The following is a 55,454-nucleotide window of genomic DNA, read 5'->3' as shown; positions in this document are numbered from 1 at the left end:
CAGCCTGGAATTTCACAGCCCGGCGATCCGCCTGCGCTACGAAGCGCTCGGCCGTCCAGCACAGATTCGCCAGCTTGAGCTGGCCACGGGCACGCAACAGGTGCTCAAGCAGACTCCGGTGGAAGGCCCGTTCGATGCCGAGGCCTACGAAAGCCGCCGCCTGTGGGCCACCGCAGCCGACGGCACGCAGGTGCCCATCAGCCTGGTGGCGCGCCGCGACGTGTTCGCCGCCGGCCAACCGGCCCCACTCTACCTCTACGGCTACGGCGCCTATGGCGAAAGCCTCGACCCCTGGTTCTCCCACGCGCGCCTGAGTCTGCTGGAGCGCGGTTTCATCTTCGCCATTGCCCACGTCCGCGGCGGCGGCGAAATGGGCGAGGCCTGGTATCGCAACGGCAAGCTGGAGCACAAGCAGAACAGCTTCGACGACTTCATCGCCTGCGCCGAATGCCTGATCGCAGAAGGCCTGAGCACTTCCGGTCAACTGGCGATCAGCGGCGGCAGCGCCGGCGGTCTGCTGATCGGTGCCGTGCTCAACCAGCGTCCAGAACTGTTCGCTGCCGCCATCGCCGAGGTGCCCTTCGTCGACGTACTCAACACCATGCTCAACCCGGATCTGCCGCTGACGGTGACCGAATACGACGAATGGGGCGACCCGAACCAACCCGAGGTTTATGCACGCATCAAGACCTACGCCCCTTACGAGAACGTACGTGCCCAGGCCTACCCGGCCATCCTCGCCGTGGCCGGCTATAACGACAGCCGCGTGCAGTACTGGGAGGCTGCCAAATGGGTGGCCAAGCTGCGCGTGAACAAGACCGACGCCAACCTGCTACTGCTCAAGACCGACCTCGGCGCCGGCCACGGCGGCATGAGCGGGCGTTACCAGGGGATCAAGGATGTGGCGTTGGAATATGCATTCATCCTAAAAGTGCTGCACTGATTCAACTTGGCATGGCATGTACCCGCATTTATGGTGCGGACTACACCTAGTGCATCCAGATTGAAGAAACTTCAGGAGTCCCGAACTACCGCTTTTTCCCGTACAACAGCCATGCACGATGATCGATAGCCGCTCACTGCCTATCAAAAGTGAGAGTCGCGGATGCTGCAAATACCCATCACATGCTGCGGCTTCCATTGCCCCCGGAGGGCGATGGAAGCCGCCCTCAAGGAGCTGTCCCTCGATGCAGACGCTGCTCTATCGTTGGTTACTGCTGGTTGGCTTCGGCCATATTGCGCTAGGTGTCGTGTTTGCGTTCTCAGCCTATCTGCCTTTGACCCAGGGTTACCTCGACTATCTCTTTGCCAGCATCTCCAATAGTCCACCTGCTGCGGAGTTCGAGGGCTTGCTACGCACCCAGGTCGCCCTTTTCGGCCCAACGGTAGCGAGCTGGGGCATTCTGTTCTGCACGTTAGTAATACTGTATCGCCACTCTCAGCTGCGCCTGATCAAGCCAGCGCTGTACGCGGCACTGATAGTCTGGAGCGTGCTGGACAGTGCCATATCCCTGTCTTTCGACCTGAACCTGCACGCCTACCTAAACAGCGCAGTGGCGCTTTCCCTCGCCTTACCTCTGTACTGGCTCAAGCCTCACCGCCTAGTCGCGCAACCTCCGATGTCCCTAAGCCACCCTCCTGCAGCTCGTTTGCGTGTATTGATCACTGGCGGCAGCGGTTTCATTGGCAGCCCACTGGCTAGCGCGCTCAGCGCAGCAGGCCACGACGTACAGGTGCTGACCCGTGATCCAGCCAATTTGCGGAACATCCGCGCCCGCGTCACCTGCCTCACCCACCTCGACCAGATTGCTGACAACGAGCGAATCGACGTCATCATCAATCTTGCAGGAGAGCCCCTGGCCGGCGGACGCTGGTCGCAGCACAACAAACGCCGCTTTCTGGACAGCCGCCTGCAAACCACCAACGACCTGCTTCTGTTGGTGCAACGCCTACAACACAAATCGGAGGTGCTGCTCAGCGGCTCCGCTGTCGGCTACTACGGCCATTGGCAAGCGCAAACGCTGGACGAAGATAGCCAGCCGCGCGACTGCTACTCCCATCAGCTATGTGCCCAGTGGGAAAACCGTGCTCAAGAGATGAGGACTCAGGGTGTACGCGTCTGTCTGCTGCGTATCGGTGTCGTGCTAGGCCCTCAGGGCGGCCCCTTGCAGGAGTTGCGTCGACCCTTCGAACTAGGCGTGGCGACCCAGCTCGGCGATGGCAAGCAATGGCTACCCTGGATCCATCTGCACGATGTGCTCGACGCCTGCGCCTTTCTCATCACCACGAAAACCATACATGGTGCCGTGAACCTCACCGCCCCCGTCCCAGTGACTCAGAGTGAATTCTGCCAGCAGATGCGCGGACACGTTCGCCAGGCACTGCTCACCATCAAGGTGCCAGCCTGGCTAGTGCGGCTACTGGTCGGCGAGATGGCGGACGAAGTGCTGCTCAGCGGCCAGCGTGTGCTGCCGCAGAAACTACTCGCCCACGGCTATCGTTTCCGCTTTGCCGAGCTGGAGCCCGCACTACGCGACCTGCTCAAGAACTAAGGCCTGACGATGAATTAGGTGGGGGCTCTGCCTAAAAGCCCGCTGTGTATCTAGGAACAGCAGCCCCTTGGACATTAAACGAGCCCAGCTCAAGATCGATCTGCACCACCAAGAGGAAGAAGCAGCCAGCGCCCCGGTTCCGGCCGCGACATCACGTACAAATGGCTACCGGGCCAGCGGGGTCAGACAAAAACAAACCGACGGACCAATGCTATCGACAGCACCACCATTCAGGCGCAGCCGGCATCACCATACGCATAGCTCACTCCTGTTTACGCTGCCCTTCCAGCCCTTGGCTGTTTCGGCGCAGTTGCTGATCGAGCTGCGGAATCGGCTGATCACCCCCGGACTTCGGCGCGCTGCCGGGGAGGGTTTGCCCCTGGGGCGGCGGCAGAAGAGGTGCCGAGCCCTGGCGCTTGCTCGGCATCGGTGTCGACGGCTGGCCATAGGGCTGTGGCGTTGCCGTACCCGGCGCACCGGGCTGTGCTGAGGAAGGCATGCGCATGGGTTGCTGCGCCCAGGTCAGCGAAGCGAAACTGGACGCCAGGATCATCGCGACGAGAATGGACATACGCATGATGGCTCTCCTGCTCGACTGGCTTTCGTTCTATTCTGGCAACATCTGCAGTCAAGCGTTCACCACCTTCCGATCACAGGTTCTGCCATGAGCACCAGCAACAACCGCTACTACCTGTCCGCCCAGGCCGAAGAAGGCTACCGGCAGAAAGCGTTGAAAATGTATCCCCACGTCTGTGGTCGCTGCGCCCGCGAGTTTTCTGGCAAGCGCCTGAGCGAACTGACCGTGCATCACCGCGATCACAACCACCACAACAACCCGGCCGACGGTTCCAACTGGGAGCTGCTGTGCCTGTTCTGTCATGACAACGAACACTCGCGCTACACCGACCAGCAGTATTTCGCCGAAGGCTCCACTGCCAGCCCGCAGGCCGCCAAATCGACCTACAAGGCTTTTGGCGATCTGGCCAGCCTGCTGAAAAAGGACTAGGGCGTGGCGCTCGGCGCCGTATAATCGGCGCTTTTGCGAGTGCCACCGTGGCCAACAAGAGATACGCCTGCATCGGCCTGTTCAATCCGAAATCGCCGGAAAACGTCGGCTCCATCATGCGTGCGGCTGGCTGCTATGGCGTCAGCTCGGTGTTCTACACCGGCACCCGTTACGACCGCGCCAAGGATTTCATCACCGACACCAAGAAGGTTCACCAGGACATCCCGCTGATCAACATCGACGATCTGCGCAAGATCCTGCCGCTGGGCTGCACACCGGTAGCGGTGGAACTGGTCGATGACGCTCGCGCCCTGCCCTCCTACACCCATCCGGACAGAGCGCTGTATATCTTCGGCCCGGAAGACGGTTCACTGCAGCAGGAAATTCTCGACTGGTGTGGCGGTGAAGTGGTGTACATCCCGACCCAGGGCTGCATGAACCTCGCAGCCACGGTCAATGTGGTGCTCTACGACCGCATGGCCAAAGGTAACAACACCCGCTCCGGCCCCTTGTTCTGACTCGAGACCGGAGCGCTGACACTCAGCGCAGCAAACGCGTGTCCAGGGTCTTCGAGGGGCCACCGATGACGTTCTCGGTGATGTCGATGAAGTCCTTGGTGGTCACCTTGTCCAGGCGCATCAGGCCACGTGTCACGTCATCCAGGGACAGGTTGCCCTTGTCCTTGGTCTTCTGACGGATTTCCCGATCCAGCTCCTGCAACAGCAACACGGCACGTGCGGTGACCGCACCATTGGCGTTGTCGGTGCGCAGGCTGGTGACAGGCTTGCTCCAGCGAATCAGTTGCTCGCGAATCTTCTGGTAGCGCTCCTCACTCACACCGCCGGCACGACGCATCAGCTCGATGGAGTAGTACTCGGCCAGCCCCTCGGCGATCCAGTCACTGCGATCACGCGCATAGATGCGCCCGAATACATGCACCAACTCGTGCACCAGCGAACTGGTGCCATTCTCGCTGACCAACGGACGATCCGCGTGCATGTAGTAGGAGTTGGAAGCCGACAGGCCACCGCGCCACATCGGGTCACCAGCGCCGACGATCAGCAGTTTGGCGGGGTCGCGCGGGAACACCTGCTGGATCTGCGGCCAGACGAAGGTGAGGAAGGTCATGATGTCCATGCGGCGCATGCCCTCGCCCACCGGCGCGGAAATCGCCACCTCGGTGTCACCCAGTTGGGTGCGCCGCGTGCCCAGTTTGCCGGCCAGCATCCAGCCGGTCGGGCGGTCGAACTTGCGCTGCGGGTTGTCGATACGGAAACGGTTCTTGCCGATGCGTGGCCAGCCGGTCTCGACGCTTTTCCAGTCCTTGGGCAGGTCGAACTGCAGGCGTGCAACCAGGTTGGTCTTGTCCACCAGATCGAGCGCCGCCGGCGGTACCAGATCATCCCCGCGCAGCAAGGCCCAGTCCTTGGTCATGCGCGCATCGTAACGGCCCTGCTTGCGCTCGTGATCGATCAGCACGCGGTAACTCAGAGTGCTCTTGCCCTTGCCCGGCTGCCATTTGCCGCGCCCAGCGTCTTCGGCCCATTGACCGTCAGCCTTGAAGTCGCTGTAGCGCCCCTGCTTGCCCAGGTTGAAATCCAGGCTGCGCACATGCTCGCCCTTCTCCAGGGTGATACTGACCTCGGCTTGATCGCTATCCGGCAGGAAGCGCACCCGATAATCCAGATCGACTTTCTGTGTCGCGGCCCAGGTCGGCAGGCTGAGACTCAACAACAGCAGGGACGAATACAGCGGCAAACGAGACGAAGACAGCATGCAGGACTCCTGATGCACGAAGGGCAGTTGGCCTTGAGACAGCCGCGCCACGCGCCAATTCCGTGGGGCGGCGGACAGATTTGCCACGAGGGCTGGGAACAACAAGCAGTTGAAAAACGTAGACGAGGCAACCAGTGCAAGGCAAATACAGGCGAAAAAGCGCAGTTTACGTGTTGTAAATGAGCATTTTGATCGGACTCGCGCACGAGCCTGTATTTAACGCAGCAATGGTAACGCAGGTAGTTTTTCAACAGCTTGTTAATCAACCGGCGCGAAAAATAAGATGTTCTTCCCAATCATCCTCGGCCACCTCGTTCTCGCTGAGCATGCGACCGGCCTGGGAGATACGCTCGGCATGCACCGCCTCGGGGTCGCCGCAGACCAAGTGATGCCAAGGCGGCAGATCCTTGCCTTCGCTGACCAGGCGATAACCACAGGTCGGCGGCAGCCACTTGAACTGGTCGGCTTGCGTCGGGGTGAGCTGGATGCAGTCCGGCACATGCTTGACACGATTGGGGTAATCGCTGCAGCGGCAACTTTGCAGATCCAGCAGTTTGCAGGCGATGCGCGTGTAATAGACGGCGCCGTCGTCCTCATCCTCGAGCTTCTGCAGGCAACACAGGCCACAGCCATCGCACAGCGACTCCCACTCGCCTGCGTCGAGCTGGGCGAGGGGCTTGCGTTTCCAGAAGGGTTCGGTGGAAGTGGACATGACCAATGTACGGATTCGGGCGGAAAAGCGCGGCAGTCTAGCCCCTGGCCCGCAACAGGCCAAGGGCTCTGCGCTCAGTAACCACGGGCGAAATCCACTTCGCCTCGCAATGGATCACCGGCCTGCCAGCATGCCAGGTTGTCGAGAAACAGCCCGCTCATCAGGCTCGGGTCGGTCGGTGCAGCGCTATGGCCGGTCAATAGCAGGTTTGGCGCCGTCCAGAACGGATGTCCCTGTGGTAGGGGCTCCTCACGGCAAACGTCGATAACCGCCCCCGCCAGGGCTCCCTGCTGCAGGGCCGCGAGCAGATCCGCCTCGACCAGCGAGCTGCCACGCCCAGCATTGATCAGCAGCGCCTCGGGACGAAAGCCCGCCAGCAGCCGGGCGTCGTAGAGATCACGGGTCGTCGGCGTATCGGGCAGCAGATTGATGACGAAATCGGCCCAGCCCACCAGCCGTGGTAACCCCGACATGGCTGCCACCTCGGCGAATGGCGCCTGCTCACGCGCCTGGCTGGCCACGCCACGCAACTCGACGCCAAAGGGGGCGAGAAAGCCGGCCACGGCCTGGCCGATATCACCACAGCCGACGATCAGCACCCGCCGGCCGGCCAGGCTGCGCGGCAGCATTGGCGCCCAGCGCTGCTCGCGTTGTGCCTGCTGGCGCTCGAACAGGCGTCGCTCGTGAGCCAACAGGTGGCCCAGCACGTACTCGGCCATCACCTGGCCAAAGATGCCCACCGCCCGGCTCAAGCGATAATCGCGTGGCAAGTCGCTGGCCAACAGCGGCGTGATGCCAGCCCAGGTCGACTGCAGCCACTGCGGGCGCAGGCCCTGACGCAACAGCGGCGCCAACAGCGAGGGCTCGCCCAGCCACAGCGAGCGATCGACAGCAGCAGCCGCCAGCGCCTTGGGATCGTCGCTGGCGAATAGATCGAGTTCGGGGCGCGCGGCACGAATACGCTCTGCGTAATAGGCATGATCCGCTTCGGCAATCAGCAGGCGCATGGTTCAGACCGGGTCGTTGCGACGCAGTAGCTCGTCCGGCAGATGCTCGATGTAATCCTCTTCGGGCGGCGGCATCTGCAGGTGATAGCCCTGCTTATCGAGATTCTCCAGCACCTGGGCGATGTCCTCACGGGCCAGTTGGCGCTCCGGACTGAGCACCAGGTCGAAGGCGTGCGCAGGCGGGCCGAATACCGTCAACAGCCCTTCGGGCACGCGGGTCAGGGCCTCGGCCTTGAGCACGTAGAGGTACATCTCGTTCTTGCGCGGACTCTTGTAGATGGAACAGATGCGTTTCACGCGGATTCTCCTTCAGCGGCCAGGCAGTCGAGCAGCGCCTGGCCCATCAACTCCCGGCGCCAGCCGCGCAGGGAATCGGGCAATTGGTAGGGGCCGTTGGGATAGCCGCTCTTGAGCAGGGCTTCCAGGGTTTTCTTGCGCAGCATCAGCTCGGGGACGATATCCAGGCGCTCGCCCTCTTGCTGACCGACGGCGCGTAGTTTCTTCAACAGGGCCGTGGCTTCCACCGGCAGCGGCTCGGGCAGTGCCTCGGGCCATTGTTCGGGCGGCAGCGCGGCCGCTTCGCGGATCAGCGCCAGCAGCGTCTCGCCATCCTGGCGCACGGTCTTCGGGTGCATGTCCTCGATGCGCGCCAGCGCCACCAGGTTATCCGGCTGGGTGCGCGCCAGCGGCCATAGCGAATGCTCGCGCAGCACGCGGTTGCGCGGCTGGTTGCGCGCCCGCGCCTGGCGCTCGCGCCAGGCACACAGGGCGCGCAGCACGGCTTGTTGCTGGCGCGACAATTTCCAGGCCAGCTTGGCCTCGCGCCAGGCATCCTCGGGTTCAATTTCGCGACCCAGATTGGCCACCAACTCGGCACCATCGTCGAGAATCCATTCGACCTTCTGCGGTGCCAGGCGGGCCTTCAACGCACGGTAGACCTCGACCAGGTGCGACACGTCTTCAGCTGCATAGCGCACCTGCAGCTCGGACAGCGGACGTTGCAGCCAGTCGGAGCGGGTCTCGCCCTTGGGCAGCTCGATGTCGAGCAACGCCAGCACCAGGCGCGAATAGCCCATGGAGAAGCCGAGGTTGAGGTAGCCGGCGGCGATCTGCGTGTCGAACAGTGGCGCAGGCAGGCTGCCGGTCAGGCGCAGGAAGACTTCCAGATCCTCGCTGCAGGAGTGCAGCACCTTGACCACGTCCGGCGCGCGCAACAGCGCGGCGAAGGGGCTCCAGTCGTCGATGCACAGCGGATCGATCAACCAGGCGCCATCACCACCACTGACCTGCAGCAGGCCGGCAATCGGGTAGAAGGTATCGACGCGCATGAACTCGGTGTCCAGCGCGACGAAGGGCAAGGTCTGCCAGACGGCACAATGCTCGGCCAGGCTGGCGTTGTCGCGGATCCAGTGAATGTCGTTAGCCACGCGGCGCTCCCATAAACAATGGCGCGCAGTATATATGCCTGCGCGCATCGACGGGCAGCCAGCTGCCGCCACGCCCGGGAACTGTGTAATCTGTGCCGCGCATCGCCTCCCGACACGGAAGAACAACAATGCTGAAGAAACTGCTTGCCCTGCTGGTGGTACTGCTGGCGGCTGCCGCTGGTTACCTGGCCCTCACGCCCAGCCCGATCGACCCACTGCCATGGGATGCCGCGCCCGCGCCGGCGATGACCGGCGTCATGGAACCCAACGACACCCTGATGAAAGCCGAACTGCTGGCGCAAGGCCTGATCCACGGCCCGGAAGACAACGCAGTCGACGCCGAGGGCCGCGTATACGCCGGCCTGCATGACGGCCGCATCGTGCGCGTTCTCCAGGATCACAGCGTGGAAACCTTCGCCGAGACCGGCGGCCGCCCGCTGGGCATGGATTTCGATGCCAGCGGCAACCTGATCGTCGCCGACGCCTACAAGGGCCTGCTGAGCGTGGACAAGGCCGGCAAGATCAAAGTATTGAGCACCGAGGCGGATGGCGTGCCCTTCGCCTTCACCGATGATCTGGACATCGCCAGCGACGGCACCATCTATTTCAGCGACGCCTCCTCGCGCTTCCATCAGCCCGACTACCTGCTCGACCTGCTCGAAGCACGCCCCCATGGCCGCCTGCTGGCCTTCGACCCAACCACTGGGCAGACCCGCGTGCTGCTCAAGGATCTGTACTTCGCCAACGGTGTGGCGCTGTCGGCAGCCGAAGACTTCGTGCTGGTCAACGAAACCTACCGCTACCGCATCACCCGTTACTGGCTCAAGGGCGACAAGGCCGGCCAGTACGACGTGTTCATCGACAACCTGCCGGGCCTGCCGGATAACCTGCAGGGCGACCGCCAGGGCACCTTCTGGGTCGCCCTGCCCTCGCCGCGCAAGGCCGATGCCGACTTCCTGCATCGCCACCCCTGGCTCAAGGCGCAGATCGCCAAACTGCCACGGGCGCTGTGGCCCAAGCCGATCGCCTATGGCCTGGTCATCGCCGTCAACGAACAGGGCGAGATCGTGCGCAGCCTGCATGACACCAGCGGCACCCACCTGCGCATGATCACCTCGGTCAAGCCGGTGGGCGACAGCCTGTATTTCGGCAGCCTGGACAACGACCGCATCGGCAAGCTGCAGATTCACTAAGACGAGATTCCACCCGCGAATGACAGCGAAAAGACGGAGCGGTCATTCGTGGTGGTGCGCCAAGCTGGTGGGCTGAAGCGGATCACCGCCCGGCCCACCCTACTGTAGGGTGGGCTTCAGCCCACCAAATCGGAAGGCTGCAGACTCAGACCTTCTGGGCAATCCAGATGGTATGCCGCGTGCCTCTATTGCCATGGGCATACACCTGCACCGCCTCGCCCTTGAAGCCCGCCTTGCGCACCTTCTCCGAGAATGCCCGGTCGGCGCTGGACGACCACACCGCCAGCATGCCCTTGGGCCTCAGCGCCCTGGCGCACTGACGCAGGCCGTCCATGCTGTACAGCCAATCGTTGCCCTTCTGGGTCAGCCCCTCAGGGCCGTTATCGACGTCCAGCATGATCGCGTCATAGCGCTGCTCGGCAGCCTGCAGCACCTTGGCGACGTCCTCCTGAATGATCACTGCACGCGGATCGTTCAACGGATAACCGGACTTCGCCCCGAGCGGGCCACGGTTCCACTCGACCACCCCAGGCACCAGTTCGGCCACCGCCACCTCGGCATCCGCGCCCAGATGCTGCAACGCCGAGGCCAGGGTAAAACCCATGCCCAGGCCACCAATCAATACCCGCACCTGTGGGCGACTGGCGATCTGCTTGCAGGGAATCGCGGCCAAGGCATCTTCCGAGCCGTGCATACGGGTATTCATCAACTGCCCACCATCGCCGCCAGCGATCTTGATGACGAAGTCTTCGCCGTATTCGAACAGGTTCAGCGCGCCATTGGTGCCTGGGATTGGAGCGGTGTCGAGCAAGACAAAACGTTTCATGCAGAACGCAGACCTGTGTAGCGAGCATGGGGGCAGGCAGCATGCCTGAATCGGCGGAGCAGCACAGCCCCGCCAGAAACGACAAGGCCCCGCGTTGACACGCGAGGCCTCGTGGCTAAAAACGGGATCGATCAGACCACGCCTTGCGCCAGCATGGCATCGGCGACCTTGACGAAGCCGGCGATGTTGGCGCCCTTGACATAGTTGATACGGCCGTTTTCTTCACCATGGTGCACGCAGGCGTGATGGATATTCTGCATGATGCCGTGCAGACGCTCGTCCACCTCCCCGGCACTCCAGTGCAGGCGCATGGCGTTCTGGCTCATTTCCAGACCGCTGGTGGCCACGCCACCGGCATTGGAGGCCTTGCCCGGCGCGTAGCAGATGCCGGCCTCGACGAACAGATCCACCGCTTCCAGGGTCGAGGGCATGTTGGCGCCCTCGGCCACGCAGATGCAGCCGTTCTTCAACAGCATGCGGGCGTCGTCGCCATTCAGTTCGTTCTGCGTCGCACAGGGTAAGGCGATATCGCAGGCCAACCCCCAGGGGCGCTGTCCGGCGAGGAACTGCAGACCGTAGTGCTCGGCCATCTCGCGTAGACGGCCACGACGCACGTTCTTCAGCTCCATCAGGTACTGCCACTGCTCGTCGCTGAGGCCGCCTTCGGCATGCAGCGTGCCTTCGGAATCGGACAGCGAGACCACCTGCCCGCCCAGCTCCATGACCTTCTGCGCCGCATACTGGGCGACGTTGCCAGAACCGGAAATGGCCACACGCTTGCCCTCGAAGCCCTGACCGATGCGCTTGAGCATTTCCTGAGCGAAGTACACGCAGCCATAACCCGTGGCCTCCGGGCGAATCAGGCTGCCGCCATAGCTCAGGCCCTTGCCAGTCAGCACCGAAGTGAATTGGTTGGACAGGCGCTTGTACTGGCCGAACAGGTAGCCGATCTCACGGCCGCCGACGCCGATGTCACCGGCCGGCACGTCCAGATCGGCGCCGATATGGCGATACAACTCGGTCATGAACGACTGACAGAAGCGCATCACCTCGCCTTCGCTCTTGCCTTTGGGGTCGAAGTCCGCGCCACCCTTGCCGCCGCCCATGGGCAGCGAGGTCAGGGAGTTCTTGAACACCTGCTCGAAGGCCAGGAACTTGAGCACCCCGAGGTTCACCGAGGGGTGGAAACGCAGGCCGCCCTTGTACGGGCCGATGGCGCTACTCATCTGAATGCGATAGCCGCGATTGACCTGCACCTGACCACGGTCATCGACCCAAGGCACACGGAACAGGATGGCGCGCTCTGGCTCGACCATGCGTTCGAGGACGCCGGCCTCACGGTAGCGAGGATTGGCTTCGAGGAAAGGCCACAGGCTGCGCACCACCTCTTCCACCGCCTGGTGGAATTCCGGCTGGTCAGGATCGCGCTGCTTGAGGCGCGACAGGAAAGCATCAACGGACAACGACATGCAGCACCTCGACACCATAGAACAAAATAGTGGCCGGCACTCTATCAGGCAGCAATGCACCAAAACAGATCAAAATGTCGCCTTTATGAAACTTTTTAGTGCACAAGCCTGGCTGACCCTGATTTCCATGACTCCGGTCCTGTATCTCGAAAATCCGCACGCACCAGAATAAAACCTCATTGCGCACGCTTTTAGAGCACCACATCAGCAATGCACCCTGCGCTGGCTCTTACTGGCAGCGACTCCCGCATATGAGCGGTAACCCCGGTTCATGCTGCGCGTGAGCGGCGGCCAGCCGCATTGGTACCCTGGATGCGGCGACGGCGCACGTGCACGTGCACGTCGCCAGCTTGACGGTATGATGCCGAGAACCCTCTCACGACACAGGCCACACTCATGTCTCTCGCTCAATTGATCAGCCCGCAAGCGCTGGCATCGCGCCTGCAAAGCCCCGACCTGGTAGTGCTGGATTGCCGCTTCGCCCTCGACGATCCGACCTATGGCCGGCGCAGCTACCTGGACGGACATATCGCCGGCGCGCATTTTCTCGACCTGGAACAGGATCTCTCCGCCCCCGTGATCAAGGGCGTGACCGGCCGTCACCCGCTGCCTGATCCCTGCACGCTGGTGGAACGGCTGCGCCTGTGTGGCGTGAGCGAGGACAGCCAGGTCGTGCTCTATGACGACGGCCCTGGCGCCTTCGCAGCCCGTGCCTGGTGGCTACTGATCTGGCTGGGCAAGCGCGACGGGCTGTACCTGCTCGATGGCGGCCTCAAGGCCTGGCGCGACGCCGGTCTGGAGCTGACCACGCAGCAGCCGGAAAACGTCGCTGGCAGCCTGGCCGCAACCCCCGACCAGAGCCTGCTGCTGAGCGCCGAACAACTGGCGCAGCGCCTGGGCAACCCCGAGCTGACCCTCCTCGATGCCCGCGCGCAGCCACGCTTTCGCGGTGAAGTCGAACAGCTGGATCCAGTCGCAGGCCATATCCCGGGCGCCCAGTGCGCGGTCTTCACCGACAACCTGGGCGCCGATGGCCGCTTTCTGTCAGCGGAGCAGTTGCGCGCACGCTTCGATGCCCTGCGCGGTACACGCCCGGCGGAAAGCCTGGTGGCCTACTGCGGTTCCGGGGTCACGGCCTGTCACAACCTGTTCGCCATGAACCTCGCCGGCTACCCACTGGCGCCGCTCTACGCCGGCTCCTGGAGCGAGTGGATCACCGATCCGTCGCGGCCGGTAGCAACAGGCGATTGACCGGCGCTTTTAAGCACCGAAGGAAATATGCCCAATAACTCAAATCCGAAATCAATTTAAAAACAGCTCTTTACAGGATAAAGGTCGCACTAGACTTGAAATTGAGCGGCTAACCCCGCTCCCGGTGGGGCCTTTATCGAATAGCTAGACAAACCCGCTGCCAGGCGCCCGGCCCCACCGGTATCTTGTTCGAGAGGATGCCATGGGAATAGCCGCCTGCGAGCTCAGCCAGCACGTCATCCACCCTACCCTGCTCTACCTGCAACGCCAGTCACCCGCAGCCGAGGCGCTTCTGCTTGGGGCGGCCGCCTGTCAATCAGCGCTGGGCAGTGCTCTGGACAATCAGCGCGGCCATGGCCTGTATGGCATCAGCGCCCAGCGCCACCTGGCCCTGTGGGATCGCCATCTGGCGCGCTTCCCCGATCTGGCCAGCCGAGTGCGCGGCCTGGCCAGCCAGCATGCCTTTCTCGAAGCCCCACACCTGGAACTGACCGTGAACCTGCGCTACGCCACGGCCATCGCCTGGCTGCTGGTGGAGCAGCAGGCCATAACCCTGCCAGCCGCCGATGACCTCGATGCGCTTGGGCGAATCTGGTGCAAGGTGTTTCACCCACGCGGGCGCCCGCATGATTTCGTCGCCACCTGGCAGCGTTACGTGGAGCCTGCCAGCCAAGTGGCTTGAGACATCCGCCAACAGCCCCCTACCCGCAAGAAGCCAACCGGTTAAGCGAAATTGTCCGACAATCCATAATTTTTCTTGAACTTCAGCGGGTTGGCAGGTGTCAGCAAACGAGGTAGTTTGCGCCCCCGCCTCACCACAGGAGTTCCCCCGTGAGCAGACGTTTTCTCAAGACCGGTCTGGCCATCACCCTGGCCGCCACCTCCAGCCATGGTTTCGCCAGCGGCTTCGCCCTCAACGAACAGAGCATCAGTGCCATGGGCACGTCCTTCGCCGGGCGCTCATCGGCAGCCGACGATGCCAGCACGGTATTCGGCAACCCCGCCGGCATGGCCCGCCTGAAACGTGATGAAGTCAGCGTCGGCGCAGCCGTGATCCACGCCAAGAGCGACATCCGTCATGCCAGCGGCAGCTCGCCAGCTGGCGCCCTGGCTGGCAGCAATGACGGCGACATGGTGCCGGACACCGGCGTACCCATGGGCTATTACGTCAAGCCGCTGGATGAAAAGGTCGCATTCGGTATCGGTGTCTACGCCCCCTTCGGTCTGATGACCGATTACGAGCGCAGCTTCCAGGGCCGCTATCAGGCGGACAAGAGCTATGTACGTGTCATCACTATCCAGCCCACGCTCAGCTACCGCTTCAACGACCAGCTGTCGGTCGGCTTCGGCCCCACCTTCAACCACATCGAGGGCGAACTGACCTCGTCGTTGTTCACCCCGTTGGGTGACGGCAAGGTGAAGGTCGAGGGCGACGACACCGCAGTCGGTTTCAATGCCGGCGTGCTCTACGAATTCAGCCCACGCACGCGCGTCGGCGTGACCTACCACTCTCGGGTGAAATACAAGCTCGAAGGCAATACCAAAGTCGATGCCCCCGCCTTGACCGGCATCGCTGGCAAGTACGACGCCCAACTCGACCTGACGACTCCCGAGTCGGTGGACATGTCGATCACCCATGAGCTGAACGACGCCTGGACGCTGTATGCCGGCAGCACCTGGACGCGCTGGAGCCGCTTCAAAGAAATCCGCGTGGAGAACGACGCCAGCACCCTGCCGGCCAGCCTCAATACCATCGTCGAAGAGCAAAACTGGCACGACACCTGGGCCCACGCCATCGGTCTGGCCTACAAGGTCAACAAGCAGTGGACGCTGCGTACCGGTATTGCCGTGGATCAGTCGCCGACCAACAACACCGACCGCTCGCCGCGCATCCCTTCCGGCGATCGCACCATCTTCAGCCTGGGGGCTGGCTGGAGCCCGAACGAGGACATGACCATCGACGTGGCTTATTCCTATCTGCAGGAAGAGTCGGTGGACGTGAACCGCAGCAGTGCCAGCCGGGGTAGCTACGATGCCAGCTACAAGAACAGCGCCCACGGTTTGGGGGCGTCGCTGACCTACAGGTTCTGATCCTGCGCAAGAAGGCCCGCGAAATACGGGTCTTCTTTTTGGGTGCTTGAGGGACGTTGGGACTGATACAGGACTGGCATTATTGTGCTAGGTAGTGTTTGGTTTTGGTGATCTAGCTGTTTATCGGCGTTCTGTTGATAGCTCCTGTTTCGCCTCCCGGCGACCTTCTTTTGTCAAACGCCACAAAAGAAGGCAAAAGGGCTTGGCCCTGACATCCGGCCCCGGCTTCGCCGGGGTTCGTTCGCTCCATCGTCGCTCCGAGGGTCGGCTTACAAGGGCCGTCCCTGGCCCTTTAAGCCTCTCGCGGCATCCATGCCGCTCGCCCCTCTGCGCAACGATTCCACTCACCCTCCTGAAGGGGCCATTCGCGCGCCTGAAACTGTAGCGCCGCACGTTATTTGACGTACTTTTGCGGGAATCCTGTCGTGTGCTGATGACGAAGTATCCGACAAAATTCCCACAAAACAGCCTGCGGGCTGATGCACCCGCCAGCCTTGATCGTTGAATTAGATTAGCAGTAGCGCCCAAGGCTAACCACGTATGCGCCAAAGGGTGCAAGGGTGACGGCAAAGTGCGACCATTGCGCACCTCAACAATGGGCAGAGGATGCTCACAGTGGTACGTATCACACGAGACCAATCCCGTCAGCTTGACTCCATCCGGGCTCTCTCTGCCCTGATCGTGCTGTTCGGTCATACAAACCAGACGTTACTGCTGCCTACACTCCAGAAGGGCGCGACGGTCGTTGGTTACTTCACTCAGCTTTCGGTCATGGTCTTCTTTGTTCTGAGCGGCTTCCTCATTGGGAAATCGGTCTACAACAACTCAGCCAAGAACGGCGCTTTTGATATCGTGCAGTATGGTCGAGATCGAGCTCTTAGACTGTACCCTCCGCTTATCGCGGCGCTGGTACTGATGGTTCTGATCGCAGCCGTTGCTCCACTGTTTTTCCCATCGGGAACCCATTCTCTGCTGTCTATCCCAGGCGTCACGTTCGTGCGTTCCGAGTACACGGTAGTCGCCAAAGAACTGTTTGGTGCCCTGACATTTCTTAACGGCTTCAAAACCAATACGCCCAATGTCAACGGCCCGCTTTGGAGCTTGTCTTACGAAGCCTGGTACTACGTTTTGGCTGGGGCGCTGGCGATATGGCCCACTCGTAAATGGCTTGCGGTCGCTCTGCTGGTGCTTACCTTATTCATCACTCGAAAAGCCTCACTGTTCTACATCCTCGCGCCTGTGTGGTTTTCAGGCTTTGCGCTTGCCTTCATCCATCAAAGCAAGCCAGCGATGAACAACCGTTTGTTCAGCCGACTATTCATCCTCATGACAGGACTCATGGCGGTGACTGTCGTTTGGGTGTGGCTACCGGGCTCACCTCCAAAGCACGTATGGAGTGATCCGCTTAACTATTTCCGCCTATCTTCTGGTCTATGGTTCGCGTGCTATCTAGCCATGATCATGGGCGGGGCGACCAGATTTCCCACATGGTTCCATGGCCAGGCAAGCTATTCGTACACGCTGTACGTAATACATTTCCCAATCATGCTGTTCATTCTTGGGGTATCACAGCTATATATCTATGGGTCACTACCAAGATCGCTGGCTATCTCTGCCATAACCATCGCCCTCTCAATTGCGGCAGCAAAACTGATCGCGCGCTTTGCAGAGGACAAGAGCGCCCTCAGAGGCGTTACCGCAAGTCTAAATAGAATGTTCGTCAGAAAATGAAAAAGCCAAGCACGGCGATTGCACTCCTCTCCTGCAGTCGCCGCCCAATGGCAATTAAGTTTCAGTCACTCGCAGGAATCCTGCAATTAAACTCGTGACCACCACTTGTCATCGGTGTAGTCGGCCGGAATTTCGGCCATGTCCTTGAGCTGACGCGCAGCAAAGATCAATTCTTGCTTGCGCTCGGCCGCTGCCTTTCCGAAGGCAACCACGGTTTGAGCGTCCATTGGCACAAGGGTGTTGTCGCTAGCGATCCAGGTGAAGTCGGCATCAGTGCTCGACCAGCGAAGGTCGCCCGCTTGCGCCCCGGCCACCACTGCCATAAAGGCCAATTGGGCTGCACCGGCAATGTTCTCGCGGTCGGTGGCGCGTGACTGGAACGTCACGCCCTGGAACTCAATACCGGCATCGATTCGGCGGTCGCGCTCTGCATCGACATCAGCAATCCCAGCAACAAATGGAGGAGGAACGAACTCTATGGGATTGCCATTCTCGTCCACATCAAGCTGCCGTCCTGCAAGCTCGATGTAACGTTCTTTGGTGATTTTGACGACGGGCTGCCCAACGGCATCGCCTGTCACCTTGCCGGGGTATAAGCCCTTGGTCGCGGGGCAGAAGAAGTATTCCATGTCATTTACCCAGTGAGATGTAGAAAGCCTGTTGCGCGCCCGTTGGCGTGCCGCTGCCCGACGCCGCGTCGAGCGAGACGGTCAAAGTACTGAGGCTGGTGGGGAAGGTATTTACCGGGAGTGCGTCATTGACTATTGCATTGCGTTTGTAATTGCCTACCGCGCCCCAGTGCTCCGTTGGGTAGGCGTGTGCCAGCGTGACGGTAGCTGTTCCGCCCGTTGAGTTGGTTGCGCGTTGACGGTGATTCGATGCTGGGTCTGCTCGATGACGGCGACACGGTCATGATTGACCTGAGTCGCAGCGCGCTTGAAGGGGAAGGCGTCTATGTGGTCATGCTCGATGACCACCTCTACGCCAAGCGACTCCAGCGGCAGTTCGATGGCTCGGTACGCATCATCAGCCACAACAAGGAGTACGAGCCCATGACCGTACCCAAGGATCGGCTCGCTGAGCTGCAAATTATCGGGCGCGTCGTCTGGGCTGGCGGCTGGATGATCTAAGGGCGGGAATCATGGACTGTTCAATCCCAGAACAGTCCATGACAAAAAACACCCAAACCGTTCCATTCTTTGATCATTCCCGCGCGGTTTTACGCATCGACTGTCAAACCCGCTGACACTGCCCAACCCCGCGCCGCATCTGGCTTCCGGCCTCCCGCCAGCCTCTCTCCCCCTGTGACAAAAGAGATACCCCCCCTCAGAAACTATCGGTTTAACTCGACGGGTCTGTCATTCGCCGCTGCTCTTACTAGAGCACTCCGAGCTACACCTGAGTTACCCCAAGTTCAGGCGCGTGCAGAGCCCGCCCAGGAGGGAGAACGGAATCGTCGTGGAAGAGGTTGAGCGACATGGATGTCGCGAGAGCCGCGATGGGCCAGGGATGGCCCACCGCGGCGGGCCTCTGGAACGACGATGGAGTGAGCGAACCCTGGCGAAGCCAGGGCCGGATGAACGGGCGGAGGGTTTTGGTTACTTTTGCCCGCAAAAGTTACTCGCCCGGGAGGGCGAAACCAAAAACATCAGCCAAAACGCGGCAGTCCGGAACAGAAACCCGATAGATCAACACAATATTGCCAGTCCGGTATCACGCTCCTCCAACCCCTTGAAAGAACTCAAGGCTGACTAGCAATCGCCTGCTCCACTGCCTTGATCAACTCAGGATCATCCGGCTTGGTCAGACTGGAAAAACTCCCCACCACCTTGCCCTGACGATCGACCACATATTTGAAGAAATTCCAGCGCGGCGCCTTGCTCTGCTCGGCCAGGCCCTTGAACAGCGGAATCGCATCGTCACCACTGACCGGCTGCGGCTCGGTCATGGTGAAGGTCACACCGTAATTGACGTAGCAGACGGTCGCCGTCTCCTTGCTGTCGGCCGATTCCTGGCGGAAATCGTCAGACGGCACGCCCAGCACCTCAAGCCCCTGATCCTTGTAGCGCTGGTACAGCGCTTCAAGCCCTTTGAACTGCGGCGTGAATCCGCAGAAGCTGGCTGTATTGACCACCACCAGCGGTTTGCCAGCGAACTGACAGAGTTCGACGTTCTCGCCCTTGGCGCGCAACTTGGGCAATTCACCTTGCAGCAACGCCGGACACTCCGCTGCCAACACAGGCAGGGTCAGGCAGGAAAGCAGCATGGAACAGGCAAGACGATGAAAGGGCATAACGATGACCTCGAACGGTGGCAGCATTTCGCCACGCTACTCGCAGGCCGCACCGCAGGCAACTAGCAGATACCGACACCCAGTTGCAGCAGTGCCAGCCCACCCTGGCGCCAGCCCCACCAGGCCAACGCCAGCAACAAGCCGAAGCCCAGTGCAAGCGCGACGCCGGTGATCCATCCGCGACTCATGCCGGCGCGCCCTGCAGGCGCGCCACCGGCACCTCACGCACCGGCCAGTTGAGCGCGGCGGCCATCAGACTGAGGCCAATGGAGATTTGCCAGACCAGGTCGTAGCTACCGGTATGGTCATAGAGGTAACCACCCAGCCAACCACCGAGGAAGGAGCCGATCTGGTGGAACAGGAAGACGATCCCGCCAAGCATCGACAGGTTACGTACGCCGAACAGCGTGGCCACAGTGCCGTTGGTCAGCGGTACCGTCGACAGCCACAGCAGGCCCATGGCGATGCCGAACAGGTAGGCGCTCCACTGCGTCAGTGGTGCGACCAGGAACAGCGTGATGACCACACCACGCAGCAGGTACAGGGCACTGAGCAGGCGCGGCTTGGCCATGCGCCCACCCAGCCAACCGGCGATATAGGTGCCGAAAACATTGAACAACCCAACCAGCGCCAGCACCGTGGTACCGGTGATCGCCGGCAAATGATGATCGACCAGATAGGCCGGCAGATGCACCGCAACGAACACCACCTGAAAACCGCAGACGAAGAAGCCAAGCGCCAGCAACCAGAAACCGGAATGCCCGGCGGCCTCGCGCAACGCTTCGAGCAGGGTCTGCTCCGGGCCGTTGCTGACGGGTGCAGGCGCCTCGTTGATCATCGCGGCCAACGGCACGATCAGCGCCACCAGCAACCCCAGCGCCAGCAGCGCCGACGACCAGCCCAGCCAGCCGATCAGCCCGAGCGAACCCGGCAGCATGGCGAACTGGCCGAACGAGCCGGCAGCGGCAGCGATGCCCATGGCCATGCTGCGCTTCTCCACCGGTACGGCCCGACCAACCACGCCGAGAATCACCGAGAACGAAGTGCCGGAGAGGCCAATGCCGATCAGCAAACCGGCGCTCAGCGACAGCGACAGCGGCGAGTCGGCCATGCCCATGCACACCAGCCCCAGCACATAGAGCACGCCACCGATGATGATGGCCTTGCGTGCGCCGAAACGATCGGCCAGCGCGCCGGTGATCGGCTGCGCCAAGCCCCAGATCAGGTTCTGCAGAGCGATGGCGAAAGCGAACACCTCACGGCCCCAGCCGAATTCCGCGCTCATCGGCGGCAGAAACAGGCCGAAGCCGTGGCGGGTGCCGAGCGACAGCGCCAGGATCAGCGAGGCGCCGAGCAGCAGCCAGGTGGTTGAACGCCATGCAGTCGTCATTGTTATCTCCAGCGCACGGCCGCCTGCGGCGGCAAAGGCAGTTGTGCGGCCATCAGGCCAGTTGGTCGAGCAGTTCCATCAGTTCGGCACGGCGATCCGTGCCGAGCCGAGCATTGAGCTCGCGCTGCACCTGTTCCCACAGCGGCAGAGCCTGTTCGATACGTTGCAGGCCGGCTTCTGTGAGCCGTACCTCGCGAGCACGCAAATCGCGCCCTTCGCCCAGTTGCAGCAACCCCAGTTCCTCCAGCACCCGCAGGTTGCGCCCCAGGGTGCTGCGATCCAGCCCCATGGCCTCGGCCAACACGGAAATGCTCGGCTGACCGAGCCGCTGAACATGACGCAACAGGGAAAACTGCGCGGCACCGAGTCCGACGGACGCGAGAGCATCATCGTAACGACGGGTCACGCCACGGCTAGCGCGGCGCAGTTGGGTACAGAGACAGGAGGTCGGCAACATGAATACAGGTATATACCCGCATCAACGATTGGCACTCATACAGTTACGCAGTACGTCGCCATAACAGTTGCGTCAGAGGCTCAATGCCAGAGCCAGCAGTGCAGCGCATTCGCCCAGTTCGACCAGGGCACCTGCGGTATCCCCGGTGGTGCCGCCCAGGCGCTGCAGCAGCCCACGGCGCAGCCAGACGAACAGCAGCGCGCTCACCACCAGAGCCAGCAACCCCTGCCAGCCGAACAGCAGCATGCCCAGCAGATGCGCGCCCAGCACCCAGGGCAGTTGCTGGCGCGGCAGATGATCGACCAGCGCCTGGCCCAGGCCACCCGTGCGGACGTAGGGCGTGGTCGCCAGCAACACAGGCAGCAGGCTGCGACCCAACCAGGGCAGCAGCAGCAGATAGACACCCTGCCCGGCCTGCAACAGGGTCAGCAGCGCAGCGAACTTGAGCAATAGCACCACCACCAGCACCACTACCGCGATGGGGCCACTACGCGGATCCTTCATGATCGTCAGGGTGCGCTCGCGATCACCGAAGCCCCCCACCCAGGCGTCGGCCGTATCGGCCAGACCATCCAGGTGCAGGCCGCCGCTCAAGCCGACCCACAAGGCGAGCAGGATCGCCGCCTGCAACGGCGCCGCCGCCTGCACCAGCAGCAGGTGAGCGCCCCATAACAGCAACCCGAGTAGCAACCCCACGAACGGGTACCAGAGCAACGAACGGCCAATCTGTTCCGGCGTCGGCATGCCCGGCAGGCTGACCGGCAGGCGCGTGAGGAACTGCAAGGCGATCAGCAATGGGATCATGGCAGCTCCGTCAGTTGCCCGTCGGCATCCAGGCGCAAGCGAAAGCGCTGGGCGTAACCGACGTTGACCTGCAACAGCTCCTGCCGTGGCAAGCCGCGTGCGCGCGCCAGCAGCAGACGCATCACCCCGCCATGAGTGACCAGCAACAGGCGCTGGCCGGCATGGGCCTGGTACAGCCTGCGCAAGGCATCGAGCACCCGCGCCTCGAAGGCCGGCAATGGCTCGCCGTTGGGCGGCGTAAAGGCATAGGGGTCGGCCCAGAAACGCCCCAGTGCCTCGGCATCGGTTTCCATCAACTGCGCGGCGCTACGCCCTTCCCAATCACCGAAATGCAGTTCCTGCAGATTGGCCTCGTAGTGCAACGGCAGTCCTCTGGCTGCTGCGACCTCCTCGGCGAAACGCGCGCAACGTTGCAGCGGCGAGCTGATCAGTCGATCCCAGGGGCCGGCATCCAGCAGCGCAGAGCGCAACTGCGCCCAGCCGTGCTCGGTCAGCGCATCGTCCAGGCTGCCACGCAGCCCGCCACCCTGCTCGGTTTCGCCATGGCGCAGCAGTTCCAGTTCGAGCATCAGGCTGGTCGCTCCGCCACCGCCGCCTCGGCGAACGTGGCCATCTGCCCGTGCAGCGCGCAGGCCAGCCGTAACAGCGGCACCGCCAGCGCCGCACCACTGCCCTCGCCCAGGCGCAGGCCCAGCTCCAGCAATGGTTCGGCCTTGAGCGCCTGCAGCACCAGCACGTGGCCCGGCTCAGCACCGTGGTGGGCGAACAGCAGCCAGTCGCGGCAGCCCGGGTTAAGGCGCACCGCCAGCAAGGCGGCAACGCTGCAGATAAAGCCGTCGACCAACACCACCACGCCCTGCTGCGCGGCCGCCAGGTAAGCACCGACCAGCGCGGCGATCTCGAAGCCGCCGAGATGCACCAGCGCCTGCAGCGGCCCGTCGATCTGCGCCTGGTGCAGCTCCAGCGCGGCGTCGATGACGCGCGCCTTATGCGCCACGCCCGCACGATCCAGGCCAGTGCCTGGCCCAGCAAGCTCAGCGGCAGGGCAATCCAGCAACCAGCAGGCCAGCGCAGCGGCCGCCGTGGTATTGCCGATGCCCATCTCGCCACCGACGAACAGGTCGCAACCCACGGAGCGCGCCCGCTGGATACTGTCCCGCCCGACTTCCAGGCAGATCATCAGTTGCGCCATCGTCATGGCCGGATCACGCGCGAAGTTCTGCGTACCGGCGCCCACTTGCAGATGACGCACGCCCGGTAGCGGCGGCAAGGGCTCGGCGGTGCCCAGGTCGATCACTTCCAAAGCAGCATCGAGCTGGCGTGCGAGCACGCTGATCGCCGCGCCACCGCTGACGAAATTGGCCAGCATCTGCCCGGTGACAGCCTGCGGGTAAGCCGAAATGCCTTCGGCCACCACGCCATGATCGCCCGCGAAAATGGTGATCCACAGGCTGTCCAGGCTCGGTTTCTCACGCCCTTGCAGGGCCGCGAGATGAATAGCCAACGTTTCCAGACGCCCCAGCGCACCAGCAGGCTTGGTCAACTGGCGCTGACGGGCCTCGGCCTTGAACCGCGCGACGTGATCGAGCGGCTGGCAGGGCCCCTGCCACCATTGCAATGTCATAACGCGTCTCCCTTGAGCAGCATGGGCAGGCCAGCGACGGTGAATACCACCCGCTGGCTTTTCTCGGCCAGGGCCTGGTGCAGCCAGCCAGCCTCATCGACATAACGGCGAGTCAGTTCCCCGAGCGGCACCACGCCCAGGCCGGTTTCGTTGCTGACCAGCAGGATGCGCCCGGGCAACTGCGCTACACAGGCCAACAGCGCGTCGCGCTCTTCCTGCAAGCGCGCGGAGTCATCCTGCATCAACAGATTGGTCAACCACAGCGTCAGGCAATCCACCAACAAGCAGCGCCCCGGCCCGGCCTGCTCGCGCAGTACCCGGGCCAATGCCAGCGGTTCCTCGACCAATGCCCAGTGCGCGGGGCGCCGCGCCCGATGCTGGGCGACGCGCGCGCTCATTTCACCATCGAGCGGCTGGCTGGTAGCGATATAGACCACGTCCAGCCCGGATTCACTGGCAAGTTTCTCGGCCAGCCGGCTCTTGCCGGAGCGGGCACCACCGAGGATCAGTTCAAGCATTTTCACTCCACAGGCGCGTGTCGCGCACCATTCGATGCGCTCAGGCCAGGCCGCACAGTTTCTTGAGTTTGACGGTATCCAGGTGCTGCTCGACCTGATCGGCCAGGCGCTCGATATCACGCTCACGCAGGGCGTGGTAATCCACCGCCTGCACCTCACGCAGTCCAGCCCAGCGCAGCAGCGCGGCAAATGCCGGGGGCTGTTCGAACAGGCCATGCAAATAGGTGCCGAGCACCTGGCCATCGGCGCTGAGGCCGCCATCATGGCGACCGTCGTCGAGCTGCACGGCACCGTTGAGCCCAGGCCCCTGGCTGACGCCGGCATGGATCTCGTAGCCGCTGACCGCTGCCTGTTCCAGGCACAGCCGACCGCGCACGTTGCGCAGTTGCTTTTCTGGCTCCAGCAGCGTTTCGAAATCGAGCAGACCGAGGCCCTCGCTGCTGCCGGCAGCCCCCTCCAGCGCATGCGGATCGTGAATCTGCCGGCCCAGCATCTGCAGACCGCCGCAAATACCCAGGAGCTTGCCGCCATAGCGCAGGTGGCGGGTGATCGCCGTATCCCAGCCCTGCTCGCGCAGGCGCGCCAGATCGGCGCGCACGCTCTTGGAGCCGGGCAGGATGATCAGATCGGCAGGCGGAATCGCCTCGCCAGCCTTGACGAAGGTCAGTTGGACCTGGGGATGCAGACGCAACGGGTCGAAATCGGTGTGGTTGCTGATGCGCGGCAGCACCGGCACCACCACACGCAACGCCTGCTCGGCCTTGGCCTGCTGGCGGGTGTCGACGGCGTCCTCGGCTTCCAGGTGAAAGTCCATCAGATAGGGCAAGACGCCGAGCACCGGCTTACCGGTGCGCTGCTCGAGCCAGTCGAGCCCCGGCTTGAGCAAGCCGATATCGCCACGAAAGCGATTGATCACGAAGCCTCGGATGCGCGCCTGCTCGCTCAGGCTGAGCAGCTCAAGCGTGCCGACCAGATGGGCGAATACACCGCCCTTGTCGATATCGGCGATCAGGATCACCGGGCAGTCCACCGCCTCGGCGAAGCCCATGTTGGCGATGTCACCGGCACGCAGGTTGATCTCGGCCGGCGAACCGGCGCCTTCGACCAGTACCAGTTCGTACTCTTCGACCAGCCGCGCGTGGGACTCCAGCACCGCCGCCATGGCGACCGGTTTGTAGCCGTGATAGGTCAGCGCCTGCATGTTGCCGATGGCGCGGCCGTGAATGATGACCTGGGCACCCATGTCACTGTTGGGCTTGAGCAGCACCGGGTTCATATCGGTATGCGGCTCCAGGCCGGCGGCCTGCGCCTGCACGGCCTGCGCCCGGCCGATTTCGCCACCGTCGACGGTCACCGCCGAGTTGAGCGCCATGTTCTGTGGCTTGAACGGTGCCACGTGCACGCCCTGGCGTCGTGCCCAGCGGCACAGCGCCGTGACCAGCGTGCTCTTTCCGGCATCGGAGGTGGTGCCCTGCACCATCAGGGTGGGCATCAGTTCGATTCCTCGAGACTGCTGAGGATCGGCGCACAGTCCAGCAGGCCCTGCTCCAGACGATGCCAGCCCACCTCATCGGCCGGCAGGCCGAAGCGCAGGCTGTCCAGTTCGGCGAACAGCCGTACCAGGATGCCACGCCGCGCCAGCAGCTCCATGCAGGGCACCGCACGCCGCGTGCAGCAGAACTGGAACAGCGCCGAGCCGCCCGTCGGCGGTAAGCCGCAATCGCGCAATAGCGCCGCCAGTCGCGCACCGTCGGCCAGTAGGCGCTCGCGCTGCAGGCACTGACCGGCCTCGTCACGCAGCAGGCTGAGCGCCACGCTGCGCGCCGGACCGCTGACCGCCCAGGGGCCAAGCCAATCATCCAGCTCATCGAGCAGGGCCTGCGCCGCGAGGACGAAGCCCAGGCGCATGCCGGCCAGGCCGAAGAACTTGCCGAATGAACGCAGCACGATCAGGCCAGGCAGGTCGCTGAATGGCGCCAGGCTGTGCTGCGGCGTGCAATCCATGAAGGCTTCGTCGACCACCAGCCAGCCGCCACGCTCAGCCAACTCATGGTGCCAATCGAGCAAGCGTATCGGCTCGATCAGGCGTCCGGTGGGGTTGTTCGGGTTGACCACCAACAGCACGTCGAGCTGCGGCAAGGCGCGATGCGTAGAACCTTCGCTGAGCGTGATGACGCGGTGGCCCTCACGCCGCCAGGCTGCACCATGCTCGGCATAGGTGGGGGCGAGAATGCCGACGCTGCAGGGTTTGCGCAGGCGCGGCAGCATCTGGATCGCGGCCTGCGAGCCGGCCACGGGGAGCAGGCTGGAGGCGCCGTAGTAATCGCGGGCGGCGGCATCCAGGCCGTCATTCACTTCGGGCAGACGCATCCAGGCTTCGGCCGGCACCGAGGGTAGCGCCCAGCCATAGGGAGCGACGCCCGTGGACAGATCCAGCCAGTCCTCCAGCGCGATGCCATAACGCTGCGCGGCTGCGCGCAGACGACCGCCATGTTCAAGCACCCAATACCTCCCAAACCAGCAGGCATACCAGCCACAACACCACGCCGCCGATCACCCGGTTCATGGCGCGCTCGATATCCCGCGCATGCGGCGCCGGGCCTTCGCCCAGTTGCGGGCGTTCATGGCGCTCACCATGGTACTCCGCCGCCCCGCCCAGGCTCACGCCCAGGCTGCCCGCTCCCGCGGCCATCACCGGGCCAGCGTTGGGACTGTCCCACAGCGGCGCCTGCCTGCGCCAGCACTTGAGCGCCAGGGCGGTGCGCCCCAGCACTGCGTAGGTCAACGCCACCAGGCGCGCCGGAATGTAGTTGAGCACATCATCGATCTTCGCCGCCGCCCAGCCGAAGCGCTCGAAACGTTCGTTGCGGTAGCCCCACATGGCATCGAGGGTGTTGCTCAGGCGATAAAGCACGACGCCGGGCGCACCGGCGACGATGAACCAGAACAAGGCGGCGAACACCGCATCGGAGCCATTCTCCAGCACCGACTCGGTACCGGCGCGGGCCACCCCGGTGGCGTCCAACGCTGCCGTATTGCGGCTGACCATCCAGCCGACGCGCTCGCGCGCCAGTTGCAGATCGCCCAGGCGCAACGCCTGCGCCACCGGTTGCGCGTGCTCGTAGAGGCTGCGCAGGCCAAGGGCGAAGTACAGGGCAAAGATTTCCACCGCCCAGCTCAGCCCGCTGATATGCGCCAGCAGCCAGGTCAGCAGGGTCAGCGGCAACACCGCCAGGCACCAGGCAGTCACGCCATGGCTGCGCCAGCCGCCACCGGACGGGTTGAAACGTTGCTCCAGACGCTCGGCCAGACGCCCGAAGGCCACTAGCGGATGCGCACGGCGCGGCTCGCCCAACACGGCATCCAGTGCCACGCCGGCACAGGTGATCAGCGCCAGGCTCATCGTTCAGTCACCCTGCTCTCCCCATCGATTCTCGAACAGCAACTCGCTCAGTGGGCGCGGCGTGGCCCAGCCCTCTTCCACCAGCATGGGCTTCTCATAGAAGGCCTGCACCGGCCCCAGGCACAGCAGCGCCACCGGTTTGCTGCCTGCCGGCATGCCCAGCAACTCGGCCAGCGCCTCTGGGTCGAACAACGACACCCAGCCCAGCCCCAGCCCTTCGGCACGCGCGGCCAGCCACAGATTCTGAATGGCGCAGGCGACCGAGGCCATATCCATTTCCGGCAGCGTGCGTCGGCCGAAGATATGCGCTTCGCGCCCGTCCATCAGCGCCACGGCCAGCAGCTCGGCGCAGTCACGAATACCCTCGACCTTCAGGCGCATGAACGCGTCGCTGCGCTCGCCCAGGGCTTCGGCGGTACGCACCCGCTCGGCCTCCACCAACGCATGAGCCGCCTCACGCAGTTGCGGATCGCTGATACGCAAAAAGCGCCAGGGCTGCATCAACCCAACGCTGGGCGCGTGGTGCGCCGCTTCGAGCAGACGCGCCAGAACCTCGGGCGGCACCTCGCCACCGGCGAAATGACGCATATCGCGACGCTCGGCGATGGCGCGGTACACCGCCGCGCGCTCCTCGGGGCTGAACGCGTGCTCGCTCATGGGCGCAGCAGCGCGGCGGCCGCCTCCGGGTTGGACGGTAAATAGAAGTGGATGTAGCTGGCGGTCAGCCGGCCGAGACGATAGACCGCTTCGGCCACCGGCTTGCCGTTCGGGCAGCGACCGAGCGCCAGCGGTTCGAGCGGGCTGTCCAGGCGCGAATGATGGTAGCTATGCCCGCGCAGCTCGCCTTCCGGCAGCGTCACCGCCTGCAGAGCCAGCGCGGTCAGGCGCGGTTGCAAGGCGGCGCTGCCGACCAGCAGACCGAGCATGCGCCCGCTGGCTCCTTGTTTGTCCCGTAACTCGTCCAGCAGATAGAGCATGCCGCCACATTCGGCGAGCAACGGCTTGCCGGCCTGATGATGGGCATGGATCGCCGCCGCCATGGCCTGATTGGCTTCCAGCTCGGCCAGGTACAGCTCGGGATAGCCGCCGGGCAGGTAAAGGCTGTCCACCTCGGGCAGCTCGCTATCGGCCAGCGGCGAGAAGTAGCACAGCTCGGCGCCGAGCGCCTGCAGCAGGTCGAGGTTGGCCTGATACAGGAAGGCGAACGCGGCATCGCGCGCCACGCCGATGCGCACACCGTTCAACAGGGGCGCAGGCTCGTCGATCTGCGGCGCGGCAAAACTTACCGCCGGCGGCAGATCGACATCAGCACTGGCAGCCAGTGCATCGGCAGCAGCGTCCAGGCGCGCATCCAGATCCGTCAACTCGCCCGCCTGCACCAGGCCCAGATGGCGGCTGGGCAACTCCACTGCGGCGCTGCGCGGCAAGGCGCCGAACCAGCGAATGCTAGGCGGCAGGGCATCCCGCAGGATATCGCCATGGCGGCTACTAGCAACGCGGTTGCCGAGCACCCCGGCAAAGGGCAGATCCGGCTGGAAGGTGGCCAGGCCATGGGCCAGCGCACCGAAGGTCTGCGCCATCGCCGCACCATCGATAACCCCCAGCACCGGCACACCGAAGTGGCGCGCCAAGTCGGCGGCCGAGGGTTTGCCGTCGAACAGGCCCATCACCCCTTCGATCAGAATCAGATCGGCCTCGCCAGCGGCCTGCCACAGCAGACGACGGCTCTCCGCCTCGCCGACCATGGCCAGGTCGAGCTGATACACCGGCGCGCCGCTGGCACGGGCGTGGATCATCGGGTCGAGAAAGTCCGGGCCGCATTTGAACACCCGCACCTTGCGCCCCTGCCGGGTGTGCAGGCGCGCCAGCGCTGCGGTAACGGTGGTCTTGCCCTGGCCGGACGCCGGCGCGGCGATCAGCAGCGCCGGGCAGTGACGTGTCGTCATCAGAATTCGATGCCCTTTTGCGCCTTCACCCCGGATTTGAAGGCATGCTTGACCAGGCTCATCTCGGTAACCGTATCGGCCGCCTCGATCATCCCCGGCAAGGCGCCCCGGCCGGTCACCACCACGTGCTGCAGCAGTGGCCGAGCCTCGATATCGGCCAGCACCGCGTCCAGTTCGAGATAGCCGTGCTTGAGGGCGATGTTCAGCTCATCCAGCACCACCAGGCCAACGGATTCATCGCTGAGCAGGCGCCGGGCCACGGCCCAGGCCTCCTGCGCCTTGGCGATGTCGCGCTGGCGATCCTGGGTTTCCCAGGTGAAGCCCTCGCCCATCACGTGATAGCTGACTTCCTCGGGGAAGCGGCGAAAGAAGGTTTCTTCGCCGGTGCTGGCCGCGCCCTTGATGAACTGCACCACACCAACCTTGATGCCGTGACCGAGGGCGCGCGCGACCATACCGAAGGCGCTGCTGCTCTTGCCCTTGCCATTGCCGCTATGCACCAGCAACAGGCCATATTCATCCTGGGCCTGGGCAATCTTCTCGTCGATCAGGGCTTTCTTGCGCTGCATGCGCGCCTTGTGGCGGGCATCGCGTTCGGCGGATTCGCTCATGCTGTGTTCCCGTACATCAGGCGCCGGCACCGTCATTCGAAGGTGCGACGATGGTGAGGAAGCATGCGAGTGCACGCGACGTCTCCAGGCGCTGGTGGCTGGTCAGGCAGGCGGAAGACGCAAACACGAACGCCCCGGTTGAACCGGGGCGTAAGCCGGACAGCGCCCTCCGCGATGCCATGAAACTGCGACAGGCCGGTCTCCGGGCTCGTGAGCGACGCCAATGGCGCCCCGCCGCGCCTTCCCGTGCCTTGCACAGTGGCCTGAAGCGGCGTTTGACTCACCTACCGTTGCGGGGGCAGCGCCGGCATGCGCACCGGCTTCCCTGTTTCACCCCTCGGTCGCCGGTTACAGCGACGCGGGGCACCTGAAGCAAGGCGCGCAGGGTAGAGGCTGGCAGGGCTGCGCGTCAATCTTCGGCGCTGCGCCGTCTCCGCCCATGCACCCGGATTAATGGCACAATGCGCCCTCGCGCCTAAACTAATGCCCATAACCGAACTCAAAGCCTGCGCGCGACGGCAGATTCCGCTCGCACCAAATCCTGAACCCCTATTCGCGCCACCCATTTTCACGAACGTGGAGTCCCAATGCTGTTCACGTTTGCCTTCAACGGGTCGCATTCACCTCTTGCGCAAGCCTGCTTGCCACTGCTGCGGCTCGCCTGTACGCACACGCATGCCTCCACGGCGCTCGTGCTGGAGAAAGCTCCGCATCAGGCTCACGTCGTCGCGTTCAGCGGACAGCCACTTGCCGATACGCCCGCCCAGCACCCAGGGCAGTGGCCCGAAACCGCACGACATCTCGTAGATCGGCAAGCGATCGCCCGTCAGCTCGGGATGGATCCGCCAGATTCCGTGCAGGCCCTGAGCCTGCTCCCGCTGGCGGCCGGCAAGGCTTTGCTGTGCCTTTTCCACGAGCGCGCGCAAACGCCCGATGGCAGCGAGGCACTGAGCGATATCGTCAGCAGCCTCGACACGCTGCTGACAATCACCTGGGAACAGCAAGCCCTGATGCGCCGGGAACAACGCATGGCGCTCGCCATCGACGGCAGTAACACCGGCATCTGGGATCGCGACCTGAACAAGGATCGCATTCACTACTCGCCACGCTGGAAGGCGTTGATCGGCTATGCCGAGCATGAAATCGGCGACGACATTCACGACAGCTACAAACGCATCCATCCGGACGATCTCGCCCGCGTTCAGGCCACCATAATCGACCACCTGGAACAACGTACCGAAGCCTACGAGGTCGAGCACCGCATCCGTCACCGCGACGGTCATTACCTCTGGGTGCGCAGCCGTGGCAAGGTGGTGGAACGCGACCGCAGCGGCAAGGCACTGCGCATGGTCGGCACCACGACCGACATCAGCGCGCTGCGCAACATGGCCGAGCAGCTCGAGCAGACGGCCGAACTGATGAGCGCACTGAGCAATGAAATCCCCGGCATGGTCTTCCAGTTCCATGCCCAGGCAGATGGCAGCGGCCAGTTCACCTACATCAGCGCCGGTTCACAGGAGATTTACGGTGTCTCCCCGGCCGAGTTGCAGGCCAACCCGCAGCGCCTGCGGCAATTGCTGCACCCGGATGATCTTGGGCTTTACATGGGATCGCTGGAAAGCGCGACCCGCAACCTCACGCCCTGGCGCCTGGAATATCGGGTCTGCCGCAGCGATGGCAGCCATACCTGGTGCCAAGGCGCGGCCAGACCGACTCCCCAGGACGACGGCAGCGTGCTCTGGCATGGCTTCATCACCGACATCACCGAACGCAAGAACTTCGAGGTCGAGCTCAATGTTCTGGCAACGACGGACTCGCTGACCCAACTCTCCAACCGCCGCCATTTCATCCGTCAGCTCGACGCGGAACTGGCGCGACTAAGACGCTCGATCATCCGCAATGCCACGCTGCTGATGTTCGATCTGGATCACTTCAAGGTAATCAACGACAGCTGGGGCCATTCGGTGGGCGACCAGGCGCTACGCCATTTCGCCGACGTGATCCGTGCCCACCTGCGCAAGACCGACGCCGCGGGCCGTATCGGCGGAGAAGAGTTCGCGGTCGTGCTGTGCGATGCGGATCTCGATGCCGCCCTGCGCTTCGCCGAACGCATCCAGCAGGAGCTGGCACGCACGCCGTTGCAGCATGGCGACCAGCAGACTCACCTGGCGACCAGCGTGGGTGTAGCGACCCTCAGCAATGACGATCAGGCTGCGGAGGCGGCCTTGTCACGCAGTGACATGGCGCTGTATCGCGCCAAGCGCGCCGGACGCAACCGCATCGAACATCAGTGAATGACGCTTCAGGGGTTGTGCGCCAGCTCGGGCGTCAGCACGCGCTTGGCACTGAGGTAGGTGCTGCGCCAGTAGCGATTGTCCAGGCTGTCCAGACGTACCGTGCCGCCAGTGGAGGGCGCGTGCACGAAGCGCCCCTCCCCCACGTAAATGCCGGCATGACTCACCGCACCGCCACCATTGGTGGCGAAGAACACCAGATCACCACTGCGCAACGCATCGCGCGCAACGCCCGGGCGACGCATGGCACTGAGCTCACGAGTCGAGCGCGGCAGGCTGATACCTGCCGCATCACGGTACACATAGCCAATCAGGCCGCTGCAATCGAAACCACCATCCGGTGTGTTGCCACCATAGCGATACGGCGTTCCCACCAGGCCCAGAGCGCGGAACAACACATCCTCGGCAGCGCCGGGCGCGTCGAGCGATATGGGTGGCGGGTTGTAAGTGGGTTGGGGCGCGGGAGGAGAACTGCTGCAGGCACTCAGCAGAGCGATGGATGCGATGAAGGCAAGACGGAGCGTGAAAGGCATTGGCGGGACGATCCTGAGCCTGAGTGCGCCCTACTCTGCCGATAAGCGACGAACGGCGCAAGCCTGTCAGGCTGCGCCGTATCGATCAGGGGTGCTGGGCGTGGAGTTCTTCCTGAGGGGCCAGTGCGAGAACGCGCTTGGCTTCCAGGTAACTGCGATTCCAGTAGCTGTCATCGAGACTGTCGATGCGCACGCCGCCACTGCGACGACTGCTGGAATGGATGAACTGATCGTCACCGATGTAGATACCGGCATGACTGACCCGACCACGACCACGATCATTGAACAGGATCAGATCACCCGGCTCGAGGTCGGCACGCGCCACCTTGGGAGCATCGAGCTTGATCAGATCACGCGTGGAGCGCGGCAGTTGCAGCCCCAGCTCTTCCCGGAACAGATAACCAACGAAGCCACTGCAATCGAAGCCGGACTGTACCGAGGTACCGCCATAACGGTAACGGGTACCGATCAGCGAGCGACCAAGATCCAGCAGGCTGTCAGCCAGCTGAGGCATTTCGTAAGGTTTGCCGTTGAGCGCGGCGGCAGCGGCTTCGTCGCTGTCGACGCCGTCCAGTTGAGAAACAGGACGCGATGGGAAGTCCGGTTGCACTGCGACGGGTTTGTCATTCTGCGGCTGCGACTGCGGCGAGTGACCTGCGCAGGCAGCGAGAAACACCGTGAGTGCGAGGGGCACGAGGGGTGCGAAGCGTTTTAGCATGGGCACGACCGTGTCGATGAAAGTTCGTAAGTGCGCGACTATGCCCTCTATAAACGCTATTTGCAAATTCTATCGTTAGAAATGTGACTCAGTAGTTTTGGCAACACATCTAAGGCCGTCCCCACCAAGCGGATATCCACCTCGGCACTCAAGGGTGTCAGGCCCGGATTGATCTCCACCGCCAGCCCTCCACGCTCACGCGTACGCAGCACCGGCTCGACGATATAAGGAAAGGTCGAGCTGGTTCCCACGCTGAGGGCCACATCGAAGCCCTTGCGCAGCTCGGCATACAGCGTCGCGATGGCCGCCTCGGGCAGCATTTCCTCGAACAGCACCACCGGCGGACGCAGAATGCCACCGCATAGGCGGCAGCGCGGCGGCAACGGTCGTTGCAAATGCGCAGCCAGCTCGTCGTCCTGCGCCGCGCAGGACTGGCAGTACAAAGGCGTCAGCTCGCCATGAATCTCGATCAGGCGCTCCACCGGACTGCCGGCAGCACGATGGTAGCCATCGATGTTCTGGGTCAGCACCCAGCAACCCGGAATCAGCCGCTGCAACTCGGCGATGGCCAGATGCCCGGCATTGGGCGCAGCCTTCAGGCAGGCCCCGCCGAGTTCAGCGAGGTACTTCCAGCACAGGGCTGGATCACGCTGCAGCATCGACCCGGACAGCACCGCCTCGATGGGCAGGCCATCTGCGGTGCGTCCGTTGTAGAGGCCGCCAATCCCGCGATAGGTCGGCAGCCCGGAGTCGGCGGAAAGCCCCGCTCCGGTAATGATCAACACCCGCTCGGCCCGAGCAAGAGCTGTAGCAACCTCGCGCAGCGCGGCGTCCATGCGCTCAGCCCAACAGTTCGCTGAGCGGAATGAAGCGCAGACGATCACCTTCAGCCAGGGTTCGCCCTTCCAGCACCTCGGCCAACCCCTCGGCCCAGGCGGCGCTGCGCAACACACCGGAGCTCTGATTGGCATAGGGCACCACACGCCCCTGTTCGATGCGCGCGCGCAGGTATTCGCGACGCTGCCCGGCCTTGCTCCAGATGAAACCGGCTGGCATCTCGAAGGCCAACGGCTCGACCCGCTGCACACCCATGCGCCGCAGCAGATAAGGCCGCGCCAGCAGCCCGAAGGTCACCAGGGTCGAGGCCGGATTGCCAGGCAGACCGATCACCGGCACACCTTGGTAATGCCCAAAGGTGAGCGGCTTGCCCGGCTTGATCGCCAGCTTCCACAGGGTCAGCTCGCCGGCCTCGCGCAGGGCAATACCGAGAAAGTCCGCCTCGCCTACCGATACCCCGCCAGTGGAGAGAATCAGATCGACACCCTTGAGCGCCGCCAGCGCCTCGCGGGTTCGCGGCAAGTCGTCCGGTAGGATGCCGCCGTCGACCACCTCGCATCCGAGCCGCTGCAGCCAGCTAATCAGCAGACGGCGATTGCTGTTGTAGATCTGCCCGGCCTCCAGCGGCTGACCGGGCTCGACCAGCTCATCCCCCGTCGACAGCACCGCCACCCGCACGGCGCGCCGAACCTCGACAGTCGCAACACCCAGCGACGCGGCCAAACCCAGCTCGATGGGGCCAAGGCGCGTGCCTGCAGGCAGCACGCACTCGCCCACCTGGGTTTCCTGCCCCCGGGCACGAACGTTCTGCCTAGGGCGCAACGCCTGGCGAAAGAGCACACGCCCTTCTGCATCCAGCTCGACGTTTTCCTGCATTTCCACCGTATCGGCGCCTGCAGGCATCGGAGCCCCGGTAAAGATTCGCGCACAGCTGCCCGGCTCCAGCGGCTGCGGCGCGGAACCGGCGAGAATGCGCTGACTGACGGGCAAGGCAACGCCCTGCCAATCGGCCAAGCGCAGCGCGTAACCGTCCATTGCGCTGTTGTCCCAGGGCGGCAGGTCGAGCGTGGCGACCAGAGGCGCGGCCAGCACACGTCCGTCAGCCTCGGCCAGCGCAACGCATTCGGTTTCCGTGATCAGGGAAGATTCGGCCAGTGACAACAGGCGCTGCTGCGCATGCTCCAACGGCATCAATCCAGGCTGCGCGCCACCGCTCATCCGCGGCTCTCGCAGGGTGCGGCCTTCTTCAGGTGCGGCACGAAATTGCAGGGGCGATGACGGGCGTCGAGCTGCTCGCCAAGAATACCGTCCCAGGCGGTACGACAGGCATTGGTCGAACCTGGCAGGCAGCAAACCAAGGTGCCATTGGCCAGTCCGGCCAGCGCACGCGACTGCACGGTGGAGGTGCCGATATCGGCGACGGAAATCTGCCGGAACAGCTCGCCAAAACCATCGACCTGCTTGTCCAGCAGGCAGGCGACCGCCTCCGGGGTGCTGTCCCGACCGGTGAAGCCGGTGCCACCGGTGATCACCACCACCTGCACTTCATCCTCGGCGATCCAGGTCGCGACCTGGGCGCGAATGCGGTACAGGTCGTCCTTGAGCAGCACGCGCGCGGCAAGGTGATGCCCCGCCTCGCTCAGTCGATCCACCAGCAACTGGCCGGAGGTATCGGTTTCCAGGGTACGGGTATCGCTAACGGTCAGAACCGCGATGTTCAGGGGCACGAACAGCGCATCCGCTTTGTGGTTCATGGCAGGCTTCCAATTGGGAGACAATGCGCGAAGTTATATCACAGGCCGCCCCCGGAGACTGAGCCATGCCCCTGCCGTCCTCACCTGTTATCCCCTGCTCGGTTCTGCTGCTCGCGGGTGGCCGCGGGCAGCGCATGGGCGGGCGCGACAAGGGTCTGCTCGACTGGCAGGGGCGCCCGTTGATCGCCTGGCTTCACGAGCAGGTGCGCCCCTTGAGCGACGACCTGATCATCTCCTGCAACCGCAACCATGAACGCTACGCAGCGTATGCCGACCACCTGGTATCGGACGACGACCAGGCCTTTCAGGGCCCCATGGCCGGCATTCGCGCAGGCATGGCCATCGCCAGGCACCCCCAACTGCTGGTGTTGCCATGCGATGCACCACGGATAGATCGACAACTGCTCGACGCCCTGCTGGCCAGGGCTGGCGATAATCCTGTCGTGGTACGCCAGGGGCCATACTGGGAACCGCTGTTCTGCCTGCTGCCGACGCGACTGAAAGATGATCTGGAGCAGGCCTGGGCGCGCGGGGAGCGCAGCCCTCAGCGCTGGTTCATCCAGCATCACCCCATCGCCCTGGAATGCTCACCCGATGATCCGCGACTGGCCAATATCAATACGCCACAAGCGCTGGAAAACCTTTGATTTCACGAGGGATAGCGGGGAACTCCGCTTACTTTGCGGCGTCAGAGCCAGGGTATAACCACTGCATCACCCAAGGAGACAAACCATGACTCAACGGATCGTTCCTGCCCTGTTCCTCGCGCTCGGTCTCGCCACCCTCGCCGGCTGCGCTTCGCCCTCGGTCATCACCCTGACCGATGGCCGCGAGATCCAGACCGTGGACAAACCGACCTATGACGAGGATTCCGGCTTCTACGAGTTCGAGCAGCTCGATGGCAAGCGCGCCACGATCAACAAGGATCAGGTGCAAACCGTCAAGGAACTCTGAGTACGGAGATCGGGCCTGCCAAGCAGGCCCGAGAGACGATCCGCCGCCATAGCGCTAAAAAATTTTTAGGCTAACCCCTTGTGCGGTAAAAGTTTTTCAGTAGAATACGCACCACATTCGGAGTGTAGCGCAGCTTGGTAGCGCGTCTCGTTCGGGACGAGAAGGTCGCAGGTTCGAATCCTGTCTCTCCGACCAAATCAGAAAACCCGCCTTAACCGGCGGGTTTTTTATTGCCCGGATTTTCTCAACGCAGAAAATCGGCCACCTGCGTACCGTCGAAGGGCCAGTCCAGCTCCGCACCAGTGTCGCAGCGACGCAACACGGGAATGCGCAGGCCATAGCGTTCGACCATCGCCTCCTGCTCGGCAATATCGATCAGCTCGACCAGCAGACCATTTTCCACGAACGACATGAGAACGGCTTCAGCCACCTCGCAGAGGTGGCAACCTGGTGTACCTAGCAGTTGGCATTCCGGCGTCATGAGCGCAGCTCCGCATTGACTGGGCGCGCAGTCTAACATCGGTCAGATCAGCGCTCGTCAGGCTGTACCGGCAACAGCGACGAGAGGCCATCGAGCAGGCTGTTGTTGAGCGCGTCCGCCTTTTCCAGGCGCGGCAGATCGAAACGATCGTCGAGGGCGAAGCCTCCCTTGAGCAACTCCTTCAGCATGCTGCCGGCGTTGCCGGTCAGATCACTGGCACTGCGCAGCGCGTCGAGCAGGCTCTGTGCATAGGACTGCAGATCGCCATTGACGGCACTGCTGCCCTGCCCCGCCACTGCGCCATAGGCATCGGTTGCCTGACGCACACTGGTCTGGGTCAGACGCAGCGACATGGATGCCAGTTGCTCACCATCCATGTTGAGCGACATGGCGCGGTCGAAGGCTCCGGAAAGGTCACCGGCATAGAACTTGTCCGAAAGCTCCTGCACCTGGCCGAAGAGTTTCTCCAGCGCCTTGACCTCGTCGTCGTCGAGTTCTCCCTCGACATCCACCTGCCAACCGCCGATGCGCAAGCTGCCGGACTGGCTGCTGGCCGACACCACACTGCTACGGCCATCACTGGCGGCCGACACGCTGCTCTGCGACCAACTCGCCGAAGCCTGCGCCACGGAGATGCGCAGCTTGTCACCGTCGCGCGTGGTCACCTGCATGTCGAAGGTTTCTGCCAGGGCACTGAAACGCTCGCTGTACGCCGCCGCAACCAGCGACCCGGAGGTAGCCGGCGCAGCCTCCTGACCGAAGCGCTTGCCGAGATCATCGAGCCCGTTCTGAATCTTGCCGTAGGTGGCGTCGACATCGCTGGCGACCTGACCTTTCAGCACGCCCATGCCATCAAGAATCTTGCGCGCATCGGCAAAGCCCTTCTCCACGCCCTCGCGCGCTTGACTCAAGAGCTTGCCCAGCTTGTCCGGATCGGCTCCAGCGGCAGCCTCGCTCTGCAGACGCTGCTCGACGAAGCCGAGAACCCGCTCGGCCACCTTCTCGGGGCTGTAATCCGCCTGCTTGCCGCTCAGCGCGCCCGGTTGCAAGCCCAGTTTGTCCGCCAGGCGGTTGGCCAGCGTCGCCTGTGCATCGGCACTGGCCGTGCGCGCAGCCTGAGCTTGGCCGAGCTGAGCAAAGCGCGAGGCGGAAGGATTGAGTGAGCCCAGAGTGTTCATGGCGGCAGTCCTAAGAGAAGGTCTGCCGGGGTTAACGGCAGCCAGGAGGCAGACTTTAGTCGAGGCTGACCAACGGTCGCGAAGCCGATAGTGCCGCCTAGACCGCTCGGCATGGTTGAAGGAAAAGCGGCACGACTAAAGTCTTACAGTCGCCTCGTCATGCAGGTGCTTTATTTCATGCGCCGTAACCGAATGGTCACAAAAAGACCAATGACAATAATAATGAGGAGACACCCACACCATGAGCAAGACGCCCCTCGCCCGCGCCGTGGCCTTCGCCACATTGGGCGCCAGCTTTGCCATGCCCGGCATGGCTCACGCCGACTTCATCGGGGACAGCAAGGCCTCTCTGGAACTGCGCAATTTCTACATGAACCGGGACTTCCGTCAGGATCTAGGCCAACCCAACCCGCCCGCAGTGACCGGCAAGAGCCCCACCGAGTACCGCAGCAAATCCGAAGAGTGGGCACAGGGCTTCCTGCTGCGCTATGAGTCCGGCTACACCGAAGGCACCGTTGGCTTCGGCGTCGATGCCATCGGCACGCTGGGCCTGCGCCTCGACTCCGGGCGAGGCACCAGCGGCACCGGCCTGCTGCAACTCGACCGGGAAACCGGCCGAGCCCAGGACAGCTATGGCGATTTCGGCGTGACCGCCAAGGCCAAGGTATCCAACAGCACGCTCAAGCTCGGCACACTGATGCCCAAGCTGCCGGTAGTCATGTCCAACGACTCACGCCTGCTGCCACAGAGTTTCCAGGGCGGCTGGCTGAATTCGGCGGAACTCAGCGGGCTGAACGTCGATCTGGGTCGGCTCAACCGGGTCAACCAACGCGACTCGTCCGATCACGAGGTCATGCTCGTCACCAACAGCCGTAACGCCAGCACCGGCGCAGGCGGTGCACGCAACATCACCTATCGCGGCGGCACCACCAGCGACGAATTCAACTTCGGCGGCCTCAGCTACAAGTGGAACGACAGCCTCACCACCAGCTACCACTACGGCGCGCTGGACAACTTCTACAAGCAGCACTACCTGAGCGCGGTGCACGTATTGCCGCTGGGTGACAAGCAATCGCTGAAGAGCGACCTGCGTTTCGCCCGCTCGACCGATGATGGCTCCAGCAACGTCGACAACAAGGCCCTTGGCGCCATGTTCACCTACAGCCTGGGCTACCACAGCTTCGGCCTGGGTTATCAGAAGATGAGCGGCGACACCGGGTTCGCCTACATCAACGGTACCGACGCCTTCCTGGTGAACTTCGTGCAGATCAGTGACTTCGCCTTCAAGGACGAACGCTCCTGGCAGGCGCGCTATGACTACAACTTCGCCGGTCTCGGCATCCCCGGCCTGAGCCTGATGACCCGCTATATCAGCGGTGACAACGTCGACCTGGGCGCCAATCGCGACGAAGGCAAGGAATGGGAGCGCAACACCGACATCACCTACGTGATCCAGGAAGGCCCACTGAAGAACCTGGGCATCAAATGGCGTAACGCCACGGTACGCTCCAGCTTCGGCAACGACCTGGACGAAAATCGCCTGATCGTCAGCTACACCCTGCCACTGATGTAAGCGCCGCACTCGCACAAAGGCCCGCTCGGCGCAGCGGGCCTTTTTCATGGCAGTGGACTAAGCTCGGGAAACCCCGGAGGCGCCGCAATGGAACACAACTATCAACCGCTGGCCTGCGATCTCTACGACCATCTGGAGATCGCCTGCATGCACCGCTATCGGCTGCTGATCGAACTGGTCGACGGCAACAGCCTGCTGGGCCAGGCCCTGACCACCGAAACCACGGCGAGCAAGGAAGAGTACCTGCACGTGCTGACCAGCAGCGGCGAGCAGCGCTTGCGCCTGGATCGACTGCTGGCCATCACCCCGCAGGATGCCGGCGCCCGCTTTGGCCGCGTGTTACTGAACCGCCTCGACTGCTAAAGCGCACTCACCACATCAGATCATCGGGAATCTGGTACGCGGCGTAGGGATCGTCGGCATCCGGCGTCTCGACATGGGTGTTGAGCAGGACGATGCGCGACGGGTCGCGCTCCTGGATCTTCACTGCCGCCTCACGCGGAATCACCTCGTAGCCACCGCCATGGCGGACGATGGCCAACCAGCCATTGGACAGCTTGTTGCGCATCAGCGCATTGACCGCCAGGCGCTTGACCTTCTTGTCGTCGACGAAATTGTAGTAGTCCTCGCCTTGCAGCTTGGGCAGGCGGGAGCGCTCGATCAGTTGCTTGACCTGTGCGGCGCGCGCCTTCTGCTCGGCTTTTTCCTGCTGCTGGCGGTTCAGCTCCTGATCGCGCGCAGCCTTCTCGGCCTGCGCCTGCAGAGCAGCCTGGCGGGTGGAGTCGTCCAGCTCGGCCTGGCCCTTCTTGGCCAGACGCTGTTGTTTCTGTTGCTGCTTGCCGGCCTGTTTGGCCTGTTTTTCATTGACCAGGCCGGCTTTGAGCAGCTGGTCGCGCAGGGAAAGACCCATGACTTAACGATCCCACACTTGATTCAGACCGGGCGGCGCCAGTGGCGCCACCATGAAAGGTGCCCAGCATAAGGGCTAAGACGCCAGGGCTCCAGCACGGAAGCCAGCCCATGGCCCGCTCAACAGCCGGGCGCCTGCTTTTCCTGCTTCTTCGCTTCGCCCCAGAGGGTATCGAGCTCTTCCAGCGAACAGCCTTCCATGCTGCGGCCCGCTTCACGCACCCGCTGCTCGATGAAACGAAAGCGTCGCTCGAATTTGCCGTTGGCCGCCCGCAATGCTGCCTCCGGGTCGACCTTGAGGTGGCGCGCCAGGTTGGTGACAACGAACAGCAGATCGCCGATTTCCTCGGCCACCGCCTCGGCATCGTTCTCGCTCATGGCTTCGAGCACTTCATCCAGCTCTTCGCGCACCTTGTCCACCACGGGCAAGGCTTCGGGCCAGTCGAAGCCCACCTGCGCCGCGCGCTTCTGCAGCTTGGCGGCGCGCGAAAGCGCCGGCAGCGCACTGGGCACGTCATCGAGCAGCGACAGTTGCTCGGGCGCAGCGGCCTTCTCGGCACGCTCCTCGGCCTTCAGTTCTTCCCAACGCTGCTTGATCGCAGCCTCTTCCAGCTTCGCCGCATCCGGCGCGCCGTACAGGTCACCATCGGGGAATACATGGGGATGGCGGCGCACCAGCTTGGCGGTGATGGCGTCGACGACACGGGCGAAGTCGAAACGCCCTTCCTCTCGCGCCAACTGGCTGTAATAGACCACTTGGAACAGCAGGTCACCCAGCTCGCCCGGCAGGTGTTCGAAGTCGTCACGCTCGATGGCATCGGCGACTTCGTAGGCCTCTTCCAGGGTGTAGGGCACGATGGTCGCGTAGGTCTGCTTGAGATCCCAGGGGCAGCCGTATTGCGGATCACGCAGGCGCGCCATCAGGTGCAGCAGATCGTCGAGTTGGTACATAAGAGCTCCTGAGCGGCATGCCACAAGCTGCAAGTGCAGCGCTCATGCGCTTTCTCGCAGCTTGCGGCTTGAAGCTTGCCGCTGGCAGTTCAACTGGCGCGCTGGCGACGCGCCTCGATGATGTTGGGCAACTGGCTGATACGCGCGAGCAGGCGACCCAGCGCATCCAGACCGGGGATTTCCACGGTGATGGACATGGAGGCGGTGTTGTCGTCCTTGTTCGAGCGGGTGTTGACTGCCAACACGTTGAGTTTCTCGTTGAGCAGCACCTGGGTGACATCGCGCAGCAGGCCGGAACGGTCGTAAGCCTTGATGGCGATTTCCACCGGGTAGGTCTGCACCGGTACCGGCCCCCAGCTCACCTGAATCATCCGCTCCGGCTCGCGCCCAGCCTGTTGCAGCACGGTCGGACAATCCTGACGGTGAATGGTGACGCCACGGCCAAGGGTGATGTAACCGACGATGGGGTCGCCCGGCAGCGGCTGGCAGCAGCCGGCCATCTGCGTCAGCAGGTTGCCCACGCCCTGGATCTGGATGTCGCCACGCTTGCCCGGACGATAGCCCAGGGCCTTGCGCGGAATCAGCTCCAGTTGCTCGTTGCCGCGATCCGGCTCGGCCAGTTGCTGCGCCAGGTTGACCGCATGAGCAAGACGCACGTCGCCCGCGCCGAGCGCAGCGAACAGATCCTCGGCGGTCTTCAGGTTGGCTTTCTCGGCCAACTTGTCGAAGTCCACGCTGGGCAGCGCCAGGCGCGTCAGTTCGCGTTCGAGCAGTTGCTTGCCGGCGGCGACGTTCTGGTCGCGATCCTGCAGCTTGAACCAGTGCACGATCTTCGCCCGCGCACGGCTGGTGGTGACGTAACCCAGGTTGGGGTTGAGCCAGTCGCGGCTCGGCGAACCCTGCTTGTTGGTGATGATCTCGACCTGCTCGCCGGTCTGCAGGCTGTAGGTCAGCGGCACAATGCGCCCGTTGATCTTGGCACCACGGCAGCCATGGCCGATCTCGGTGTGCACGCGGTAGGCGAAGTCCAGCGGCGTTGCGCCCTTGGGCAGGTCGATGGCGTGACCGTCCGGAGTGAACACGTAAACCCGGTCGGGTTCGATGTCGACACGCAGTTGCTCGGCCAGGCCGCCGATGTCGCCCAGTTCCTCGTGCCACTCGATGACCTGACGCAGCCAGGAAATCTTCTCTTCGTAGTGGTTGGAACCGGACTTGACGTCGGTGCCCTTGTAGCGCCAATGCGCACAGACGCCCAGCTCGGCTTCCTCGTGCATGGCGGTGGTGCGAATCTGCACCTCCAGCACCTTGCCCTCCGGGCCAAGCACGGCGGTGTGCAGCGAGCGGTAGCCGTTTTCCTTGGGGTTGGCGATGTAGTCGTCGAATTCCTTGGGAATGTGCCGCCACAGGGTGTGCACGATACCCAGGGTGGTGTAGCAATCACGCACCTCCGGCACCAGCACACGCACCGCGCGCACGTCGTAGATCTGGCTGAACTGCAGGCCCTTGCGCTGCATCTTGCGCCAGATCGAATAGATGTGTTTCGCCCGGCCGCTGATGTCGGCCTTGATGCCAGTGGCTTCCAACTCCTGGCGCAGATGGGCCATGGCGTCGTTGATGTACTGTTCGCGATCCAGGCGGCGTTCGTGCAGCAGCTTGGCGATCTGCTTGTACTGCTCTGGCTCCAGGTAGCGGAAGGACAGATCCTCCAGCTCCCACTTGATGTGGCCGATACCCAGGCGATGAGCCAATGGTGCGTAGATGTCGAATACCTCACGCGCCACACGCTGGCGTTTGTCCTCGTCGGCTTCCTTGACCGCACGGATGGCACAGGTGCGCTCGGCCAGCTTGATCAGCGCCACGCGCACGTCATCGACCATGGCCACCAGCATCTTGCGCAGGTTCTCCACCTGCGTCTGCGAGCCCAGCACCACCGATTCGCGCGGGTTGACGCTGGCGCTGATCGCGGCCATGCGCAGCACGCCTTCGATCAGCTTGGCCACCACCGTGCCGAACTTTTGCTGCACGGCGGCCAGGGTGATCTTGCCCTCGCGCACGCCGCGGTAGATGACCGCAGCGACCAGCGAATCCTGGTCGAGCTTGAGGTCGGCGAGAATTTCCGCAATGTCGAGGCCGGCGCGAAAACTCGACGCCCCCTCGCTCCAGTGATGCTCGGTGGTCTTGGCCTGCTGCTCGACATCACGGGCAAATTCGCAGGCCTCTTTCAGCGCCTGGCGATCCAGTGCCGGATCGACACGGGCTACATGCTCCAGCCAGGCCTCGAGATTGATGCTGCCGTCATCGTTGATCGGCTGTTGCGCTCTCACCTGAACCATCGTCTTACCTTCCCTACGGTGCGCACGCGCTGCACCGAACAGTCGCCGGCCTTCTCCGAGCCGGTCGGATTAACTTGAAGAACGCGCGTCCTGCACGTCCCCGAACCACAACCGCTACATCTTCTCGAACAGCGCCATGGCTTCGACATGCGCCGTCTGCGGGAACATGTCGAGGATACCGGCGCGGCGCAAACGGTAACCCTGAGTCGCCAGTTCGGCCGCATCGCGTGCCAGCGTGGTGGGGTTACAGGATACATAGAGCACCCGCCCGGCACCCAGCGCCGAAATACCTCGAACCACTTCCAGCGCACCGTCACGCGGCGGGTCGAGCAGGATGGCATCGAACCCGCCGCGCGCCCAGGCCGCTTCAGCCAGCGGCTTGGACAGGTCTGCACGAAAAAAGTGCGTGCCTTCCAGGCCGTGCCGACGCGCATTGTCAGCCGCCCGCTCGACCATCGCCGCGACGCCTTCCACAGCCACCACCTGCGCACCCTCGCGCGCCAGAGGCAGAGCGAAATTGCCCAGGCCGCAGAACAGATCCAGCACCCGCTCGCCGGGCTGCACACTCAACCAGTCTAGCGCTTGCGCCACCATTGCCTCGTTGACCGCCGCATTGACCTGGACGAAATCGCCCGGCCGATAAGCCAGTTCCAGCGCCCAGTGCGGTAACGCAAAACCCAGGCTCGCCACGTCGCCATCGGCCTGCGGTTCGCCCACGCCTTGCAGCCAGAGCTGCGCCTGATGCGCCGCGCAAAATTCGCGCAGCAGAGCCAGGTCGCCCTCGCCCAGTGCTGCGGTATGGCGCAGCAGCAGCGCCGTATGGGTGCCGCTGAACAGCTCGACATGGCCCAGCGCTTGCGGTTTGCCGAGGCGTCGCAACAATTCGGGTAACGCCTGCAGTACAGGCTGCAAGGGCTGTACCAGCACCGGGCAGTGCTCGATGGCGACGATGTCCTGGCTGGCCTCTGCGCGGAACCCCACCTGCAGCTGGCGCGCCTTGGCATCCCAGCGCACGGCGATACGGGCGCGGCGGCGGTAACCGAACTCAGGCCCGACCAGGGCGGCGGCCCACTCGTCGGGCTGCACCGACGCGAGGCGATCCAGTTGCTCGGCCAGCGTGTGCTGCTTCAGCGCGAGCTGATCGGCATGCGCCATGTGCTGCAGGTTGCAGCCTCCGCAACGGTCGGCATGCGCGCAGGGCGCAGTGCGGCGCGCGCTGCTGGCAAGGATGATGCGTTCGCTACGCGCCTCGACGGTCTGACTACGGGCGCCCAGCACCCGCGCCTCGACCTGCTCGCCAGCCAACGCGCCACTGACGAACCAGGTACGCCCGCCCTCGAAGGCGATGCCACGGCCGTCGCCGGCCTGCCGCTCGATGTTCAACAGCTGCTTCTTGCCAACCGGCACTGCCTGCGCGCGACTGCCACCGCTGGGCTGAAAACGCAGGCTCGGGGTGCGCCTGGCCATCAGTGCGCCGGATCTTCGTAAACGCCGGTCGACAGGTAGCGGTCGCCACGGTCACAGATGATCGCCACCATCACGGCGTTTTCCACCTGGCGCGACAGGCGCAGCATGGCTGCCACCGAACCACCGGAAGAAACCCCGCAGAAGATGCCTTCCTCACGGGCAAGACGACGCATGACCTGCTCGGCTTCGGCCTGGCTCATGTCCACGACCTGATCGACACGCTCGGCCTGGTAGATCTTCGGCAGGTACTCCTGCGGCCAGCGACGGATGCCGGGAATGGCCGAGCCCTCCTGCGGCTGCAGGCCAACGATCTGGATCGCCGGATTCTGCTCCTTGAGGTAACGCGAGGTGCCCATGATGGTGCCGGTGGTGCCCATGGAACTGATGAAGTGGGTGACGGTACCGCCGGTCTGGCGCCAGATTTCCGGGCCGGTGCCGGTGTAATGGGCCTCGGGGTTGTCGCCATTGGCGAACTGGTCGAGCACCTTGCCGCGGCCTTCGGCCTGCAGCCGCTCGGCCAGGTCACGTGCGCCTTCCATGCCCTCTTCCTTGCTGACCAGGATCAGCTCGGCGCCATAGGCGGTCATCGCCCACTTGCGCTCGGCGGTGGAGTTGTCGGGCATGATCAGGATCATCTTGTAACCCTTGATCGCCGCCGCCATCGCCAGGGCAATGCCGGTATTGCCGCTGGTGGCTTCGATCAGAGTATCGCCTGGGTGAATCGCACCACGCAGCTCGGCGCGGTTGATCATCGACAGCGCCGGGCGATCCTTGACCGAGCCGGCCGGGTTGTTGCCTTCCAGCTTCACCAGCAGCGTGTTGCTGGTTTCACCGGCCAGACGTTGCAGGCGCACCAGGGGCGTGTTGCCGATGCAATCGGCGATGGTGGGAAATTGCAGGCTCATGGGGATGTGCGAATCCAGACTGACGCGAAGGGGCGTCATGATACGCCGAACCTGCGAACGCATCACGCCATGATCGGTTTCACGACACGACGTCTTGTAGATGAATGGCGCCTCGCCTTCGAGAGCGAGACGCTCGCACAGGTGCCCGAGCCCAATTACATGGGCGACGCGGACGACATCGCCTCATGCGCCCTGCAGGCGCAGCTTGAGGCGCAAGCCGGGCCTGGCGTTCTCCGCCCAGAGTTGGCCGGACTGGGTCGCGATCATGCTCCGCGCAATGGCCAGCCCCAGGCCAAAGCCGTCACCGCCCGGCCGAGCCGCACTGAGCCGGATAAAGGGCTGGAAGATGGTGTCCAGCTCACTTTCAGGCACACCGGGCCCCTGATCCTCGATCCACAGCAGCCATTGCCCACCCTCGCGCCGCCCGGCCAGACGCACTACACCCGCTTTCGGCGAATGACGAATGGCATTGCGCAAGATGTTTTCCAGCGCCTGCGCCAGGCCATTGAGGTTACCCAGCACTCGGCAGTCGGCCGGCAACTCACAGGGCATGCGCTCGATGGGCCAACCGGTCTCGAAGCTGGCGTTTTCCCGCAGCACGTCCCAGAGCCGGACGATGTCCACCTCCTCCAGCGGCAGGCTGGGGCGCTCGGTATCCAGCCAGACCAGCTCCAGCGCATCGCCCACCAGCTTTTCCATTTCCTCTACTTCACGCGCCATACGCCGGCGCAGCGCCGCTACATCCTGCTCGCTGTCCCCTGCCACGCGCAGGCGGGCCAACGGCGTGCGCAGCTCATGGGACAGGTTGCGCAGCAACTGACGCTGGAACGCCACCGTCCCATCCAGGCGTTCAGCCATCTGATCGAAGGTGCGCGCCAACTCACCGAGTTCGTCGCGCCGTTGCGTCATCGTCGTGCCCAGACGTGCCGACAGATCGCCAGCACTGAGCGCAGCCGCCTGCCGGCGCAAAGCGACCAGCGGGGCGATCAGCACTCGATAGAGCACCACACCGAAAAGAATCGCCAGCAACGCCGGCAGTACACGCTGCAGTAAAAGGTTCCACAGATCGCTGTAACGCCGCGGACTGAGATGCCAGGGCAGCTCCATCACCAGACGTCCCTGACCGTCGCTGAACGGTATATAAAAGATGGGCGTTCCACCCGGTCGCCCCACCGGGAAGTCCAGGCGGCGCACGAAGTCCAGGCGCTGTCGCTCGTCTTCATCCAGCGGCCGGGAAGCCAGCGAGGTCTTTGCGGGATCGACGACGACAGCCCAGACCGGATCGCGATCGCTCAGCCGCCGCAGAAAGGCATCGACACCAGCACTGCCGTCCTGGCGCCAGGCCGTTTCGGCTTCATCAGCGTAGCCACGCAATACCTGCCGGCTCGATGGCGACAAATAGGAAGATGCCTCCATCAGAGTACGCCCCAGGTCGACATGGAGGCTGGCCAGCAGCATGCAGAACAGCGCCAGCGCCCCCGTCAGACGCCAGAGCAGCGAGTGCCTGCCCGGCAGCGTCACGCGCTCACCTGCACCAGCATGTAGCCCTTGCCCCAGACCGTCTCCACCCGCACCGCGCCGTAGCCGGCGACCTGCAGCTTGCGACGGACATGGCTGACATGCATGTCGAGACTGCGATCGTGCTGCGAATAGGCTCGGCGCAATGCCTGCTGGTAGAGGAAGGCCTTGCTCAGGGCCTCCTCGCGATGCCGCCAGAGCAGTTCCAGCACCCGATACTCGCTGGGCGTCAACCCGACCCAGCGGCCGCCATGTGCGACATCGCTGCGCCCTTCGTCAAAATACAGGCTGCCGTCGTCGCTGGCGGGTGATTTTTCGCGGCGCTCGTAGGCCACGCGGCGCAGGATGGCCTCCACCCTTACGCTCAACTCGTTCAGGCTGAACGGCTTGGGCAGGTAATCATCGGCACCCTGGCTGAAGCCGGCGATACGGTTCTGCTCGTCGCCCAGCGCCGACATCAGCAGCACCGGCACGCTACGGCGGCGGCGCAAGCGCTGCAGCGCCTCCAGGCCATCGATGCCGGGCAGCAGGATGTCCATCAGGATCAGGTCGAAGTCCTCATTCTCGGCCAGCCGCAGGCCTTCGCCACCGTCATGACTGAGCACGACGTCGAATCCGCTGTCACACAGGTGCGCCTGCAGATGGCTGGCCAGCAGGGGGTCGTCCTCGACGGCCAGAATCCGAGCACAAGAGGAGGCAGAGGTCATCATGAATTGAGGTCAACTGATAGCAAATGGGAACGATTCTACATCCTGTATGCGAATCACTCACCTACAGATTCCACCGCGCCAAATCGCTACACTGGCGCCCAGTCACCAAGGGAGGTCAAGCGTGTTCAAGGAACTAGGCATCAAGGGCCGCGTGCTGCTACTCACTCTGTTACCCACGACACTGCTGGCCCTGGTGCTCGGCGGCTATTTCACCTGGGTGCAACTGTCGGGGTTGCAGGCTCAGCTGCTGCAGCGCGGCGAGATGCTGGTCGAACACCTGGCCCCTCTGGCCGCACCGGCCCTGCAGCAAGGCGACGCAGGCAAGCTCGAACGCATCGCGCGCCAGGCCCTGGAACACCCGGACGTGCGCGCCGTCAGTTTCCTCGCCCCCGAACGCACGCCACTGGCCTACGCCGGCCCGAGCATGCTCAACCCGGCGCCAGGTGACGAAACCGGCCTCAGCCGCCTCAGCGGCCAGGATGCGACACGCTTCCTGCTGCCGGTCTACGACAGCTATCTGGCCTTGAGCGGTGACCTCGAAGAAGACCGGGCGGCCCGCCTGCTCGGCTGGGTAGAGCTGGAGCTGTCGCACCAGGGCACCCTGCTCAGCGGCTACCGCAGCCTGTTCGCCAGCCTGCTGCTGATCATTGGCGGCCTGGGCGTCACCGCGCTGCTCGCCCTGCGCATGGGCCGCAGCATCAACGAGCCGCTGCGGGCCATCAAGGCCGGTGTCGCGCAACTCAAGGACGGCAATCTGGAAACCCGCCTGCCGCCGCTGGGCAGCCACGAGATGGACGAACTGGCCTCGGGCATCAACCGCATGGCCGAAGCCCTGCAGAACGCCCAGGAAGAACTGCAACACAGCATCGAGCAAGCCACCGAAGACGTGCGCCAGAACCTGGAAACCATCGAGATCCAGAACATCGAACTGGACTTCGCACGCAAGGAAGCCCTGGAAGCCAGCCGCATCAAATCCGAATTCCTGGCCAACATGAGCCATGAGATCCGCACGCCGCTCAACGGCATCGTCGGCTTCACCCACCTGCTGCAGAAGAGCGAGCTCAGCCCACGTCAGCAGGATTACCTGAGCACCATCGAAAAGTCCGCCGAAAGCCTGCTGGGCATCATCAACGAGGTGCTCGACTTCTCCAAGATCGAGGCCGGCAAGCTGGTGCTCGAGTCCATCCCATTCAACCTGCGTGACCTGCTGCAGGACACCCTGACCATTCTCGCGCCCGCCGCCCACGAGAAAGAACTGGAGCTGGTCAGCCTGATCTACCGCGACACCCCGCTGGCCCTGCGCGGCGACCCGCTGCGCCTGAAGCAGGTACTGACCAACCTGGTGAGCAATGCGATCAAGTTCACCCGCGAAGGCACCATCGTCATGCGCGCCATGGTCGAGGACGAGAGCAGCGACAGCGCCCAGCTGCGCATCAGCGTGATGGACACCGGCATCGGCCTCTCCGACGAAGACCTGCGCGCGCTGTTCCAGGCCTTCAGCCAGGCCGACAATTCGCTCAGCCGGCAGGCTGGCGGCACCGGGCTCGGCCTGGTCATTTCCAAGCGCCTGATCGAACAGATGGGCGGCGAGATCGGCGTCGACAGCACGCCTGGCGAGGGCTCGGAATTCTGGATCAGCCTGACGCTGCCCAAGGCCCGCGACGACGCCGACGATCTGCCGCGCGCTCCGCTGCAGGGTCGTCGTGTGGCGGTGCTGGAAACTCACGAACTGGCTCGCCAGGCCCTGGCGCATCAACTGGAAGACTGTGGTCTGGAGGTCGAAAGCTTCAACAGCCTGCCCCTGCTGCTCGAAACCGTCGCCAAACGCCAACAGGGCGACAAACCCCTGAGCCTGGCGGTACTCGGCCTGACCATCCAGCAAGTCAGTCCGCAAGCCCTCAGCCAGCACCTCTGGGAACTCGAGCGCATGGGCTGCAAGGCACTGGCGCTGTGCTCGACCACCGAGATGGGCGCCTATCACGAGACCCTGCCGGACGCCTACCTGCAGTTGCAAGCCAAACCGCCCTGCACCCGCAAGCTGCACAAGGCCATGGTCGAGCTGGTCTGCCCGCACCGTCCGCTCAGTGAGCCGGCGCCCAGCAGCCCGAGCGGACGCCGCCCGCAAATCCTCTGCGTCGACGACAACCCGGCCAACCTGCTGCTGGTGCAAACCCTGCTGGACGATCTCGGCGCGCAGGTCACGGCTGTCGACAGTGGTTTTGCCGCGCTGGAAGCCTTCCAGCAAGACAGCTTCGACCTGGTCTTCATGGACGTGCAGATGCCCGGCATGGACGGCCGCCAGGCCACCGAGGCGATTCGCCAATGGGAGAGCAGCCAGGGACGCAGCGCCACCCCGATCGTCGCCCTGACCGCCCACGCCCTGGCCAGCGAGAAACGCACCCTGCTGCAGTGCGGCATGGATGACTACCTGACCAAACCCATCAGCGAACGCCAACTGACCCAGGTCGTGCTCAAGTGGACCGGCCTGTCACTGCGCGGCCAGCCCTCGCAGAGGGCGGCAGAAAACGCGCCGGCGCCCAGTACGCAGAACAAGGTACTCGACGCCGAAGAAGGCTTGCGCCTGGCCGCCGGCAAGGCCGATCTGGCCGCCGACATGCTGAGCATGCTGCTGGCCGGCCTGCCGGGCGACCGCCAGGCCATACGCCAGGCCCGCGACGCCGGGGAGCGCACCGCACTGATCGAACGCGTACACCGTCTGCATGGCGCCACCCGATATTGCGGCGTACCGCAGTTGCGCGCCGCCTGCCAACGCAGCGAAACCCTGCTCAAGCAGGATGACCCGGAAGCTCAACGCGCACTGGATGAACTGGATGCGGCCATCGCCCGCCTGACCGAGGCTACGGCGCAAGACGCCTGAGGATAGAGCCCATGCGTATCTGCCTGTTCAGCAGCAAAAGTTACGACCGCGACAGCTTCCTCGCCGCCGAGCGACCGACCGCCTGGCAACTGCATTTCCAGGAAGCACGCCTGACGCTCGACAGCGCCCTGCTCGCGGCCGGCCATGAGGTGGTCTGCGCCTTCATCAACGACGACCTGTCCGCACCGGTGCTGGAGCAACTGGCCGCCGGCGGCACACGCCTGATCGCCCTGCGCTCGGCCGGCTACAACCATGTCGACCTGAGCGCAGCCCAGCGCCTGCAGTTGCCGGTCGTGCGCGTACCGGCCTATTCGCCGCACGCCGTCGCCGAACACGCCGTTGCGCTGGTGATGGCGCTCAACCGCCGCCTGCATCGCGCCGTCAACCGTACCCGCGACGGTGACTTCAGCCTGCATGGGCTGACCGGCTTCGACCTTTATGGCAAGACCGTCGGTGTGGTGGGCGGCGGCAAGATCGGCCAGGCCTTCGCCCGCATCATGCAAGGCTTCGGCTGCCAGGTACTGATCTACGACCCCTTCCCGCTCAGCGATCTCGAAGCACTGGGCGCGCGCCAGGCCGAACTCGACGAAGTGATCGCACAGAGTGACATCCTTAGCCTGCACTGCCCGCTCACCGACAGCAGCTACCACCTGATCGATGCCGACTGCCTGAGCCGCATGAAGCATGGCGCGATGCTGATCAACACCGGGCGCGGCGCACTGGTGGATGCACCCGCGCTGATCGATGCACTTAAAAGTGGCCAGCTCGGCTATCTGGGGCTGGATGTCTACGAGGAAGAGTCGGAGCTGTTCTTCGAAGATCACTCCGACCGCCCCCTGCAGGACGACACCCTCGCTCGGCTGCTGAGCTTCCCCAATGTCATCGTCACCGCGCACCAGGCCTTCCTCACCCGCGAAGCCCTGGGTGCAATCGCCCAGACCACGCTGGACAACATCGCAGCCTGGACCGAGGGACGCCTGAGCAATGAGGTAAAAGCCGGCACGTGATAGCATGCCGGCTGCTCCGGAGGACTCATGGCCGAACACGATTTCCGTTACACCCTGCTCAACCCGCAACACACCCTTACCGAATGCCGCGCCCTGGCGCCGGGCCGTTACCAGGTCACTGGCAACGGCGGCTCGATCCAGGCCCATGATGTGCTACTGGTCACCCTCAAGGGCAGCCGCGACCTGCACATGCGCCTGCAGGTCGAGAAGGTACGCCACCTGATCAACCCGCCCGGCCAATGGCTGGCGGTGTGCCAGGGCCCGCAGTTCAAGGAACTGGCGATCCACAATTGGCAGGTCAACTGCGACGGCTGTGGCAAACAGTTGGATTTCGAATTCGCCGTCGATGCCGCACTTGGCAAGGCTGCCCAGGCACCAGCCGCCGAGGCGCGGATTGCCGAACTGGGCTGGCGCAACGATGCCAGCCGCCATCTGTGCCGTGCCTGTCAGGAGGCCTGAGATGATCTACCGCGCCCTGCCCCTCGCCCTGTTCGCCGCCACACTGGCCGGTTGCGCCAGTGATGCCCCGCAACTGGAAACCGAACGCAGCTATCGCGTGGAATGGATCGGCGAGCGCCCGCTGATTGACCGCAGCCACCTGACCATCACCTTCGCCGCCGATGGCCGCGCCCACGGCAATGCCGGCTGCAACCACTGGTTCGCCGGCTACAGCCTCAAAGACGATGCCATTCGTTTCGAGACGCCGGGGAGCACGCGCAAGCTCTGCGCACCGGCGCTGATGGAACAGGAGCGGCGCTTCCTTGAGGCCCTGGGCCAGGTGCAACGCTGGGACTTCAACGTCATTGGCCAACTGCAACTCTGGCCCGCCAGCGGCAAACCGATTCGCCTCTGGGCCGAGTGAAATCACCGCGTATTTCGTAGGGCGGGGGAACCCCGCCAGGTTGCGACGGCGGGTTGCACCCGCCCTACGCGAATGGCTCAGCCTTCAGGCAAACAGCTCCAGTTGCTCCTGCTGCCCACGCAAGTCACGCAATCTCACGCCGACACCGAGCAGGCGCACTGGCTTGCCGCCCCGCGCATGAGCAACTGCCAGCAGTTGCCGATAGCTCTCCAGGTCACGGCTGGCGCCAGCCTGCTCCAGGGTGGTCTGGGTGAAGTCATGGAACTTCACCTTGACGAAGGGTTTATCCGGTCGATAGCTGGCATCCAGCCGTTGTAGCCGGCCATGCATCTCTTCGAGCAACGCCGGCAGCTTGTCCAGACAGCTCTGCAGATCCGGCAGATCCAGCTCGAAGGTGTGCTCGACGCTAAGCGACTGCCTGCGACTGTCGACCTTCACCGCCCGCTCGTCGATGCCCCAGGCCAAACTCCACAGGCGCTCACCGAAACTGCCGAACTCGCGCGCCAGCGCCAGCCGATTCCAGTCACGCAGATCCAGACAGGTACGGATACCCAGGCGCGCCAGCTTATCCGCCGTGACCTTGCCGACACCATGCAGCTTGCTCACCGGCAGCGCCGCGACGAAATCCTCCACCTGATCAGGCGTGATCACGAACAAACCATCGGGCTTGCGCCAGTCACTGGCGATCTTGGCCAGAAACTTGTTCGGCGCCACACCGGCGGACACGGTGATGTGCAGCTCCTGCGATACCCGCCGCCGAATCTCCTGGGCGATGCGCGTGGCGCTGCCGGCAAAATGCGGCGCCTCACTGACATCCAGATAAGCCTCGTCCAGCGACAACGGCTCGATCAGGTCGGTGAACTGGCGAAAGATGCCGTGAATCTCACGCGACACCCCGCGGTACACCTCGAAGCGCGGCTTGACGATTAACAGATCGGGACACAGCTTCAGCGCCTGGTGCGAGGACATCGCTGAACGCACGCCATAGGCGCGCGCCTCGTAATTGCAGGTGGCGATAACCCCACGCCGCTCCGCCGCGCCCCCCACCGCCAGCGGACGATTGGCCAGACTCGGGTCGTCACGCATCTCGATGGCGGCGTAGAAGCAGTCGCAGTCAACGTGGATTATCTTGCGCACAACACCCTCGAAAGCCTTGCCAGGTCTGGTCGGACTCGCTGAAGTCTAACAGCTGTTTGAGGCTAACCATCTGAGTTGAAAACAGTTTTTTTAAGATAGTAGTTGACGTAAGGCTTTCTGCCGGTAGAATGGCCGCCGCGGGATGGAGCAGTCTGGTAGCTCGTCGGGCTCATAACCCGAAGGTCGTAGGTTCAAATCCTGCTCCCGCAACCACCTTCCGAAAAGGCCACTCTAACGAGTGGCCTTTTTGTTTGCCTGCCGATTAGTATTTTCGATTAAAAGCAATAAACCGATTGACAACACTCTCTCCCTGAGTAGAATGGCCGCCGCGGGATGGAGCAGTCTGGTAGCTCGTCGGGCTCATAACC

The 55,454-nt window shown here is 63.6% G+C and carries 58 protein-coding genes, 2 tRNA genes and 1 riboswitch (1 of these 61 running past the window's edge); of the genes, 22 read left to right on the top strand and 38 right to left on the bottom strand.

Annotated features, from left to right (window positions below):
* Together ACODS1_RS15415 and ACODS1_RS15410 are read left to right on the top strand one after the other, a co-directional pair.
* Positions 1-943 carry the 3' end of a S9 family peptidase gene (locus ACODS1_RS15415; protein WP_489086348.1) on the top strand. It extends 1,088 nt beyond the left edge of the window, so only the last 943 of its 2,031 coding nucleotides appear in the window; the start codon falls outside the window, past its left edge; its stop codon occupies positions 941-943.
* A 244-nt stretch (positions 944-1,187) separates the two neighbouring features.
* Entirely contained in the window at positions 1,188-2,552 is a 1,365-nt protein-coding gene (locus ACODS1_RS15410; protein ID WP_489086347.1) for a TIGR01777 family oxidoreductase, read from the top strand.
* A gap of 262 nt (positions 2,553-2,814) precedes the next feature.
* Here the strand turns inward: ACODS1_RS15410 and ACODS1_RS15405 are convergent, their stop codons facing one another.
* Positions 2,815-3,129, bottom strand: coding sequence for a hypothetical protein (locus ACODS1_RS15405; RefSeq protein WP_489086346.1), 315 nt, complete (start codon positions 3,127-3,129; stop codon positions 2,815-2,817).
* An 87-nt stretch (positions 3,130-3,216) separates the two neighbouring features.
* Between ACODS1_RS15405 and ACODS1_RS15400 the strand changes: the two genes are divergently transcribed.
* Positions 3,217-3,558 (top strand): YajD family HNH nuclease, encoded by a 342-nt coding sequence (locus ACODS1_RS15400; RefSeq protein ID WP_104729658.1) that lies wholly within the window; start codon positions 3,217-3,219, stop codon positions 3,556-3,558.
* A 47-nt stretch (positions 3,559-3,605) separates the two neighbouring features.
* Entirely contained in the window at positions 3,606-4,076 is a 471-nt protein-coding gene (locus ACODS1_RS15395; protein ID WP_489086345.1) for an RNA methyltransferase, read from the top strand.
* Between the two features lie 22 nt (positions 4,077-4,098).
* Here ACODS1_RS15395 and ACODS1_RS15390 read toward each other — a convergent pair whose 3' ends face one another.
* The 5 genes from ACODS1_RS15390 to rnd form a co-directional block, all read right to left on the bottom strand.
* Positions 4,099-5,334 (bottom strand): hypothetical protein, encoded by a 1,236-nt coding sequence (locus ACODS1_RS15390; RefSeq protein WP_489086344.1) that lies wholly within the window; start codon positions 5,332-5,334, stop codon positions 4,099-4,101.
* A gap of 262 nt (positions 5,335-5,596) precedes the next feature.
* Positions 5,597-6,046 (bottom strand): YcgN family cysteine cluster protein, encoded by a 450-nt coding sequence (locus ACODS1_RS15385; RefSeq protein ID WP_489086343.1) that lies wholly within the window; start codon positions 6,044-6,046, stop codon positions 5,597-5,599.
* A 74-nt stretch (positions 6,047-6,120) separates the two neighbouring features.
* Positions 6,121-7,053, bottom strand: coding sequence for a D-2-hydroxyacid dehydrogenase (locus tag ACODS1_RS15380; protein WP_322979072.1), 933 nt, complete (start codon positions 7,051-7,053; stop codon positions 6,121-6,123).
* 3 nt (positions 7,054-7,056) lie between these two features.
* Positions 7,057-7,350 carry a YcgL domain-containing protein gene (locus ACODS1_RS15375; RefSeq protein ID WP_489086342.1) on the bottom strand — a complete coding sequence of 98 codons (294 nt, stop codon included), beginning with the start codon at positions 7,348-7,350 and terminating at the stop codon, positions 7,057-7,059.
* Positions 7,347-8,480, bottom strand: a complete 1,134-nt coding sequence (rnd, locus tag ACODS1_RS15370) for a ribonuclease D (protein ID WP_489086341.1) — start codon at positions 8,478-8,480, stop codon at positions 7,347-7,349. The genes ACODS1_RS15375 and rnd overlap by 4 nt, the downstream gene beginning before the upstream one ends.
* Positions 8,481-8,608: 128 nt before the next feature.
* Here rnd and ACODS1_RS15365 point away from each other — a divergent pair, with 128 nt between their 5' ends.
* Positions 8,609-9,673 carry an SMP-30/gluconolactonase/LRE family protein gene (locus tag ACODS1_RS15365; RefSeq protein WP_489086340.1) on the top strand — a complete coding sequence of 355 codons (1,065 nt, stop codon included), beginning with the start codon at positions 8,609-8,611 and terminating at the stop codon, positions 9,671-9,673.
* A 145-nt stretch (positions 9,674-9,818) separates the two neighbouring features.
* Here ACODS1_RS15365 and ACODS1_RS15360 read toward each other — a convergent pair whose 3' ends face one another.
* Positions 9,819-10,499: a spermidine synthase gene (locus ACODS1_RS15360; RefSeq protein WP_489086339.1), complete on the bottom strand. Its 681-nt coding sequence runs from the start codon at positions 10,497-10,499 to the stop codon at positions 9,819-9,821.
* A 131-nt stretch (positions 10,500-10,630) separates the two neighbouring features.
* Positions 10,631-11,968 carry an NADP-specific glutamate dehydrogenase gene (gene gdhA / locus ACODS1_RS15355; RefSeq protein ID WP_489086338.1) on the bottom strand — a complete coding sequence of 446 codons (1,338 nt, stop codon included), beginning with the start codon at positions 11,966-11,968 and terminating at the stop codon, positions 10,631-10,633.
* Between gdhA and ACODS1_RS15350 the strand changes: the two genes are divergently transcribed.
* From ACODS1_RS15350 to ACODS1_RS15330, 5 genes are all read left to right on the top strand, one after another.
* On the top strand, positions 11,967-12,140 hold the full coding sequence (locus ACODS1_RS15350; RefSeq protein ID WP_489086337.1) for a hypothetical protein: 174 nt from the start codon (positions 11,967-11,969) through the stop codon (positions 12,138-12,140). The genes gdhA and ACODS1_RS15350 overlap by 2 nt on opposite strands.
* A 224-nt stretch (positions 12,141-12,364) precedes the next feature.
* Complete coding sequence (locus ACODS1_RS15345; RefSeq protein ID WP_489086336.1) at positions 12,365-13,219, top strand: sulfurtransferase; 855 nt, start codon at positions 12,365-12,367, stop codon at positions 13,217-13,219.
* Between the two features lie 202 nt (positions 13,220-13,421).
* Positions 13,422-13,901, top strand: a complete 480-nt coding sequence (locus ACODS1_RS15340; RefSeq protein ID WP_489086335.1) for a hypothetical protein — start codon at positions 13,422-13,424, stop codon at positions 13,899-13,901.
* 149 nt (positions 13,902-14,050) lie between these two features.
* On the top strand, positions 14,051-15,310 hold the full coding sequence (locus ACODS1_RS15335; protein WP_489086334.1) for an OmpP1/FadL family transporter: 1,260 nt from the start codon (positions 14,051-14,053) through the stop codon (positions 15,308-15,310).
* Between the two features lie 615 nt (positions 15,311-15,925).
* Complete coding sequence (locus ACODS1_RS15330) at positions 15,926-17,041, top strand: acyltransferase family protein (protein ID WP_489086333.1); 1,116 nt, start codon at positions 15,926-15,928, stop codon at positions 17,039-17,041.
* Positions 17,042-17,127: 86 nt separating this feature from the next.
* On the opposite strand, the gene ACODS1_RS15325 is transcribed toward ACODS1_RS15330, so the two are convergent.
* Positions 17,128-17,670, bottom strand: a complete 543-nt coding sequence (locus ACODS1_RS15325; RefSeq protein ID WP_489086332.1) for a DUF4376 domain-containing protein — start codon at positions 17,668-17,670, stop codon at positions 17,128-17,130.
* A 219-nt stretch (positions 17,671-17,889) separates the two neighbouring features.
* Here ACODS1_RS15325 and ACODS1_RS15320 point away from each other — a divergent pair, with 219 nt between their 5' ends.
* Positions 17,890-18,171 (top strand): S24 family peptidase, encoded by a 282-nt coding sequence (locus tag ACODS1_RS15320; protein ID WP_489086331.1) that lies wholly within the window; start codon positions 17,890-17,892, stop codon positions 18,169-18,171.
* Between the two features lie 611 nt (positions 18,172-18,782).
* Here ACODS1_RS15320 and ACODS1_RS15315 read toward each other — a convergent pair.
* The 14 genes from ACODS1_RS15315 to cobO all read right to left on the bottom strand — a co-directional run bounded on the left by ACODS1_RS15315 (position 18,783) and on the right by cobO (position 30,087).
* Positions 18,783-19,334: a glutathione peroxidase gene (locus ACODS1_RS15315; RefSeq protein ID WP_489086330.1), complete on the bottom strand. Its 552-nt coding sequence runs from the start codon at positions 19,332-19,334 to the stop codon at positions 18,783-18,785.
* Positions 19,335-19,396: 62 nt separating this feature from the next.
* On the bottom strand, positions 19,397-19,522 hold the full coding sequence (locus tag ACODS1_RS15310; protein WP_489086329.1) for a hypothetical protein: 126 nt from the start codon (positions 19,520-19,522) through the stop codon (positions 19,397-19,399).
* Positions 19,519-20,724: an MFS transporter gene (locus ACODS1_RS15305; protein WP_489086328.1), complete on the bottom strand. Its 1,206-nt coding sequence runs from the start codon at positions 20,722-20,724 to the stop codon at positions 19,519-19,521. The genes ACODS1_RS15310 and ACODS1_RS15305 overlap by 4 nt, the downstream gene beginning before the upstream one ends.
* A 52-nt stretch (positions 20,725-20,776) precedes the next feature.
* Positions 20,777-21,181, bottom strand: a complete 405-nt coding sequence (locus ACODS1_RS15300) for a MarR family winged helix-turn-helix transcriptional regulator (protein WP_489086327.1) — start codon at positions 21,179-21,181, stop codon at positions 20,777-20,779.
* 72 nt (positions 21,182-21,253) lie between these two features.
* Positions 21,254-21,985 (bottom strand): adenosylcobinamide-GDP ribazoletransferase, encoded by a 732-nt coding sequence (locus ACODS1_RS15295; protein ID WP_489086326.1) that lies wholly within the window; start codon positions 21,983-21,985, stop codon positions 21,254-21,256.
* Positions 21,982-22,554, bottom strand: a complete 573-nt coding sequence (gene cobC / locus ACODS1_RS15290; RefSeq protein ID WP_489086325.1) for an alpha-ribazole phosphatase family protein — start codon at positions 22,552-22,554, stop codon at positions 21,982-21,984. Before cobC ends, ACODS1_RS15295 begins: the two co-directional genes overlap by 4 nt.
* Positions 22,554-23,609 (bottom strand): nicotinate-nucleotide--dimethylbenzimidazole phosphoribosyltransferase, encoded by a 1,056-nt coding sequence (cobT, locus tag ACODS1_RS15285; protein WP_489086324.1) that lies wholly within the window; start codon positions 23,607-23,609, stop codon positions 22,554-22,556. Before cobT ends, cobC begins: the two co-directional genes overlap by 1 nt.
* Positions 23,606-24,127: a bifunctional adenosylcobinamide kinase/adenosylcobinamide-phosphate guanylyltransferase gene (cobU, locus tag ACODS1_RS15280; RefSeq protein ID WP_489086323.1), complete on the bottom strand. Its 522-nt coding sequence runs from the start codon at positions 24,125-24,127 to the stop codon at positions 23,606-23,608. The genes cobT and cobU overlap by 4 nt, the downstream gene beginning before the upstream one ends.
* A gap of 40 nt (positions 24,128-24,167) precedes the next feature.
* Positions 24,168-25,619, bottom strand: coding sequence for a cobyric acid synthase (locus tag ACODS1_RS15275; RefSeq protein ID WP_489086322.1), 1,452 nt, complete (start codon positions 25,617-25,619; stop codon positions 24,168-24,170).
* Complete coding sequence (cobD, locus tag ACODS1_RS15270; RefSeq protein ID WP_489086321.1) at positions 25,619-26,629, bottom strand: threonine-phosphate decarboxylase CobD; 1,011 nt, start codon at positions 26,627-26,629, stop codon at positions 25,619-25,621. Before cobD ends, ACODS1_RS15275 begins: the two co-directional genes overlap by 1 nt.
* Complete coding sequence (cbiB, locus tag ACODS1_RS15265) at positions 26,622-27,530, bottom strand: adenosylcobinamide-phosphate synthase CbiB (RefSeq protein ID WP_489086320.1); 909 nt, start codon at positions 27,528-27,530, stop codon at positions 26,622-26,624. Before cbiB ends, cobD begins: the two co-directional genes overlap by 8 nt.
* A gap of 3 nt (positions 27,531-27,533) precedes the next feature.
* Positions 27,534-28,187 carry a 5,6-dimethylbenzimidazole synthase gene (gene bluB / locus ACODS1_RS15260; RefSeq protein WP_322979090.1) on the bottom strand — a complete coding sequence of 218 codons (654 nt, stop codon included), beginning with the start codon at positions 28,185-28,187 and terminating at the stop codon, positions 27,534-27,536.
* Positions 28,184-29,476 carry a cobyrinic acid a,c-diamide synthase CobB gene (locus tag ACODS1_RS15255; RefSeq protein WP_489086319.1) on the bottom strand — a complete coding sequence of 431 codons (1,293 nt, stop codon included), beginning with the start codon at positions 29,474-29,476 and terminating at the stop codon, positions 28,184-28,186. The genes bluB and ACODS1_RS15255 overlap by 4 nt, the downstream gene beginning before the upstream one ends.
* On the bottom strand, positions 29,476-30,087 hold the full coding sequence (gene cobO / locus ACODS1_RS15250; protein WP_322979092.1) for a cob(I)yrinic acid a,c-diamide adenosyltransferase: 612 nt from the start codon (positions 30,085-30,087) through the stop codon (positions 29,476-29,478). Before cobO ends, ACODS1_RS15255 begins: the two co-directional genes overlap by 1 nt.
* A gap of 176 nt (positions 30,088-30,263) precedes the next feature.
* A riboswitch (cobalamin riboswitch) is annotated at positions 30,264-30,473 on the bottom strand.
* A gap of 468 nt (positions 30,474-30,941) precedes the next feature.
* On the opposite strand from cobO, the gene ACODS1_RS15245 reads away from it, so the two are divergent.
* Positions 30,942-32,381, top strand: a complete 1,440-nt coding sequence (locus ACODS1_RS15245) for a sensor domain-containing diguanylate cyclase (RefSeq protein WP_489086318.1) — start codon at positions 30,942-30,944, stop codon at positions 32,379-32,381.
* An 8-nt stretch (positions 32,382-32,389) separates the two neighbouring features.
* Here ACODS1_RS15245 and ACODS1_RS15240 read toward each other — a convergent pair whose 3' ends face one another.
* From ACODS1_RS15240 to moaB, 5 genes are all read right to left on the bottom strand, one after another.
* Positions 32,390-32,914: a C40 family peptidase gene (locus ACODS1_RS15240; protein ID WP_489086317.1), complete on the bottom strand. Its 525-nt coding sequence runs from the start codon at positions 32,912-32,914 to the stop codon at positions 32,390-32,392.
* Between the two features lie 85 nt (positions 32,915-32,999).
* Complete coding sequence (locus ACODS1_RS15235; RefSeq protein ID WP_489086316.1) at positions 33,000-33,632, bottom strand: C40 family peptidase; 633 nt, start codon at positions 33,630-33,632, stop codon at positions 33,000-33,002.
* Positions 33,633-33,688: 56 nt separating this feature from the next.
* Positions 33,689-34,468, bottom strand: coding sequence for an NAD-dependent deacylase (locus tag ACODS1_RS15230; protein ID WP_489086315.1), 780 nt, complete (start codon positions 34,466-34,468; stop codon positions 33,689-33,691).
* Between the two features lie 4 nt (positions 34,469-34,472).
* A complete protein-coding gene (locus ACODS1_RS15225) occupies positions 34,473-35,687 on the bottom strand; it encodes a molybdopterin molybdotransferase MoeA (RefSeq protein ID WP_489086314.1) in 1,215 nt (404 codons plus the stop codon).
* Positions 35,684-36,223 (bottom strand): molybdenum cofactor biosynthesis protein B, encoded by a 540-nt coding sequence (gene moaB, locus ACODS1_RS15220; RefSeq protein WP_322979099.1) that lies wholly within the window; start codon positions 36,221-36,223, stop codon positions 35,684-35,686. Before moaB ends, ACODS1_RS15225 begins: the two co-directional genes overlap by 4 nt.
* Before the next feature lie 65 nt (positions 36,224-36,288).
* Between moaB and mobA the strand changes: the two genes are divergently transcribed.
* From mobA to ACODS1_RS15205, 3 genes are all read left to right on the top strand, one after another.
* The gene (mobA, locus tag ACODS1_RS15215; protein WP_489086313.1) at positions 36,289-36,870 is read left to right on the top strand and encodes a molybdenum cofactor guanylyltransferase MobA; all 582 of its coding nucleotides are present in this window, start codon (positions 36,289-36,291) and stop codon (positions 36,868-36,870) included.
* An 85-nt stretch (positions 36,871-36,955) separates the two neighbouring features.
* Positions 36,956-37,177 (top strand): YgdI/YgdR family lipoprotein, encoded by a 222-nt coding sequence (locus tag ACODS1_RS15210; RefSeq protein ID WP_322979101.1) that lies wholly within the window; start codon positions 36,956-36,958, stop codon positions 37,175-37,177.
* A 118-nt stretch (positions 37,178-37,295) separates the two neighbouring features.
* A tRNA-Pro gene (locus ACODS1_RS15205) sits at positions 37,296-37,372 on the top strand.
* 49 nt (positions 37,373-37,421) lie between these two features.
* Here the strand turns inward: ACODS1_RS15205 and ACODS1_RS15200 are convergent.
* Both ACODS1_RS15200 and ACODS1_RS15195 read right to left on the bottom strand, forming a co-directional pair.
* A complete protein-coding gene (locus ACODS1_RS15200; protein ID WP_322979180.1) occupies positions 37,422-37,658 on the bottom strand; it encodes a glutaredoxin family protein in 237 nt (78 codons plus the stop codon).
* A 47-nt stretch (positions 37,659-37,705) separates the two neighbouring features.
* Positions 37,706-38,836, bottom strand: coding sequence for a DUF5610 domain-containing protein (locus tag ACODS1_RS15195; RefSeq protein ID WP_489086312.1), 1,131 nt, complete (start codon positions 38,834-38,836; stop codon positions 37,706-37,708).
* A gap of 241 nt (positions 38,837-39,077) precedes the next feature.
* Here ACODS1_RS15195 and ACODS1_RS15190 point away from each other — a divergent pair, with 241 nt between their 5' ends.
* The gene (locus ACODS1_RS15190) at positions 39,078-40,409 is read left to right on the top strand and encodes an OprD family porin (RefSeq protein ID WP_489086311.1); all 1,332 of its coding nucleotides are present in this window, start codon (positions 39,078-39,080) and stop codon (positions 40,407-40,409) included.
* Between the two features lie 87 nt (positions 40,410-40,496).
* Positions 40,497-40,772, top strand: coding sequence for a Rho-binding antiterminator (locus ACODS1_RS15185; RefSeq protein ID WP_489086310.1), 276 nt, complete (start codon positions 40,497-40,499; stop codon positions 40,770-40,772).
* Between the two features lie 7 nt (positions 40,773-40,779).
* Here the strand turns inward: ACODS1_RS15185 and ACODS1_RS15180 are convergent, their stop codons facing one another.
* The 7 genes from ACODS1_RS15180 to ACODS1_RS15150 all read right to left on the bottom strand — a co-directional run bounded on the left by ACODS1_RS15180 (position 40,780) and on the right by ACODS1_RS15150 (position 49,202).
* Positions 40,780-41,319, bottom strand: a complete 540-nt coding sequence (locus ACODS1_RS15180; protein ID WP_322979184.1) for a DUF2058 domain-containing protein — start codon at positions 41,317-41,319, stop codon at positions 40,780-40,782.
* A 119-nt stretch (positions 41,320-41,438) separates the two neighbouring features.
* Complete coding sequence (gene mazG, locus ACODS1_RS15175; RefSeq protein ID WP_489086309.1) at positions 41,439-42,269, bottom strand: nucleoside triphosphate pyrophosphohydrolase; 831 nt, start codon at positions 42,267-42,269, stop codon at positions 41,439-41,441.
* Between the two features lie 89 nt (positions 42,270-42,358).
* On the bottom strand, positions 42,359-44,602 hold the full coding sequence (relA, locus tag ACODS1_RS15170) for a GTP diphosphokinase (protein ID WP_322979186.1): 2,244 nt from the start codon (positions 44,600-44,602) through the stop codon (positions 42,359-42,361).
* A 114-nt stretch (positions 44,603-44,716) separates the two neighbouring features.
* Positions 44,717-46,069: a 23S rRNA (uracil(1939)-C(5))-methyltransferase RlmD gene (rlmD, locus tag ACODS1_RS15165; RefSeq protein ID WP_489086308.1), complete on the bottom strand. Its 1,353-nt coding sequence runs from the start codon at positions 46,067-46,069 to the stop codon at positions 44,717-44,719.
* The gene (gene cysM, locus ACODS1_RS15160) at positions 46,069-46,974 is read right to left on the bottom strand and encodes a cysteine synthase CysM (protein ID WP_322979333.1); all 906 of its coding nucleotides are present in this window, start codon (positions 46,972-46,974) and stop codon (positions 46,069-46,071) included. The genes rlmD and cysM overlap by 1 nt, the downstream gene beginning before the upstream one ends.
* A gap of 183 nt (positions 46,975-47,157) precedes the next feature.
* Positions 47,158-48,495: a histidine kinase sensor domain-containing protein gene (locus ACODS1_RS15155; RefSeq protein ID WP_489086307.1), complete on the bottom strand. Its 1,338-nt coding sequence runs from the start codon at positions 48,493-48,495 to the stop codon at positions 47,158-47,160.
* Positions 48,492-49,202 carry a response regulator transcription factor gene (locus ACODS1_RS15150; RefSeq protein ID WP_489086306.1) on the bottom strand — a complete coding sequence of 237 codons (711 nt, stop codon included), beginning with the start codon at positions 49,200-49,202 and terminating at the stop codon, positions 48,492-48,494. Before ACODS1_RS15150 ends, ACODS1_RS15155 begins: the two co-directional genes overlap by 4 nt.
* Positions 49,203-49,323: 121 nt before the next feature.
* Here ACODS1_RS15150 and ACODS1_RS15145 point away from each other — a divergent pair, with 121 nt between their 5' ends.
* The 4 genes from ACODS1_RS15145 to ACODS1_RS15130 are packed head-to-tail and all read left to right on the top strand — an operon-like array spanning position 49,324 to position 53,949.
* Positions 49,324-52,080: a response regulator gene (locus ACODS1_RS15145; RefSeq protein ID WP_489086305.1), complete on the top strand. Its 2,757-nt coding sequence runs from the start codon at positions 49,324-49,326 to the stop codon at positions 52,078-52,080.
* Between the two features lie 11 nt (positions 52,081-52,091).
* Complete coding sequence (locus ACODS1_RS15140) at positions 52,092-53,087, top strand: 2-hydroxyacid dehydrogenase (protein WP_489086304.1); 996 nt, start codon at positions 52,092-52,094, stop codon at positions 53,085-53,087.
* Between the two features lie 27 nt (positions 53,088-53,114).
* Positions 53,115-53,546 (top strand): hypothetical protein, encoded by a 432-nt coding sequence (locus ACODS1_RS15135; protein WP_489086303.1) that lies wholly within the window; start codon positions 53,115-53,117, stop codon positions 53,544-53,546.
* 1 nt (position 53,547) lies between these two features.
* A complete protein-coding gene (locus tag ACODS1_RS15130) occupies positions 53,548-53,949 on the top strand; it encodes an META domain-containing protein (protein WP_416340121.1) in 402 nt (133 codons plus the stop codon).
* Positions 53,950-54,033: 84 nt separating this feature from the next.
* Here ACODS1_RS15130 and dinB read toward each other — a convergent pair whose 3' ends face one another.
* Positions 54,034-55,086 carry a DNA polymerase IV gene (dinB, locus tag ACODS1_RS15125; RefSeq protein WP_489086302.1) on the bottom strand — a complete coding sequence of 351 codons (1,053 nt, stop codon included), beginning with the start codon at positions 55,084-55,086 and terminating at the stop codon, positions 54,034-54,036.
* Between the two features lie 136 nt (positions 55,087-55,222).
* On the opposite strand from dinB, the gene ACODS1_RS15120 reads away from it, so the two are divergent.
* Positions 55,223-55,299 (top strand) — tRNA-Met (locus tag ACODS1_RS15120).
* Positions 55,300-55,454: the final 155 nt, after the last annotated feature.

It is taken from the genome of Pseudomonas sp. FG29, from assembly GCF_057809355.1.
The sequence above is the reverse complement of the archived record's forward strand: the minus strand, read 5'-3'. Positions and strand labels throughout refer to the sequence as shown.

Coding starts and splice junctions, on each gene's coding strand:
- mazG (WP_489086309.1), bottom strand. CDS start 42,269: ATGTACCAACTCGACGATCTGCTGCACCTGATGGCGCGCCTGCGTGAT.
- ACODS1_RS15345 (WP_489086336.1), top strand. CDS start 12,365: ATGTCTCTCGCTCAATTGATCAGCCCGCAAGCGCTGGCATCGCGCCTG.
- ACODS1_RS15405 (WP_489086346.1), bottom strand. CDS start 3,129: ATGCGTATGTCCATTCTCGTCGCGATGATCCTGGCGTCCAGTTTCGCT.
- ACODS1_RS15200 (WP_322979180.1), bottom strand. CDS start 37,658: ATGACGCCGGAATGCCAACTGCTAGGTACACCAGGTTGCCACCTCTGC.
- ACODS1_RS15240 (WP_489086317.1), bottom strand. CDS start 32,914: ATGCCTTTCACGCTCCGTCTTGCCTTCATCGCATCCATCGCTCTGCTG.
- ACODS1_RS15230 (WP_489086315.1), bottom strand. CDS start 34,468: ATGGACGCCGCGCTGCGCGAGGTTGCTACAGCTCTTGCTCGGGCCGAG.
- cbiB (WP_489086320.1), bottom strand. CDS start 27,530: ATGAGCCTGGCGCTGATCACCTGTGCCGGCGTGGCACTGGATGCCGTG.
- ACODS1_RS15410 (WP_489086347.1), top strand. CDS start 1,188: ATGCAGACGCTGCTCTATCGTTGGTTACTGCTGGTTGGCTTCGGCCAT.
- cobT (WP_489086324.1), bottom strand. CDS start 23,609: ATGACATTGCAATGGTGGCAGGGGCCCTGCCAGCCGCTCGATCACGTC.
- ACODS1_RS15195 (WP_489086312.1), bottom strand. CDS start 38,836: ATGAACACTCTGGGCTCACTCAATCCTTCCGCCTCGCGCTTTGCTCAG.
- ACODS1_RS15275 (WP_489086322.1), bottom strand. CDS start 25,619: ATGCCCACCCTGATGGTGCAGGGCACCACCTCCGATGCCGGAAAGAGC.
- ACODS1_RS15305 (WP_489086328.1), bottom strand. CDS start 20,724: ATGACGACTGCATGGCGTTCAACCACCTGGCTGCTGCTCGGCGCCTCG.
- ACODS1_RS15130 (WP_416340121.1), top strand. CDS start 53,548: ATGATCTACCGCGCCCTGCCCCTCGCCCTGTTCGCCGCCACACTGGCC.
- ACODS1_RS15390 (WP_489086344.1), bottom strand. CDS start 5,334: ATGCTGTCTTCGTCTCGTTTGCCGCTGTATTCGTCCCTGCTGTTGTTG.
- ACODS1_RS15190 (WP_489086311.1), top strand. CDS start 39,078: ATGAGCAAGACGCCCCTCGCCCGCGCCGTGGCCTTCGCCACATTGGGC.
- gdhA (WP_489086338.1), bottom strand. CDS start 11,968: ATGTCGTTGTCCGTTGATGCTTTCCTGTCGCGCCTCAAGCAGCGCGAT.
- ACODS1_RS15225 (WP_489086314.1), bottom strand. CDS start 35,687: ATGAGCGGTGGCGCGCAGCCTGGATTGATGCCGTTGGAGCATGCGCAG.
- ACODS1_RS15180 (WP_322979184.1), bottom strand. CDS start 41,319: ATGGGTCTTTCCCTGCGCGACCAGCTGCTCAAAGCCGGCCTGGTCAAT.
- cobO (WP_322979092.1), bottom strand. CDS start 30,087: ATGAGCGAATCCGCCGAACGCGATGCCCGCCACAAGGCGCGCATGCAG.
- ACODS1_RS15295 (WP_489086326.1), bottom strand. CDS start 21,985: ATGATCCCATTGCTGATCGCCTTGCAGTTCCTCACGCGCCTGCCGGTC.
- rlmD (WP_489086308.1), bottom strand. CDS start 46,069: ATGGCCAGGCGCACCCCGAGCCTGCGTTTTCAGCCCAGCGGTGGCAGT.
- ACODS1_RS15310 (WP_489086329.1), bottom strand. CDS start 19,522: ATGAGTCGCGGATGGATCACCGGCGTCGCGCTTGCACTGGGCTTCGGC.
- ACODS1_RS15400 (WP_104729658.1), top strand. CDS start 3,217: ATGAGCACCAGCAACAACCGCTACTACCTGTCCGCCCAGGCCGAAGAA.
- ACODS1_RS15365 (WP_489086340.1), top strand. CDS start 8,609: ATGCTGAAGAAACTGCTTGCCCTGCTGGTGGTACTGCTGGCGGCTGCC.
- cobC (WP_489086325.1), bottom strand. CDS start 22,554: ATGCTCGAACTGGAACTGCTGCGCCATGGCGAAACCGAGCAGGGTGGC.
- ACODS1_RS15135 (WP_489086303.1), top strand. CDS start 53,115: ATGGCCGAACACGATTTCCGTTACACCCTGCTCAACCCGCAACACACC.
- moaB (WP_322979099.1), bottom strand. CDS start 36,223: ATGAACCACAAAGCGGATGCGCTGTTCGTGCCCCTGAACATCGCGGTT.
- bluB (WP_322979090.1), bottom strand. CDS start 28,187: ATGAGCGAGCACGCGTTCAGCCCCGAGGAGCGCGCGGCGGTGTACCGC.
- cysM (WP_322979333.1), bottom strand. CDS start 46,974: ATGAGCCTGCAATTTCCCACCATCGCCGATTGCATCGGCAACACGCCC.
- ACODS1_RS15380 (WP_322979072.1), bottom strand. CDS start 7,053: ATGCGCCTGCTGATTGCCGAAGCGGATCATGCCTATTACGCAGAGCGT.
- ACODS1_RS15340 (WP_489086335.1), top strand. CDS start 13,422: ATGGGAATAGCCGCCTGCGAGCTCAGCCAGCACGTCATCCACCCTACC.
- ACODS1_RS15185 (WP_489086310.1), top strand. CDS start 40,497: ATGGAACACAACTATCAACCGCTGGCCTGCGATCTCTACGACCATCTG.
- ACODS1_RS15350 (WP_489086337.1), top strand. CDS start 11,967: ATGCAGCACCTCGACACCATAGAACAAAATAGTGGCCGGCACTCTATC.
- ACODS1_RS15150 (WP_489086306.1), bottom strand. CDS start 49,202: ATGATGACCTCTGCCTCCTCTTGTGCTCGGATTCTGGCCGTCGAGGAC.
- ACODS1_RS15360 (WP_489086339.1), bottom strand. CDS start 10,499: ATGAAACGTTTTGTCTTGCTCGACACCGCTCCAATCCCAGGCACCAAT.
- ACODS1_RS15235 (WP_489086316.1), bottom strand. CDS start 33,632: ATGCTAAAACGCTTCGCACCCCTCGTGCCCCTCGCACTCACGGTGTTT.
- ACODS1_RS15300 (WP_489086327.1), bottom strand. CDS start 21,181: ATGTTGCCGACCTCCTGTCTCTGTACCCAACTGCGCCGCGCTAGCCGT.
- ACODS1_RS15140 (WP_489086304.1), top strand. CDS start 52,092: ATGCGTATCTGCCTGTTCAGCAGCAAAAGTTACGACCGCGACAGCTTC.
- ACODS1_RS15315 (WP_489086330.1), bottom strand. CDS start 19,334: ATGCCCTTTCATCGTCTTGCCTGTTCCATGCTGCTTTCCTGCCTGACC.
- ACODS1_RS15255 (WP_489086319.1), bottom strand. CDS start 29,476: ATGACGACACGTCACTGCCCGGCGCTGCTGATCGCCGCGCCGGCGTCC.
- mobA (WP_489086313.1), top strand. CDS start 36,289: ATGCCCCTGCCGTCCTCACCTGTTATCCCCTGCTCGGTTCTGCTGCTC.
- relA (WP_322979186.1), bottom strand. CDS start 44,602: ATGGTTCAGGTGAGAGCGCAACAGCCGATCAACGATGACGGCAGCATC.
- cobU (WP_489086323.1), bottom strand. CDS start 24,127: ATGCTTGAACTGATCCTCGGTGGTGCCCGCTCCGGCAAGAGCCGGCTG.
- ACODS1_RS15325 (WP_489086332.1), bottom strand. CDS start 17,670: ATGGAATACTTCTTCTGCCCCGCGACCAAGGGCTTATACCCCGGCAAG.
- ACODS1_RS15210 (WP_322979101.1), top strand. CDS start 36,956: ATGACTCAACGGATCGTTCCTGCCCTGTTCCTCGCGCTCGGTCTCGCC.
- ACODS1_RS15385 (WP_489086343.1), bottom strand. CDS start 6,046: ATGTCCACTTCCACCGAACCCTTCTGGAAACGCAAGCCCCTCGCCCAG.